Raw genomic sequence first — 57,152 nt, forward strand, 5'->3', positions numbered from 1 at the left:
CATGCAGTCCTATTTTCATTTTTTGAAAGGAAGCCGTGTACACTTTGCCCTGCAGGAGCTCCCGCCTCCTTCCTTTGATCGCTAAATGCTAATTTTAGTTACCTATTTTTCTCTCCATACAGCACCTGGATACCTTTGAAAATACTCTTTTCCCTGTTGAGGCTGTCCGGATTAAGTGCGAGGCAAGTCCGAATCCAATCTACGTAGAATGTCCAGTATTCTGCCTCATTTCGGAATAGCCCTTTGTCTTCTAAGCCGTTCATTCCTTCGCCCCCTTAATCTTCTTGATCCGGGCTTTCAGGCTCTGCATGAGGCTCTCCTGGGTCATATCCTTCCCCTCCAGTCGCTGTATTACATCCTCATCCACCGTACCCGCAGTTACTATCCGATGTATCACTACGCCGTTCCTCTGCCCCTGACGGTACAGCCTTGCATTCGCCTGCTGGTACAGCTCCAGGCTCCAGTTAAGCCCATACCATACAATGATATGTCCTCCGGCCTGTAAGTTCAGCCCATGGCCCATGCTGGCCGGCTGTGCAAGCAGCAGAGGTATCCTGCCCTCGTTCCAATCCCGAATATCCTTCTGTCCCCTTAATGTCTGAGGTCTGTGCGCTTTGAATGTTTCAAGAAGCCGGTCATAATCATGCCGGTAATTATAAAACACAAGGACTGGCTGCCCGTTTGCAGTATCCATTATCTCCTCCAGGGCCTCCAGCTTCTTCCTGTGGATCTCCACTGGCTCTCCGTCATCTGTGTAAACACTGCCGTTTGCCATCTGCAGCAGCTTATTATATACAGTAGCCGCTGTGAGCGCTGTCACCTGCTGTCCGTCTATGTCCATCAGCCGGTCACGCTCCATCTCTTTATAAACCTCCATTTCCTGATCGGACAGATGGACCTTAATATCATTCACTGTAAGCTCTGGCATCTGCAGGTAATCCTCTGCTTTCATGGAAATGCAGACATCCGATATTTTCTCCTGTATGGTTTCTTTGGCCCCGGGTTTGGGCTCATAGGAATATACCACATGCCCATTTGACTGCCCAGGGTAGAAATACCGGTTCCGATAGCCGGTTATGGTCTTTCCCAGCCGCTCCCCCCTATCTATCAGATACATCTGCGGCCAGAGATCCAGGAGTCCGTTTGGCGCCGGGGTTCCTGTCAGGCCCACGAACCTAGATACTAGAGGGCGGATCTGCTTCAGCGCCCGGAACCTTTTTGCCTTACTGGACTTGAAGCTGGATAATTCGTCTACAACTACCATGTCAAACGGCCACCCCTTTCGGTACTGCTCCACCAGCCAGACCACGTTCTCCCTGTTGATTACATAGATGTCAGCATCCTCATGCAGTGCTTCCAGGCGGCTCTTTTGGGTTCCCAGTACACGCGATATTCTCAAGTGCCTGAGATGATCCCATTTCGCAGCCTCTGTCGTCCAGGTATCTTCTGCGACCCTCTTTGGGGCTATCACGAGTACCCTGCTTACTTGGAACCGGTCATACATCAGCTCATTGATGGCGGTCAGCGTGGTCACAGTCTTGCCAAGTCCCATGTCAAGAAACAGCCCTGCCTCTGGAAGCTCTATGATCTTTTTACAGGCATAAGCCTGATAGTCATGCGGCACATATCTCATTCTGCAGCTCCTTAATAAATTCCTTCGCCTGGTTCATGCCCTTCACAAGATAAAATCTGCATCCCATCTCGGTGAACCGTTCCCTCTGCCATTTCTGGATGCCGGAGAGCTTTCCGATCTCCGTCTTCAATTCAACAAAATATACCTTGCCTCCGGGAAATATGTATATCCGGTCTGGCACCCCCGGGTTATTCGGTGACACAAACTTGAAAGACAGCCCTCCGAGCTGCTTCACCTTTTTGTTCAGCCAGTTCTCTATATCCTTCTCTAGCATGTTATTCCTCCTGTGACACTGTGACGCCTCGCGCGCGTATGAGCACATATACGCGGGTATCTACGTGCAATACCCTTTATTCCTATTATTTTATATCTATAGGGGAATAAGACTGTCACACTGTCACTATATCTGTTCTATCCCTTGTGGTTACTGGATTTCTCATGTGACAAGGTATGAGACAACCCCCGTGACAGTTAATTTTCAGACTGTCACACAAAATTTTGAGACTGTCACAAATTTGAGGTTGTCTCACCCACCTTGTCACAGGCTGTCCCACGTTCGTAGGTATACCCGCTGCTGTCCGTAGCAGGCTCCCAGACGTTTTCGTTCTCCTGAATATTCCCATCCGTCTAACCTCGCCATAATCTTTTTAATTGTATAAGTGTCTTTGGTTTCCATTTTTGTCAGATTATAACCAAAACACTCACACCAGATCTCCTGCGGGCTTACATAATCTCTTCTCAGCGGTGTTTCCGGCCTCGGCAGTTCTGTCCCGTATAAAAAATCACGCCTCTTATCTAAGTCACGTGAATACCAGTCCAAAGGCAGCATAACCTCCAAGTATTCCCTCACTTTCTCTTCTCGGGGATCGGCCATCATAGCTGCTTTCTGCCGCTTCAGCGCTTCGTCAGCCACTGAACCTGACAGGATCAGGGATTCCCCTTCATCCATCCTGTATACCGCCTCTGCCCATATCTGGTCGATCTCGTGCTGGGTCAAGTCCCATACTTTCTTACTACCGATACAGGGTGTATTCACGGGCCAGAAACGCCGCCCGCCCTCCACATCGTTCAGGTATCCTTCCTCAGAATTTGTAGTCCCGATAAGAATGCACTGCCGCGGATGGGAGCTTACCCTACGTCCGTAAGAGGCCCTGTAACGGTCATCCTGCGTGGTTATGAACGTCCTCAATGTCTTCACTCCTGCGCTCCCCATGCCTGCCATTTCGCCGATCTCTATGACCCAGTAACCCTGCAGCTTCTCTGCCGCGGTCTTATCCCGGGTATCTGCCAGGTTTAGAGAATCAGAAAACCATTCCCCACCCAGCTTCGCGATCAGCGTGCTTTTTCCAATTCCCTGGGGCCCACAGAGAACCAGCACCGTATCGAACTTGCACCCCGGGTGCCTGACTCTTGCTATCGCCGCGCACAGTGTCTTCCGGGTCACCTGCCTGACATACTCGTTATCATCTGCCCCCAGGTAGTCAATCAGAAGCGTGTCGGCCCTTGGCACCCCGTCCCACTCCGGAAGACTGCTAAGATATTCCCTTACCGGATGGTAACTCCGATCGTCGGCCACCTTCGTGATACCTGACATGATCTTGGCCTTTGAAAACTCTGTATATGATTTCGATAGGTATGCCTCCAGCTGGGCGTCATCCGCATCACGCCAGAACATCCCGTGTGTCTTCCAGGGGACATCCCCTTTTATTTCCAGGTTGTCTGCCATTTGGTTGAATACGATGGGCTTCAGACATGGGTCATGTTCCATGATCAGCAGGATGTTGTTCAGGCTGTTTTTGAGGTCGCCCTTTTTATCCCACTCAAGCCCTGCCATCCAGCCGTCTTCGTCATCGTCTTCGAAGTCCTGTAACGCCTGTGCCTTCCGCTCCTGCCCCAAGGTCAGCTTGGTTCTCTCGTCCTGCTGCAGGAAGTCCATCATTGCTTTATAGCTGGGCAGCTTCGTTGCCGGCGTATCCGGCGCCATGTCATCGTCCTGCGCCCCGAACTTATGGATACGGACAAGGTCAAATGCATTACATAACTTCCCGCCTGCCGGATCTGTTGCATGGTTGCTGTACGCAAATTTTTCATCATATATTACCAGGCCGGCCGCCGTACTTCCTTCTATATAAGTGTATCTTCCTGGCATTGCACAGGGCGTATAAGTTTCTGGTAGAAATTCCTGTATCGCTTCATCAATGTTGTAAGTCCGGCAGAAAGCCCCAATCAGCCCTTTCTTTTCACACGGGTCTCCCTGCTTCTTTGCCGTCCGCTTCCGGTTATCCACTGCTCTGCTGCTCTCTGGCCAGTAGCTTGTATCCGTCCAGTCCGGATATTTTGCCAGCACGCTGTCTGCCGAAAGCCATGGCACGTCCTCGAATTCGAAGACATATTCCCCGTCTGCGGCCACGCTGGGCCAGTACATCAGCCGGCTGGGCTGGTAGGTAGTATCATCGAAATAATCAATTCCGATTTCCTCCGCAATTTTTCTGGCGATTGCCTCGTACTCATCAGGCGTAACTTCCCGGTCAAGTGGTATTAGTATCCTGAGCCTGGGTTTCTCCGGGCTATGCTTATGGGTCGAATATACGGCGAACCCACCATCAATATATAAATAAAGGGAATCCAGGAGGTCTGTTGGCGCATAATCCGCATCCAATGCTATAAGCTGCCTCATATCCACGCTGTCAGCCTTCCTGCGGCCGTTTTTCAGCCTCCCGCCGACAAATCCACCCACATCCTTAATTCTGTCCTGCTCAGCCTTAGGTAGCCTTAGATACTCTGCCAGGCTTTCTGGCGTCCTTGTAGGCGCCTCCAGTTTTGCAAGGAGCGCAGACCATGCCATTTTTCTGTTTTTCCATGCCTTCTCCATCCGGCTCTTGCCAGTGGCGATTGGGAGGGAACCGTCATATTTTATGTTTTTTCTGTAATCCTCAATTGCTTGAACCGCCATATTCGGCCTCCCTTAATCTTTTTTATAAAAATCCGTCTCGTATCCATCGCCCCTTAGCGGAAGCCCCGGTGCCCAGGGCATGGGTTCTGCCATTACGGCTGTTATAATATCCAGAGCCTCCTTATCATCCTTCTGGGCATCTACGATAATCTCATCATGTACATGCATTACGATCTGATATCCCAGCTCGTTGACGCGCATCATCGTGACTGCCAGACAGTCCCGTGCAGTAGCCTGTACAATGTTTTCCACCAGTTTCCCACCCCAGGTTTCCAGCCGCCCCCATCGCTTACTCTGCTGTTCTATCCCTGCATAAGTGATGCTTTCTCCTTTATCTGTGTGTTCCAGCTTCGCGTCATAATAAGCCAGTTTTCGCCCTGATAGCAGTTTGATAAACAGGATCCGGTTTATGTATGAGAACGCGATACCATTCCTCAGCTTAACCGTCCGCCGATCCTGAATCGCCATTTTCGCGGCGGCTTCCGCCTCTCGCCAGAACTTGCAGATATTCGGGCTTGCTTTCCTCCATTTGGCCACCAGCATAGGGATCTCCTCATCCGGTATGCTGCCATCCTTATCCATCTTTTTGATCGCACCGAACGCCCCTCCATATCCCAGGGCCAGTTCAGCAACTTTCCCTTGCTGTCTAAGCTTGCTCCCTTTTTTGATGTTTTCGAGCGGTACGTGGAACATCTGTGAAGCCGAGGCCTCGTATATTTTCCCATGCGTCCGGAATACCTGCAGACGCCACTCTTCATCGGCCAGCCATGCAATGACCCTGGCCTCGATCGCAGAAAAGTCAGCTACACAGAACCGGCACCCCTCAGATGGGATGAATGTGGTGCGGATTAACTGGGAGAATACGAACGGCACTCCCTCAAAGAGCATTTCCAACGTATCAAAATCTCCAACCGACACAAGCTGACGCGCCAGATCGATATCCGGTATCTTGTTTTGTGGCAGGTTATGTACCTGGACGATACGTCCCGCCCATCTCCCGGTACGGTTCGCCCCATAGAATTGAAGGATCCCCCGCAGCCGGCCATCTCTACATACAGCATTCTTCATGGCAGCATATTTTTTTGTTGAGGTTTTTCCCAACTCCTGCCGCAGTTCCATCATCCGGATCCCCTCGGCTGTATGGCTCCCCCTCTCTTTCAGGTGTTCCTTTATCTGTGGGATGGTATCTTTGGTTATTGACTTTACCTCGATCCCGCAGGCTTCCATGTACCACCTTTTCAGTTGTGGCAGGCTGTTCGGGTTGTCAAGACCGGTTATTTGTCTGGCTTCCTGCATCAGCTTTTCTTGATATATCTCATCATACCCAATAATATTTTCAGCCAGATGCATGTCCAGGCGGATACCGTGGTCATTCATCTTTTGATCCAGCTCCCAGAGCCGCTGTTCCTCTTCTGGTATCGGGTAGATGGACAGCTTCTCCCGGATAGCATTCTCCGTAACGACATCTTGTCGGTTGTATTCTACGAACAGTTTCCACTTATCCGGTGCATGTTCCGGAAGATTTCGGGTTCGTCCGCCGTTTGCTTTTGTTGGCTTGCAGGGTTTGCAGAAATATTGGATCAGGCTTTTACCTATCTTATCTTTTTGTTGGTCTTCCGGGAGTCCCAATGCTGCGCCTACGGCACCCAGGCCAGCTGGTAGTCCTAATGTAGCGGCATGTACAGCCGTACACCGCCATTGTTCCGGCGGCATCGGGACCCCCAGGAAAGAAGCCATGCAGGTGCGCTCAAAATTTGCATTATACGCAGTCTTGGTATATTCTGCATCTGTAAGCGCTTCATAGAATTCTTTACAGTCCCTTTCAAATACTCTCTGTTTTTCTGTAAGCGGGCTGCCTTGTTTAGCTTGACTGGTCTTCAGATCCAGCACTTTTACCAGCCCGTCATCTATTTTATAGGCTATCAACATTACCTCGAAGTCCGGGGCCTCTGCATAAGCGTAAGCCCCTGCCTCCCGGATATCCACGCTGCTGTACGTCTCAATATCCACATTCATAATGTGCATAGGTCATCATCCTAACATGTCGTCATCGTCATCATCGTCAAAACCGTTTCTTGCCTCATCCAGGGATACCCTTCCACCAAACGGTTGGTCATCCCGCTTCTTCTGCAGCGCGTTCAGCCCTGCGCTGACACCCTTAGTGTTGTTATCAAAGGCAAAAAAGCTGATGTTTGCCCGTCCCCAGCATCCGCTGTAAAGCTCGGTTTCGTCCAGGATCTCATCCTTGTATTCGTCCAGCAGGATCGGCTTGCTGTCTGATTTTGCCTTCAGGAAATACATTCCCGCATACTCTGGATGTTCGTCGGCCTTCTCTTCGTCCCCGTCTCTTAAAGGGTTCCACAAATCTTTAGGCTCCTTGCCCTTCCATTTTTCTTTGATGCCCTCTTTCTTGGCCTGATCGATTGCTTTCTTTACTGCGATCACTGTTTTCTTATCGTCCTTCGGAATCAGAAGCGTCACAGAATATTTGTCATCCAACTGGCTCTTTCTAAAAACATTTAAATATGAAAATCTTACGGTTCCTGTAATTACTTTTACACTCATTGTCTTTATTCTCCTTTTACTGATTCATAATTATTTTCAATAGTTACTGTGTCAAATTTATCTTTCAGCCTCGCTTTCCAAAAAGCAAGACCTCCTAAGTCACCGCCATGGGATTCCTTATATTCCCGCATTTCCTGGGCACAGTCATAATCGCTGTCACTAAATTCTTCTTTTACCTTTTTTGTGATATCCAGCTCTGGCCTCTTGTCTGTCTCTGATACCAATGTTGGTTTACCCTCAGGTTTTATAACCAGCCCTTTCATCAGTTCATCGAATTTCTTTTTACCTACCAGCCTCTCCATATCTGTAAGCCCCTTCAGCTTGAATATATCCTCAAATCCCGCTTCCTTGAGTGTTGCTGCGGCTTTCTTCTCGTCTATGTATATCCGGTTGCTCTTACCTTCTACGAGCTTAAATCCCTCGTAATGCATGCCATGGTTTAATACCTGATCAAGGGCATACCCCTTTACGGCTTCTGCCCATTTTATGAGGGGATCAATCCTTCCCAGGATATCTCCGATCTCCCAATCCTCCAGCAGGGCACCATCTACAAAGTCGTATTTCGCCAGCTCCATCTGCCTGTCCTTCTGTGCCCTGCAGACAGCGAATGCCTTGCAGAACCGGCAATGTACGCCTACTTGGAATTCTCCCTTGCCTTCCCTGGCCAGGAGAGCCTTTGGCGCCACTTCCGTTTCAGCCCATGCAAGCAGGTTATCCACAGAGATTTCCTCTGTAGAGATATTGTCGAGCCGGGGCTGAATAATAGTCGTGCGGACACGCCTGATATCATACAGCATAGAATGCTCCAGATAAGCCCCAATTCCATATAAACGTAACTGTGGGTTTTCTTTTGCGGAGACACCCACGCCCTTTCCATACTTTAGGTCAATGACTTGTACTAAATCGTCCGCAATAATTACGACATCCCCTGTCCCAAACCCTTCTGGGACATATTCCGAGAAATCCAGTTTCTGTTCAAAAAGTATCAGCGCATCCGGGCAGAAAGCTTTAACTTCGTTGAACAGCTCCCATACGGTTTGGGCGTAACCTTCTATGTATTCCTGCATCTCCTGGTTGTAAAAGGGATCCTTTTTCATTTTATTTAACCTGGTAGAGAAGGTCTTTTTTGTCATCTCATTGTTGTTATACCGAAGGATAAGCTCTGCAAGGCTGTGGGCAAAGGTCCCTTCCTCTGCATATTCACTGGTCTTATCTGGAAACTGGGCCTCCAATTTTACTGAAGGTGGGCAACTCATCCAACGCGCAGCGCCGCTGGCGCTAAGTTCCGCATGTACATCTGGCATTACAGCTCACCTGCTTTCTCCATCAGTTCCGTATAATGTTCCGGATCTATCATTGATAGTTTCTCTACACCAAAACTGCTGATTAATCCCTGCACCTGCTCTTTCTTCCCTGCCTTATTAAGTGCCGCAAGTTTTGCCCTTACCTCAACCAAGGTATATGTCTTCTCCTCCTGAGTAGAGTGTTCAGGTGCTTCATCTTCCTGTTTTGGTTCTTCAGTCGCTTTCTCTTCTGGTTTTGGTTCTTGTGCGGCCTCTTCCTTCCGGCTCTTATTCGCATCCGGGAAGTGCTCCGCTATCTGCTGGCCATAGGCCTCGCAAGGTACGGTATTATTACTTTTCGTTTTAATGGGTGCCGGATCCTCACTTTTCAGGATTTCCCCTGCGAATCCTAACATCTCGTCGATACTGTCAAATACTGCTGTAATCTGCATACTTACTTTCCTCCTAATTTTTCAACCACTGTCTGGGCGATTTTTATAAGTTCATCCTCAGTGAGGGTGATACCCTTTGTCATTTTTTGATGATCCTCCGACCATCCCCGGATATCATATTTAGGCTTCCGGCCACCCCAGCTGATAACGTTCAGCTCCTTTTGAAATCCTGCCCTATCTCTTTCTGATAGAACCGCAAGAGTTTCTATTATTTCAAAGTTAGTCACACTACTTGTCCTCCTTCTTGACGTACAGGTCATAGCCTTTGCATCCTGACAGCCGCAGCTCCATTCCTTCCGCTATGCTACCGGCAGTAGCCATGTCTTCCGCTTCGATTTCGCAGGCAAACTGCCCGCCGCCGGTAAAATAATATGTAAGTTCAAATTTTCTCATTTGACGTATCCTTTCTTTTGGTTTACAATAAAGTTGATTAATTATCTGAGTGCTTACGCCTTGCCGGGCTTTTATGTAAGCGCTCTTTTTTATTTGATCCGATCCAAAATCTGAAACTTATACCCGATCCGCTCAATATCTTCTACAGATAAAATTTTGCCTTCTTCCGGGCGGCCATTGAGTTTAAAAACAAGTGCCCTCTGCTCTACATCCTGAATGAACATCTGGCGGTTCATCGGGACTTCCACCCCCAGCAGCGTTGTCATGATCTCTGCTGTTGATGCGTGTCCTATCGCTGAGTTCAGATTGTCACGGTGTTTTTTGACAATGGCCCGCGCCTCATCCAGTGTAATGTCCGTAAGGCTGTACTCCCCTGCTGTTGTCAAGATGCTTGTGTTTAAAAGTGCTAATTTTTTCATAATGATCTCCTTTTTATTTGAATTTAATTATGTAGTTGCTATCCCGATCAGGAATAATACTGCCAGTGCCACTCCTACATAGCACCAGTCCCATAGCGACATTGATCTGATCGGTTTGAATTCGATGCACGGGTAGTCTCTGCTACGCTCCATGCAATTCCTGTAGTGGCTGCACTGCCGGCAGGATACCGGACGGTCACGCGTTCTGTGTCTCATCGCTTTGCACCTCCCTGTGCCGCAGATCAAATATCTGCTGCAGTTGATCCTCTGTGTAGGTTAATGCGTATTCCGTGCCTGCACAGGCCGTAACGCATGCAACCAGATGCCTCGTTACCGTGTCATCGTCTGCACCCTCCCGGCGCCATTCCCGTACATTCTCCTTGATATATTGGTAGCGCTCCTTAAACTGTTTGTTCGTCATTGCCTGTCCTCCTCTATTCCGAGATGCTTATACAGCTTTCTACGATAAATGACAAAGCTGTCGATCTCATTACCAGTTTTTTCCTTTGGGATGACCTCCCCAAATTTCCAGATCCCGCGGCGGATGCGCCTTCTCACTGCCTCCGGGTTGCACCCCAGCAGTTTGGCTGCCTCGGGAACACCCATTGTTTCTTTTTGCATTTATGCACCCCCTTCTATCTTGATATAATTTCCTTATCCTCCTATAATCTAAGTACAGGCGCTGGCATGCCGAGTAATAGAAAGGAGAATAAAATATGTCCGTTTACATGATTACCTACGACCTTAATAGCGAAGGTCAGAATTATGAAAAAGTCACTCAGTCAATTAAAGATGCTTCCACGGGTGCTTGGTGTTCATACTGGAAGTCATCCTACCTGATAAAATCAAACCTTACTGCTGAGCAAGTATCGAAGAAAATCACACCCCATATTGATTCAAACGACAGGTTAATTGTAATCGAAGTTCGAGAAAACTACTGGGGATGGCTAACAGACAAGCAATGGAAATATATCAAGGAAAATATTTTTAATTAGCGCGGATTTGCACAACTGCCGCGACTCCCACAATGCTTTCCATCACTGTCTTCCGGAACAAAAGAACTGGACTCCATGCTACTCCGAATAGCTTGGAGTTCTTTCCTTATTAGTAATAACTCCTGATAAATCTTTTTCAGCATCCTTCCCACCTCCTATCCAACTTTCTTATCATCGTTATCCGGCATACCTTCTGCTTCCTGCTTACGCATTAAAAGGGTATTCGCGTCCCTCTGCAGCAGAAGGATGTCCGGAAGGTCAATTTGCTTTACGATGGATACTATCTTGTCAATTTCTTGCTGCTTTTCTTTTTCGATATCAAACATGTTCTCACCTCACTTTTACTTACTATCAGAAAAATATCGCGCGTGGTTAAATGATTAATGGAGATTTTCCATTCTTTTTTGTCTCTTTATTAATCTCTGCCACAGCTTCATATACACCATTAGCGATTTGTGTACCCGTATTGGACTCCATGCTACTCCGAATAGCCTGGAGTTCTTTCCTTATTAGCAATAACTCCTGATAAATCTTTTTCAGCATCCTTCTACCTCACTTTCGACTATTTCTCACATACACATCTAGGCATTGCAGTCTGAGATAGTTTCTTCTAATATTAAGGGGAGCTCATAGGCTTCAATGACCGCAACCGCCCTGTCGCATTGGCCGCGCTTGATTGCCTTGTATGTAAATACCCCAAACTCCCGTTTCAGCTGTCCATAGATGTCTGCGTACACTTTTCCACGCAATGATCTGTCCTTATAGGCCTCGGACTCTTTACCGCCTAGGCACTTCACACCTTTCTTCCTGACTGCCGCTGTGATCCTGCTCTCTTCAATCCCTAGTATTGGCATGTCCTGCTTGAAATTCTGAAGATCTTCATCCACAGCAGTCACCTTCTCGTTGACTTCCAGTATCGCCTCCTGCGTGAGCAGTAATTGTTCAATGGCTGATTTCGGTTTCTGGTATGCTCCTGTCTTCCTGATTGCCGGAAGGACTTCGGATGTTACCCAATGCTTAAATCGTTTGGCTGATTCCAATTTACTGCCAAAAATGAGGGCATATAGACCGGACTCGTTAATTACCGTCATCCCTCTGTTTGGAATTTCAAAGGTCGTGATTTCCGACTTTTGGATTACACGTTTGTCATCTTCCTGCACATGTGTTGCTATAGCGTCTTTTGTATTGGAATACCCAAGAGCTTCTGCAACGTCCTTTCCCACAAAATATGTTTCATTATTCAGTTGTACTGTTCGTATCTGCCCAAACTCCGCATTTTCAAAAATTCTTAATTCGTTCATTTGCCCTCCTCCTTTCTTCTGTTTTCAATGCGCCTGCCTCCTTTCTTGTTCTTTGTAAGACGATTATAAGTCTTTAGATTAGCATTGTCAATGGTTTTTTTGTTATTTAAATGACTTTTTGTTGTTTTAAAGACTTTTTTCTTGACTAATTATCCGAACACGCATATAATAAAAAACAAGGGAGGCAGGTGATAAAGAATATGAACGAACGAGTTAAAAGATTGCGAAAGTCGCTAGATTTAACCCAACAGAAATTTGCAGATGCATTAGGGGTAAAAAGAAATACTGTTGCGCAATGGGAATGTGGCATAAACGCTTTGACTGATCAAGTAATAACTTCTATATGTAGAGAATTTGGAGTGAATGAAGACTGGTTGAGAACCGGAGAAGGTGAAATGTTTGAGCAGTTGACGGATCAGCAAAAACTAATGAAGTATACGGCTATGCTGTTAAAAGGAAAAGACTCCGCTATGGTTTCCGCCATCCAAGCGCTGATTGTTACTTATGAGCAGCTGGATCCTGCAAGTAAGGCTACATTGGAAAAGATTGCTTTACAATATATAGAGAATCTAAAAAAGAGCCAGTGACCTGGCTCCCTTTAGATGAATTATGGCGAAAGATAATTTATCACGAATATAAGTATCTCAGAAACTTTTTCCGGAGTGTCTTTCTTCAATAATTCAACGATGGTTTCAATGTCCTTTTGTTTTTTAGATTCTTTGCTATCCATATGTACCGCCCTCCATGCACCACTGGGAAACGCACGTCCGAAATTCCTTGTCTTTATGATACTATATATGATATAGAAAAACAAGAACATGTGTTCGAATATTTTGTTTATAACTATGTGGAAAATATGTGGATATCTCCCGTTCTGTTAAGTAAACACGGGGATAGCGGGACTCTTATGGAAACTTATGGAATTGTCCCCGATGTGGGACACTAATTATATGGGCTATCAAGAAGGTCAGAAATGCGCAGTTTTAGACCCTTAGCCAATAATTCCAGAGTATCAGCGGTAGGGGAAACCTTCCCGTTCATGATTCGATGTATAGTAGATTTTGTCAGGCCTGTCATTATTGATACCTGGCGGATGCTTAAGTTTCGTTTATCCATAATTTCAGCCAGTAATATCCTCATACTTTAATTTTATGACATAAATTGGCAATATGTTGCTGGTAATTATTGGTAATTTTCTGTGGTGTTTTCTTGGGCAAATGATGTAGGGGGATCTATTATGAAATGTACAAAATGCGGCAACGAACTGCGAAAACTCGAAAATAAAGAGGGTTATTACATCTGTGATAGGTGTAACTTATATTTTAAAACCAGAAGTAAAAGTGAAAACACAGCGCCCCATAATACCAGTACGGAAAACAGGTATAGCTTCGTCAAAGATCCGCAGCCTGCTGCCAGCCAGTCAGGATCCATGGGGCACACACCAAACGCAGCACACACGGGAGGCCCCGCCAAAATACGGTGCCCTATGTGCGGCGGCACCGATGTAGATATATCTTTTGTGCAAACCGGGGCAAGTACAGTAACAAGAAATCCGGGAGCCCCTACTAAAGTAGGCAGAAAAGCAATGAAGGCATCAACGTTCGGGCTCTGGGGATTGACAGGAAAACGAACAGGTTATAGCTCAACTGCATTTTACAATCAAAAAATGGCTCTCTGTAAAGATTGCGGACATTCTTGGGCATTCTTTACTGAGCGTGAAAAGAATAGAAATAAGTCTCTAGTTACGGGAATACTTATAACAGCGGTGTGTTTGATCTTCTTCCTTACTTTTTGGTCTTGCGGATCGACCACTGATGAAAAAGATACACCCGCGCCCTCTTATCAAACAGAAAATAAGGCGCCCGTTGAGGAATCTGATCAGGCAGAAAATAAGATACTAGTCGATGAATCTGAACGGGGTATTGAAGATTTCGAATATGAGATAAGCGATGGGCAGCTTAAATTATTAGATTATAACGGGAGTAATGAGTCCCTAACTATAGCTGCAGATTACAAAATTCAGGACGTAAATTATAAAACAGATCTGACTGATTTCCAATTGGGAGGCGGAGTAAAAACGTTAATTATATCAGAGGGAATTTCTGAGCTGTATGAAGCTATGTTTAATATGTCCGATGTTGAAAAGGTCTATCTTCCATCAAGCCTCACAGTTATTACCGACAATACATTGTCATACTTGCACGGAGATGAGTTAACCGAAATTTACTATGGCGGAAGTGAAGAACAATGGAATTCCATTTTCAAACATTACGTAAGCCCAGGCGTGACAGAATCCTGGAAGGCCGAAGATTATGAAGCCGCGGGAACTGCTATTGCAGACAGAATTAACAAAATGGTAGGATTAGAATATGATCCTTCCAAGTTCAATTTCCACTACAATAGCTCACCAGATGAACTGAATCAATAATTAACATGAAAAACCGCCCGGTGCTACCAACACCGAACGGCTTAATATAGATGCTATACAGGCTGCAGAGCAACCGTATAATCACCCCACATGATGATTATACCACAAAATCTCTGCACCTGCATAGGTGTATTTTTTATACCCATTTTTACAGAGAGGTGAGAGATATGGCAAAGAAAAAAAGGAAAAAACATCAGAAACTGCCGAACGGATACGGCAGCATAAAATACCTGGGGGACGGCCGGCGGAATCCTTATGCGGTTCATCCGCCCACAAAAGAATTTAATATCGATGGCATACCTCAAACGCCCAAAGCTCTGTGCTACGTTGATGACTGGTACAAAGCCTTTACGGTCCTCACCTGGTACAAAAACAACGAATATTACCCGGGCCGGGAAACTGAATTGTCGTCCGATCAGAAGGAATTGGATAAGCAGGTTGCTGAAATCCTCTCCCAGTACACCCAAAAGGCCAAGGCAAACAAAGGCACCAAAACGTTCAGCGAGGTGTTCTACGAATATTACAAAGATAAGTTTAAGCAGGATTATGGCCATAAAGGAAAAAAAACAAGCATGGAACGCAGCATGGGCGCCGCCTATAAAAATTGTGTTGTTCTCTACGATAAGCCATTTAACGATATCACCCAAAAAGATATGCAAAAAGTAATAGATGACTGCAAGTTAAAATATGCATCGCTGGAGCTTATCCTGACTCTCTTTAGGCAGATGTATCAGTATGCGGAGGCCAATAACCTATGTGATAAAAATTATGCTCAGTTTGTCCGAATCGATCAGGAAGATGACGATGAGCACGGTATACCTTTTACTGATTCCGAGTTAAAGAAATTATGGGATAACAAAGATAATGAAGTCGTAGAAATGATACTGATTATGTGCTATTCTGGCTTCAGAATTGCGGCATATAAGAAAATGAAGGTTGACCTTAAAGGAAGGTATTTTCAGGGCGGAGTAAAAAACAAATATAGTCGGGAAAGAATTGTGCCTATACACAGCGGTATATACGGCCTCGTAATGCGACGTATAAAGAGAGATGGAACATTGATGACCGAAAGTCCAGATAGCTTTAGAAGCTCTATGTATGCGGCGCTGGAAGCTATAGGAATTGAGAAACACACGCCCCACGACTGCCGCCATACTTTTTCGAAACTCTGTGAGGATAACAAAGTATCTGAAAATGACCGGAAGCGCATGCTGGGACATAGTTTTGGCAAGGATATTACAAATAAGGTCTATGGGCATCGATCATTGGAAGACTTGCGCGAAGAGATTGAAAAAATTAAAATAAGTTACTAACTTGTTACTAACCGATCCGTTTTTATCAATTTTTATCAGTGCTGATTTATACCCTTTAAAACTGTCAAAAGTGCCGTAAAATAAGGGGTTCACGGCATTTCCCCTTCTGTTCTGGGGGATAGAATAAAATGGCATTCTGTTAATGCCTGATTAATATGAGTGTCTACTGGAAAAGCCTGGAGGTGATGGAGCGCAAACAGACAGATACAGTCAGCCACCTTTTCGCCTACGCCGAATAGCTTCAACAGCTCTTCTTTTGCCTTTTTATACGGCATCTGCCGGATCTCATCCAGGGATATATCACCATTTACCACGCTTTTGGCTGTCCTGACCACATATTTGCTCCTGTATCCCAGATTGCAGGCCTTCAGCTCGTCCTCATCCAGGCAGGCCAAAGCCTCCGGTTTCGGAAACGTATCATAAATGTTGCCGTCAGCATCCTGTTTTCTATCCCCGTATTTTTCGCTGATATTTTGTATGCACCTTCTGATCCGGACAATATTATTCTGCTGGGATATCAGAAACGACACAATCATCTCCCATAAATCCTGATGCAGGATGCGGATGCCGCTGCCAAATTCTGAGGCAGACAACAGATACCGGTCACGCTGGCTGATACATTTTTGATAGTCTTCATAGTCAGTATCCAGGTCAAAATAGTGCTTCCAATAATTTTCGTATTCTGCCTCATCACAATAAAATGTGCATTGGTTCCCGCTCTGCCGGACTTCCAGATATCTCTCCCCGGCGATCACGGAATATGTATCTTCCCCCTTCTGGCTCATCCGAAAACACTGTCCGGAATCGCAGATCTGGGATATATCAAAATAATTCAGTGTTTTTTCAGTCATTGCTTTCATCCGTATCTCTTCTACTCCACTCCTGACTTTGCGCAGATATCCGCAAGACAGCATTTATCACAGTGCGGCTTTGTCCGTGCCGTACAGACATCCCGTCCGTGGTATACAAGCCTGTGGCAGAAGTCACTCCCTTCCGCCGGCGGTATAAGCTTCCACAAGGCCATCTCTACTTTTTTAGGATCTTTTATTTTGTCTACCAGTCCAATGCGGTTTACCAGGCGGATGCAATGTGTGTCTGTCACAATCGCCGGCTCACCGAATACGTCCCCCATGATTAGATTGGCGCTTTTTCTTCCTACCCCCGGAAGCTTCAGCAGCTCATCAAAGGTTTTCGGTATGCCGCCGCCATATTGTTCCTTTAATATTTTCATGCAGGCGCTGATGTCTCTGGCCTTGCTTTTGCCAAGCCCGCATGGCTTTACGATGCGCGCAATATCCTCCACATCGGCTTGGGCAAGCGCATTCACATCCGGGTACTTTGCATATAAATCCTCTACCACCACATTTACCCGGGCATCTGTACACTGTGCTGCCAGACGCACACTCACAAGCAGTTTCCATGCCTGGTCATAGTCCAGGGTACAGTCCGCATCCGGATATTCCTTTTTCAGACGTTCTATGATTTCCAATGCTAATTCTTCTTTTGTCATCTTGATCCTCCAATTAAGAATTTATCAAAATCTGTTTGCTTACCCTCCGCCTATAGAGGTGGGAGGATTATCCGCTTTCAAGATTAATCTTCTTCTATTATAACAACCTTGCACATTGCTTTCCAGTTATAATTCTCTGCGTTTCTATTATAGATCAAAGTGGGCAAGCCCACATGGTCTTCCCACCCCCTCACTCATGTGGGGCTTGCACACTTTGGCGCCGCTTTGCGGCTATATACCTTATCATGGCGTGTGCATCCCCCGGAGGGTTTTATATAATTAGCAAGTGCTAAGCACTTTCCTATTATATAAGAAACAGAGCCGCAGCTCCATAGAAGTTTCTTCCACTATGAAACAACAGCTCTTAACTTTTTTTCATGAAATGTTATAAGTCCTTTATCTCTTCCATCATAGCTCTTCGTTTCCGATACTTATATCTCCAGGATCCCACAATCCGTTCCACGATTTCCGCCCCGCCTCTGAACTCCTTCATATGGGACAAAATCTGTACTATCTCCTTGTACGTTGATCGGTTGCTGGCCCGATCCGCCATCCCTTCTATATTGTCTGCATATATCTGAACTATCTCTTCGGCATATTCTTTCTGTAATATTTTCTCATAACGGCGCAGTATGTTTAAACTTCCCGATTTTTTTATCGCCTCCAGCAAACGCCCATAAAGCCCTTCTTCCTGCAGCAATTCATATAAATGCTGCTCGCCATAAGGCGCCGTAAAAACTGCTTCCCGCTCCTGTTCCCATTCTTTACTTGTAAACAAAGCCTTATATTCCTCATAGTCTTCCTTCGAGGCCCATGATTCATTTAGGATGATGTCTTTTAATTCTGCACGGTACTTCTCCACATCCCCCATCTGTTTATAAATCTGCATCAGAGTGCGTCTGTATTCCATTACCAGGACAGGTTTGCCTTTTGACTGTTCCAAACTTTCCTTGATAAGACCGATTGTCTGTTCATAAGCGCCTGCCTTCTGGCCCTTGCTGATCCAATATCTCCGTACGTCATCCAGATTCCAGTACTGCCGCGAAAATTCCGTCAATTCAGTGTCCGAATACCCCAGCTCTTCCATAAAATATAGTATATCTGTCACACAGGTACTTATTGTGTAAGAATCCTCCCAGGTGACCTTCCGGCTATCACATTTCTTTAATGCCTCTTCAACAATGTTCAACATTTCTGTGATATATTCTCTTTCGTCAAAGAAGTCCTGCATAAACCCCCAGGCCCTTTCTGACCGGTAATGCACTCCACTTCTGCTTACGATATCTTTTAAACCTGAGAATATCATATCCCCGATACTCTGTTCACCGCAATCATCCAATAACTCTTCCCATATTTCAGTACAAAGTTCAAGAATCTCATCTGTTACGCCGTCTGATTCGTCGACGGCCACATATTCAAGCTCTTTATATAAATACAGCGACAGTTCAAAAACCTCTTGATAGCAGCCACACTTCATCAGTTTCCCCGTTATATCCCCCATGATCCTGTATATCTGTTTTTCCAATTTTGAGGCATGGTAATAGTCCAGGTATCCGTACTCCTGGCACTGTTCTTCGAAAATCTTATCGATCTGACTTTTGAATATCTCCATCATTTCCCGGCTGTCGCTGAATTCATACTGGATTTTGAATTTCTCATATAAGTTCTTATCCTTGTACAGAAGTTGTTTGACATAATCTCTGAGATCAGCTTCACTCACACGGTCAACGGAAGCGGCGATTTCCTGTCTCCTGTGTTCTGTATCCGGGATGTCACCGGCTTTTCCGGAATCACTTGCAGATCTGCTGCTCCCGGCAGCCATACATTGATTTGTAAGCTCATACAGAACCGCCGCCATATGCTTACAGTATCTTCCCTCCTCTGCATAAGGGCAGTCACAATACATCTCCAGCACTTCATCATCATCTACTATAATTTCCACTTCATAATTGTATGAGCCGCTTACAATTGCCTCATAGCCGTCTTCTGTAGACAAGACATCGGAAACCAATCCTTCGGCCCAGTAATCATAGCCTCTTTCTAATATCTTGGAAGAAAACAAATTTTCCTATCCCTCATATATCATATGTACTGCCTCCATATCACTTTTTTTAATTATATCACTCCGTGTGATGGAAATCAGCATGCTTCTGCAATATATTCAGTTTAAACTCAGAATATTGGCTGCATTTCACCCCCAAGCTCTCCTGACGCTTTCCTGCTGTACCACGCAATCAGAAGCCCAAGCGCAGCCGCCGCGTAAAAGATAATAAATACCCCATGATCCAGCTTCTCAAACAGAAAACCATAGACCATCTGCCCAACCGGCTGTGCACAGGTTGATACCGCAATGATCCAGGATATTACTTTTCCGATCATTTCCTGCGGCACTGTCATTTGGATATAGGACATAATCTGGATGGTGTATATAGATGATAATGCCATGATAACCATTCCTACTGCCGTCAGCGCCGCATACGTCAGATATGCCGGACCGTCTATCATCAAAATGACACCGATAGGCCCCAGGAGAATTCCACAGTATGCTATCAGTCTCCAACTATTCCCCACTTTCAGTCTTGCCCCCAGCACACCGGCTCCCACTCCGCCTGCCAGTCCGCCGACCGCCAGTGCCGCCTGCATGAATCCATACAATCTGGATGCTTCGCTCTCTGAAAACCTCAGCAGCTGCATAACGATTACAGGAAGCCCTATAATCATCAGGGAGGACATCACCAGATTTACCCCCGCACAGCAAAGTGTCAGCTTTCCGATCTCAGACTTTTCACGGCTGATGTAAGATATGCTTTGTTTTAAATCTGCAGCTGCCTCACGCAGTACGGAGACATTCCGTGTCCTACGTGAAGAGGGGATATGAATAAAGAGTTCCATGACCGCCGATAAAAAGAAACATCCTGCAGCCATAGCCAAAACCGGGTAAATCCCCCATAAACTGTATGCAATTCCTCCAAGTGCAGGCCCCAGAAGACCTGAAAGCGAAGATACCATATTAATGACTGCATTTGCCTGCATCACTCTTTCACCGGACACCAACACCGGTATGCTGGCCTGCACGGAAGGCTGGTAAGCGCCGGATATGCCGTAAAGCATAAACAGCATCACCATAACAAGCCCCGTTATATTAACTTTTCCGTAAAATAGTAAAAAGAGGATTGTCAGGGCCGAAGTAAAAAAGTCCAAAAATACCATGATATTTCGCTTATTTACCCGATCCGCTATGATACCTCCGATGGGTGACATTACCGCCAGAGGAATAAATGCGCACCCGGAAACAACACCAAGTACCGCCGCTGAACCCGTTACGTTCAGCAGATGAATCGGCAATGCAAATCTCATAACCGCATTGCCGAACAACGAAATAATCTGACCGGCCACGACCAGCCAAAAATCTTTTGAGAATCCTTTTTTTTGCTTCATATATTCTGCCTCCATTTTTTGTTTTAGATACCGACCGTTGGTATGTATATATCCAAAAATTATCTGTCCTGTTCAGGCAGGACAGATTGTGATCATCCTAATTATTCTTGTTTTTCTGATATATAGCTGCATATTCTTCCAAAGCAGCCAGCACTTTATCGTCAATAACATTGATCCCAAATGATTGCAGTATTATGTGATAAAACTTTACCTTCTCAATCATCTCCTCCGGACCGCAATGATAAATCATCGGGTTGAGCCATACATTTCCCAGCAGCATAATGACTTCCGCCAGCTGCTTTGGATAATCCGTCTGAATGGAACCGTCTTCGATTCCCTCTTCAATCACCTTCCAGACCAATTCCGTTGCCTCTCTCTGGACAGAGTCACGCAAATATAGCACGAGAAGCTGCGGGTTCTTCAGCATATCCGGAGCCACTTCAAACATCTCCTTCTGTGCAGGATTGAACGCAGATACCCGGAAAAGTTCCTTCAGCTTTTCCATCCCGCTCAGATCTTTTCTATTGGAGACCTTCATCATCTCTGACTCAGAGCCAAGATACATCTTGTCGGCAACTGCCATCATGATATCCTCTTTTGACTTAAAATGATGGTATATGGCCCCCTTGCTTAGACCGCCCAGGTGATCGATTATGTCCTGAATGGATGTATGGTCATACCCCTTCTCACTGTACAGACGGGCAGCGGTATCAATGATTAAATTCCTGGTTTCTTCAGGATATTTGTTTCTTGCCATGTCTCACTCCTATTTCTCTTTAACATACTAACGGTATGTTTATTTTACATACTTACGGTATGTATGTCAAGAGATTTTTATGTTTTAGTGGAAAGGATGTAAAACTAATACACTATATCCCGTATCTTATTGCTCAACCCGAATATCTCCATTCTTAGATTCCAACTCGATCTTCACTGTCGGCCTATCGCCCACATCCCCTTCTATGCGGCCCTTTTCAACAAGCATCCCGTCTGAAAGAGGGGCCTTGACGGTCCCGTTTTTCGTTACCGCTCTCAGTTCATACTCCAGCCCCCGTGGAAGGAGGAGCTCGATCTTATCATTTTTATTATAAAAGGATAAATCTCCATCCACCTTTTCATATGAAACATACAGCTTCCCAGAGTTCTCTGCCCGGTAAACGCCGCTGCCTGCTGCGGATTTGATTACTGCATTCCCGCTTGTGGTAGTGTAAGAGATTGTACCTTCCATTTTGCTGCATTTCAGTTCTCCTGAGGTTGTTTCCAGGCGGATCTGCCCGCCCCGGATCTTGCCCAGCTTCAATGTTCCCCTGGTCGTGGATAAATAAATGGATGGTGCACTGGCCCCGCTGATCGTAACCGTACCGGACGTACTGTCAATCCGCAGGCTTTCCAAATCCAGGACCGTCCGACTTAGATTAATATCCCCATCTGTAGTCGTAACCCCCAGGCTGCCCGAATAAGAATCCGGCAGATAGACCTCCACGTATCTGTGAAAACCACTTTTAAATAATGGCTTTTTCCCTTCGCTGATTTGCAGCGAATTTCCTTGTTGTTTCACACTCGCAAAATATCGTTTATCACAGTCTGTCATAAATTCTTTTACTGTAATTGTCTCGTCACTGCTTTTGTAAAATGTAATCTCCTCCTCATCATAAAATATATTCAATTCTGTTATGCTGTCAGATGGAAATTTAAGTACATTCGGTTCATCTGCCGGCTTTTTTGCACATGCTCCTCCAATTAATATTGTAACTGCAGCTATAATACCGCATCCCCATATTTTTCCTGCATACTTCATAATACAGCCTCCTAAGCTCCTGCTCTCTCGGTTTGAGTGAACCATTCATTCATATTGTGTTTAAAATATTGGGGACATCCCTGCCCCATTGTTTCATTGCTGTTTCATTTTTTATAGGCATGGATCATATTATCCATACATACTTCCTTCGCCTCTTCCGGTGAAATATCCTGCTTCTCAAAAGTAACATAACGAACATCCATGGCCCACCATGACAGCGTCTCAATGATCAGACTGGTGGAAAGTTTCACGCTTTTTAACGAACGTATAATTCCTGTTTGGATAAATGACTCCATATAGGCTGACATCGTGTCGAAAAATTGTTTCCGGTAATCTGTGTAATATTGAATCAAACGTCCGCAGTCCATCGGGTTCTTTTCTATGAAGAGACATCCCACAGCATATCGGGACATCAGGTCAAATGCATCCGAAATCAAATCTTCAAAACCATAGGATGTCCCGGCATGCTCCAGATTCCTTCCGAACTCATCTGCAATAGATTCAAATGCATCCTTTATTTCCTGATCCAGATCCCAGAAAAGTTCTTCTGTTATGGGTCTTTCAAAATCTCTTTCAATAAAATCTGGATCCAAAGTGCACTTCAGCAGGAAATGCATGATTTCCTCTTTTCCTGTAAAATCATGGTATATGGTACCTACGGAAACGCCTATTTTCCTGGCAATGTGGCTGATCTGCGTTTTAGAATACCCTTGCTGAAGGAATAGCTGCACAGAAGCATCATAAATAGCGTGGATTCTTTCATTTTTCATGTAAACAGCCCTTTCTAGTGAATGAATTATTCATTCATATTATATGCACACCCGCATGGAAAAGTCAACCTATTTTAACATTATCGTACAGCCATGCTAATAGATCGCCTGAGACCGTGTATTACAGGATACCTCCTAATTCGGCTCAACACTTTTAATTCCGTTGAGCCGTTTATGTGTTTTTGCCCTTTTACACACATGTTTGCGCGTATATACTATAACAATCACTTGAACGAAACCAAAATATAGCTTCTTTACTTATTCACTTATTTATATTCATTATACTTAAAATTTTTACCCCTTACTTCATCGGCAGGATACTTTTGGCCATTCTTCTGTATTTTCCTGGTCAGTATATCCTTAAGATCCATGTGATTCATCTGAGCAAAACGCAGTACAAAAAACAGTACATCTGCCAGTTCCTCTTCAACATGCCGGCGCTTTATTTCATCGTTCATGATTTTTTTCATTTCCTCTTCGTTTTTAAAGCGGAATATATCTAAAAGTTCATTCGCCTCTGTTGAAATCCCAATTGCCAGATCTTTAGGATTATGAAACTGATCCCAGTCACGCTCACTGCAGAATGCTCTTACTTTCTCCATTAATTCTTTCACTGTATAATCTTCCATCTTACTGTAGTCTTCCTTTCAGGTATTCTGCCAGATTTTTGTCAACACAGTAGACATAGCATCCCTTCATGCCACGTGTCATCAGTGTCCTATATGTGTTTTTAATTAATTCATCCGCAACTTTTACTGCATGTTCCGGGTCTTCTCTGCTCATTTTCTTAATGCCCTTAAGTGATTGATCCGTTAAAGCTCTTTTAGTAAAGTCAGTAACGATATGGCCATTTTCAAAGCGCATATCATTACCAATGATAACGCCCGCATATTCGAATTCAAGGCCCTGGCATGTATGAATACAGCCAGCCTCATTAACAGAGTTTTCGTCGATTGCAAAGGTGGTGGTATTCTCCAGATTCCAGCTGATTTCAAAATCATCAATTTTTATATCATGCACTTCAGAGTTATTTCTGCCCTTTTTTGGCCAGTCCCAACAATATCCGGCAAGTATTCTGGCATGGTTGGCACTTCTGTTTTTTTCAATAATTATTTCATGTACTTCCTTTGGGGAATCCAGAATTTTGATATCATAATTCATATCCTGCAGATCGTAATTAGCAGTCGGGCGAATTTCCAGCACGTCATCAAGCCAGGCAAGATACCCTTCGGACCCATTACATCTGAACTGTGAGGTCAGTTCCAATTCAAAGTATTCTGCTCCCTCTTTTTCTGCCCACCGTTGAATCTCTGCTTTACTCCCGATATCACTGATTGTTACCCTTTGACTTTCGTCAATAAAAAATACACTGCATTTTGCGGCATGTATGATCTCCATGATTTGGTTAACTCCCTGATTATGAAGCATACCGGACTTTTCATTCAGGCGGTGGGCCTCATCTACAAGCAGCGTGTCCATGCTGTCTTCCGGCATCATGGTATAGGCGCCTGACCCCTTAAACATATGATCAATACTGCTTCTCTTCATGGTTCCCTTCAATTTCTTTAGGTAAACATTTCTCGGCGCACTGTTTTTTGAAACATACTGACAAAACTGCTCTTCACATGTCAACTGTGCCAGCAGATTAACCGCTACAACCGTCTTTCCCGTGCCTGGACCTCCCTCTATAACAATTACACGTTTTTTCCGATCTCTTTGGGATTGTCTTGCTAATCCAAGAATCTCTTCATATACTACCTTCTGATCATCTATCATGACAAATTCCTGATTGCCCTTAAGCATATTAACAATAGCGTCCTGCAGGCTCTTAGACGGTTTTATTCTGCCACTGTCAATATGGAAGATTAGATTTTTGTTATCACCCGACACAATCTGCTTTTTAATAAATTCTCTAAACTGTTTCACCTGCCCTCGTGTAAATGCAGGTGCTTCCTTCAAGTACTCCATATACTGAACTGCATCTAATGGATCGTCTGATTTTCTTCTGTAATTGTGAAGATACGAACAGGGAAAGAGACGAATTCCTTCATTCTGTACAGATTGATTATAGTCCTGAATCAGCATTGCATATGACCATGCCTGATAGGAGGGATGCACCACACGGCGCACTGCATTGCCTGTGTAAGTTTCCACCAGACCGTCTCTTCCATTCACCGCTTCAAGATGGCCCCACTGTTTTAATTCTATAATAATCACATTTCCTTTGTTATGCGAATCATAACCGAAAATCAAAAAATCCACCCTTCTGGATGTATAAGGAATGTTATACTCAATTGCAATTCCGGCATTTTGAGGAATCTCTTCATCATTCAGTACTTTATACATATATTCCAACGAATTTTCCCAGGCTCGGAATTCATTGGATGCCGTATGCCTGTTCATCTTCTGATACATGCCCGCTTCTATTTCCAGCGCTATTGTATCTTCTTCCACACTTTTCAAAAATTCCGTTTTTGTCCCATTGTAAATTATCATCGTATCTCATCCTTATATTCCTGATTCACGCCACTGAACTTTGAAATTCTCTCTTTAATATGTTCTCCCAAAGCTTTGTCCATGCAGTATACTTTGCACCCTCTTGTCCCTCGTGTCAGTAATACTCTGTATGTATTTTTCACAATATCCACTTCTCGTTTCATTGTCGCTTCTTTTCCAAACTTACGTAAAAATTTTTCTCTTGCACGCTTGCTTACGGTAAAATCATCAGTTGCCCTCTTACTAATATCCGTAATTATTTTCCCTTTTTCATATCTCAGATCTTCACCGATAATGACTCCCACATAACAAAATTCTAATCCCTGACAGGTATGAATACACCCAATCTGATCAAATGTTTCGCCTATAGCCCAGCTGACAGGATCTATCTTGTCATCATTATTCCAGCGCAGATTTTCATTTTCAATATTAAAATCATATAGCTTCTTTGTACGGTCATTTCGTGTCCTCCACTCCCAGCAATATCCTGCAATAATTCTGGTATTTAGATTTCTTCGGTTCATCTTTTCCAGAGAACCTTCAAATTTTTTAAAATCATCTTCTACCTGGATATCATACTTGAGCCTGGCTGCCTCTCCTTCCTCGTTCTCCAAGAGTGCGTCAACCCATTGTATATAGTCTGTCATTCCCCTGCACCTGAATTGTGCCTGCAGCTCTCCTGCATCGATAATATCCGCATCCTGACGCTTTGCACATTCCATAATTACTTCTTTCGTTCCAATATCTTCAAAGGAAACAATCTGTCCCTCATCTATAAAGAAAACGGAAACTACCGCAGCTTTTATGATAGACACAATCTGTTTTTCCTCGCTTAGCCGATGAGCTTCATCAACGGTAATGACACTGGCTTTATTTCTTTCGAGTTTTTCTAAGAAAGGAGGGTATACAATACTGCTGCTAAACCGTTCCATTCCCGCTATTTGACTTAAATCAAACCTCAGAACTGCTCTGAGTGCTTTATTTTTCGCAGTATAATAACAGTTCATATCCGAATGCTCACACAAACATGCTGCCAGGATTTTCAAAGCCACTACTGCTTTACCTGTTCCCGGACCACCCTGTACCAAAACTACTTTTTTACGTTTATCACGTTTGGCAGTATTCAGCATTTTCATGACAGTTCCCTGCATCCTTTGCTGTTCTGCATTTAATCGCAGAGAACTGTCATTTACACTCAATTTTTTTAACAATTCTAAAAGAGTCAGGGAAATACCACAACATTTTGTTTCAATATAAGTCAATACGCTTCCATTATCACCGCTTTTAATTTTCTCTGCCAGATAAGACTCTAGTTTCTCATCCTCCCCTTTAAAAAATACGGGAACATTTAACATATAATTTTTGTACCCATTTTGAAAAAGAGGATCTTTATTTTCCTGTAAGCTGTAATTATGTAATACTACCGCCGGGCATAAGTGCAGGGGGAAATCTTCTTCACTAATACCTCCTGCTATCGCATTTTTATAATAATTAATCTGATAACATGGATGATCCCTCAATTCACTCCCGCCGCTCATTGGGATCTGCACTTTATAGCTTACTGCACTGTCACAGCATTCTATGGCTGACCACTGTTTCAGTTCTATTAATATTGCAGTCATTTCTCCATTATCATCAAATCCGGTTATTATCAGGTCTACCCGCTCGGACAGCCCGGGAACCTGATATTCAACAGCGATCCCGGCGTCTGCTGGAAGTCCCGCCTTCTTAATAACCGCGTACATATACTCCTGCACGGAATGCTGCCATGCACGGTATTCACCAGCCTGAACTTTCCCCACTAAAACCCTGTAATTTTTTTCTAATGCTGCCAGAAAGGTTCTATTTTCCACCTCATCTATGAACTCTCCAACTGTTTTTGCGTATATTTTCATAGTTTATCTCCACAAGCAGCCCCTGCCTGTTTGTATTCTGATATATCCTGACTGCTCTCACTCCAGTGTACCGGAAATACAGATCTTTTTCAACAGACCAAGCAATAATTCATGAAAGCTGCGTTATTTTACTTTATTCACGATTCTTTCCCCAAATAAGCATCCAAAATTTCTTCAAACAACTCCACCGGATTTTCTTCCAAAGCATTTGCCAATACAATAAGCTTCTCAATACTGATCCAGTTTTTCCCAAGCTCCACATTTGCCAGGTGCCGCGGGGAGATCCAGGGCTCTCCCCCAAACAGTTCCTCGCTTCTGAGATCTATGAAGTTTTCTCTGTTCCTATACTGTTCTCCAAGGCCTTTTCTCTTCCCCGACAACAGTTCGCCCACTCTGACCAGCGCCTGGCTGTATTCTTTTTTCTCTGCCATGATTTCACCAAATATGCACCATGGTGCATTTATTTTTTATAGATTTTATATTACACTCTTTTTATACTAAAGACAACCGCACGGAAAAGTTTCCGGCATTCTAAGGAGGAATTTATTTTATGAAGAAACCGCTGAAGTTTAAAGTCAACTCCCTTCGCACCCTTGTCTCTCCCTATAAAAAAGGAGCAAAAGATGAGAGTACATATGAAACCATTTACTATTTATTAGTGGATATGAAAGATCTGCCCGAAAATATTCCCCTGGATGTAAACCCAAGGGAACCGAAAATGACGACCAATGTGGCCAAGAGTCTGTTAGCCGCGGTCACAGAACCGGAAACGGACTTTTATATCAACAACCGTGGGATCGTAATCGCTGCCAAATCACTTACTTTTAACAGCACAGATTCAGAGGTTACAATCGACATCGGTGATCAAAACAATGAAAATGATCGGTTTACGTATGGAATTCTGGACGGCGGCCATACCTATACTGCAATCATAAAAAAACGCAATGCGATCCCCACCGAAATTACGAAATATGTCCGCATCGAAGTCATTACAAATGTACAGAATATCTCCCGGCTGTCTGATGCCCGGAATACCTCTGTCCAGGTATCGGACATTGCACTATTTAATCTGGATGACAATTTTGAGGAAATAAAAGACGCGATCAGCAGCCAGCCGTATGCCAGCCGTATTGCATACAAAGATAATGAAAATAAACCTATTAATATCTCGGAATTGCTCCGCCTGATGTATGCCTTTGATATCACCAAATATCCGGACGACTCTGCTGCCCCGGTGCAGAGCTATTCCGGAAAGGCTCAGGTTTTTAAACGCTATAAAGAAGCATATAACACGCCCTTTTATAAATCTCTGACTAAACAGATTCCCACGTTAGTTTCTTTATATGATGTCATCGAACGGGAACTGCCTATTAAATATCAGGAGTATAAAAAGGCTCTGGGCGTCAGCGTCCCACGATTCGGCAGCGTCCGCGGAATTGAATCACTGGAAAAGAAAACCAAGACGGAATTCCTGTGCACGGATACCAATTACGTTGTATCCAGCGGATATATTTACCCTATTTTCGGGGCTTTCCGCAGTCTGTTGAAATATGACGTAATCGATCAGGAGGTCTCCTGGCTGTTCGATCCTTTGGAAATATGGAACGAAGTTGGGGTAAATATCGTGCAGAATACGTTCGAAACCTATACGAATCCACAGTTGGCAGGTAAGGACAAACAATTGTGGCTGTCTAACTATAGAATTGTAGAAACGCAGAGCTTGAGAAAACTGCTAAGCAATGCGCGCTAAAGTCACAAAAGCCGCAGCTCCCGCTGGTTATGCAGGGGCTGCGGCTTTTGATAATCTGCTGCTTTACGCCAGTGCTCTGGCTTCCAGCTCTTTTTCTAAAAATTGCCTGATATATGCGTTGTTTTCCTCATTCAGCGTGGGCATAAATGCCATATACCTGCATTTTTGGAAGCTTTCCCCATCCAGGCTGAAGGAATATCCGGTCACACATTTTGGATTGCAGTCATCCGGATTTAACAGCCTCTTACATACAGAGGATTTCCGGATATCCTTTTTCATCTTCTCTGGCAGAACATTAAGAAAATCGGCATACTTTCCAAGATTCTCCGGATAGATACGCAGTTTTACTCCGGTTTTCCGGAAAACATACGTTGCCAGTGTTTTCTTCGTATCGCAGAAAACATAGGAAACAACAAATCCGCTCTTTGCGGATTTTATTTCACATTTACAATTGTTCTGTGTCAGATAATCATTCAATTCCTTTACAAATCCCTGGTTTTTACTGTCAACACTGGCAAGAAACAATTCAAACTTTTCGTCCATAATATACTCTCCTCTTATTTTTCCTTTATCGGTATCCATATCTGCGCCAGATAATCCTGATCATATGGGTTCCCGCTGCTGTACCACTCCAGCTCCGGGCAGTCTGCATGCGCAAAGGGATAGCTGACCAGCCATTCCTCTGTCAGGTACTTCCACCCATTTTGAATCCCCTGCGGCACCGGCCCTCTGCAATCGAAGACAGCCCACGCTGCCTGTGGAATTATTATCTCATGGAATCCCTGCGGAGCCTTTTTGTCCGTGACGGCCATGATCGAATAATCCACTTCATCCGATGAATCCCCCTGTTCCTCAACCAGGCCGAACAGGCCGCGGGGTTCTCCCTGATCCATTGCTGCCAAAGCAGCGAAGGTACCGTCTCTTTGACACTCACTCCAAAATCCGGGGATTTTAACCAGATGGGCATCATCCTCCCGTGATATGCGGATGCGCCTTCCAACCAGACGGAATGCTTCCTTTTGTTCCAGTCTCCATGAGTATTGCTGTTTTACGGAAATCTGCATCTTAGGCAGTATCCGCAGTTCACTCTGATCCCGCCTGGCCTCCATGGGGGATATCCCATGAAACTGGTGAAATGCTTTTGTGAATGATGTGGGAGAATCATAGCCATACTTGTAGCTGATATCAACTACTTTCATCTCTGTACTTTTTAAATCATAGCCCGCAAGAGTCATTTTCCTCGAACGGACATACTCCGCAAAACTGATGCCATTCATATATGAAAACACCTTTTGAAAGAAGCCATATGAGCAGCCCGCTATTTTTGCTATCTCCTGAACGTCAACAGGTTCCTCTTTCCGCTGCAGATGATGCTCCACATAGTCGATAATGATCTGTAATTTTTCATTCCATTCCATATAGCTGCTCCTTTAACATGCGGTGATAATATTCTAACATTAAAGTAATAGGGTTTCATCTTATTTTTAGTACTCACTGGATAGTGTCTGGTTTTGTGGACAAATATATTCTTTTTAAAATAATCTTCTATAGCTTTTTTCCTATACAGAAAAAGACAGAGCCTAAAAAAAGGCTCTGTCCCTTATCAATCATACTTATACTATCTCTTTAATGGCAAACCTGTACTATCTGTGAAGGATCCTATGGCAATCATAATAATGTCAACAACCCAGCCAAATCCGAAGCACCCTGCTGTCACAAACCACACGATGCCTGTCCCGTATTTCCCTACATAAAACCGGTGTATGCCCAGATACCCCACAAGGAAGCATAGAACCAACGCAAGCATTTTGCTCTTTGGACTGCAGGCTTCTGCATATTGCTGATTCGGATATACGGGCACACTATTTGTAAACACTTCTGTACCATACCCATAATTATTAGCCCCCTGTGGATTGGCATATCCATTATTATTCATCCCCTGTGGATTGGCATATCCATTATTATTCACATCCTGAGGATTCACATATCCATTTTCCATTCTACTGTTCTGTGTCTCCTGCGGTTCTACATAGCCGCAATAAGAACAAGTTGCCCCTTCCAGAGGCGCGCCGCAGCGCGGACATTCCCCACCCATAATATTTTCTCCTCCTAATTTTGTTTTTCCATATTCAAGTACGCAGGGGCGCACTTGCCGCGAGGCGCACGTCATGCTTTGCCTGGCATAATACCTCTGTTCGCCTCTGCCATCCGCCGGCGGTTTTGGATCTAATCATTATTCCGGTGCCTGCAGATGTAACACTGTACAATACAGACCTCTTCCGATTTCCATGACTGTTCATTCCCATACCGTTTGCAAATTTATTTTCTCATAATATGAGTATATCAAATTAATCTCCTATACTCAATCAAAATCTGTACAGGGCTTCTGTTTCTTCGTCTCCTTATTGGTCTCCCATGATCTTCCCGTAGTATGAATCTGCGGTATAAAGCGCCGCAACCGGATTATGCCCCAGTACGCGGTCTTTCACCACCAAAGTAGTAACAGGGGCTTTCGAATACTTATAAAAAAGACTGTCATGACCCACACATAATCCAACTAAAATATTAAGATCCGTTTCTTCTTTATTCAACCTCATGGCCTGATGAATTGGATTGCACATAGAAGCTCCAACCCCCTTACATTTTTCAGGAATTCCAACTTCTGTTTTGTCAACCGCCCCCGCCTTACACGCAACCCCAAACACTTCAAAACCATGACTTCTTAAAATCCGTGCTAAAATTCTGGACTCATTAATCAGGCCTGCACATGTGGCAATTCCCAGTTTATGATAATTCATTCTCTTTGCAAATTCTATCGTCTCTTCTACTCTGGTCATTTTACAGTAGAATTCGTACTCAACTTCTGCGGCATTGAGCATAATCTGCTTATTCTCTTCTTTATCGTATTCTTTTATTGCAGCATCCAGCAGTTCTAGATCACTGTTCTCTGTTGTCAGACAGAATTTAGGATAGACTTTATTCTGAGAACCACAGTTGGCAGTTCCACAATCTATACAGCTTCTTGTAATTTCATCATTCATTTTCTGCGTATCCTCCGCTTTTTTAAGGGCAGGTATTACCTGCCCTTATGCTTCTCTTTTCTTTTCTGCTGTTTCAGTTCAAACTGCCGCTGTTTCTCTGTTTCCCGCTGTTCCCGGCTTACAGTCCTGCGCTCAGTTTTCCTCTGCTCCTGCTGCAATTTTAAAGCCTGCTGCGATTTGGTGCCTATACCGGTGTTCTGAACCTGTTTGTGCACCTCCCGCTGTACCCTCTTGGGATTGCGGCCGGCTTCTTTTACATCAGCTGCCACGGCCTGGCTAAATCTCAATTGATCGTAATTTTTCAGAATAAAAGCATACACTTCATAATCCTTTGGCTCAGCCCCAAATGTCATCTTACAAGCCGATAGCTTTCCCTCTGATATCCGTTCAAAAACACCGATCCAGAAAGGCTCCTCAAAAAATACTGTCAATTTTACCGATACTTTGTCCATGACAATTCCTCCTTCATGCCTTGCGGCTGTCGCAGTAATCGGCGAATGCTCCTGTAACCAAAGCATTTTCCTCTTTACCTGCAAAAATTGTGATGCACAAAGAACGGACGACCCAAGGAGGGAGGGTTACTTACACCAAAACGGTGCGGCCGGACTACCTACCGGCTCTGCGGAATGATAACCGCGTTGTGTTTTTATCTCTGTTTCTTGATTTTACCATATCCTTTCTCTATCGGTCAAACCGGAATCATGAAATCGTACACTTAAAGAAAAAACTCCGTACTGTTTACAGGATTGCCCGTGAGCAGTAACAATAAGACTATTCGCTGCAGAATTATGTATTATCTTTGATAAAATTGCCGGCAAAATCTATAGCCCTACAAGTAAGGGCTTCACACAAATGAGGCGGATCATTAGATGTAAATCCTTCCGGCCTCAGCTCATAACACCTTAATGATCCAAACTTCTGTTGAAATGAATCTGCAAATTCATAACATAATTGAATGATCTCCTCCTCTGATTTTCCTTGCAAATTATAGTAAATGCCTATGAACATTAAGCCGCCTTCAACCAGGCCGCATTGCGCGCGGAAACCGCCGGCGCCGTGTAAACCTGCCGCCGATATTAAGGTTTGCAGTTCAAGTTTAATTTTAAACAATTCACTCAAGCATATTAACGTTGTTCGTGCGCAATTTGTATTATCATTCCAGTATAGTTCATGTACCCGTTTTTCTATAAAATTCATATATTCAAAGACTCTCTTTCCCGGATTTTAAATTTTCCATAAATTTCTCTGCACTGATTTGGCGCTTCAGTCCGTCCAGCAGCTCTTTATCCGCCCTGGGCACCATGACCGCCAGGGCGGACAACGCCTCCTCATTGTTTTTCCCTTCCCGCTTAAACTCACAGAACTTCTCAACAATCCGAAGCACTTTTACATTTTTCAGGTCCGGATCAATGAACGTTTCGCTCTGCTCATCCCTCAGATATGGTACAATCCGCCCTGAGAGCTTCAGTGGTGCAATCATGTCTTCAAGCTCATCCCTTGTTATTCCATGAGACATTACAAATTCCCCAAATACATGAAACGCAATTCCAAGTTCAATTTCAACTCTTTCATTTTCTGAAAAGTTTAAAATATGCAGCAGACGGTCGCAATATCTTTTCACTTCTTTGGCCTGGCTGTATAATTCCGAATCCATATACCGCACCAGGTTTAAAATGAACTGACACACACTCTCCGCCTTTTCCATGTCTGCAAGCCTCTTTTTCTTCCCCAGCAGATATCCGATCTGCTTTCGGAGTTCCTTGTAATTCACGGGCTTGCTCAGGAACAGATCGGCGCCCACATTGACCGCCTGCATCCTGTCGCCTACATCGCTTAATACCGTAAGTAAAATAACTGCAATATGTTCTTTCTCCGGGTCGGATTTTATTCGTCTGCATATCTCAAAACCGTTCATGCCGGGCAGCATAACATCCAGCAATACCAGATCCGGCTGAAACTCATCCACAAGCGGCAGCGCTTTCATTCCCTGATATGCTTTTTCGGTACAAAACCCCCACTCATTCAGTACATCATACAGCATATCGCAAATCACTTCATTATCATCTATCACAAGAATTTTTTCCATCTCATGCGCCCCCATATTTATATTTCCTGCTCTTCCGCTGCCGGAAGATAGAAGACGGCCTCTGTCCCTACATTCACTTTACTGTGCAATTCTATCTTCCCTCCCTGAACCTCCACCCATTTCTTTGATAACGGCAGTCCAAGGCCGGTTCCGCCATATTCTCTTGAATAAGAATTATCTGTCTGTTCAAATTCGAGGAATACCCGTTTCAAATCCTTTTCATCTATTCCTATACCCCTATCCGAAACACAGAATTTTACATACTTTCTGCCGTTATCCGGACAATTGACGTTCTTTGCTGAAATAGTGACCGTACCGTTCTCATGAGAAAACTTGATCGCATTGGACAGCAGATTATATAGAATCTGTTTCAGAAGCTTCTTATCCGCCCATACTTCCAGGTCATCCGGTGACACCGATGTAATCAGTTCGATGGATTTCTTATATGTGGTACTTTTTACTATGCCGATTGCTTCTTCCAAAACCTCATTGACAAAACATTCTACAGGATTCACATTCAGTTTCCCTGCATTTATCTTGGATAGATCCAGGATATCATTGATCAAAAGTAATAACTGGTTGCTGGAGAGCCATATATTTTTTACATATTTGGTCTGCCGTTCATTGAGCGTACCGAAAAGTTCATCCAGCAGCAGTTCCGATGCATTAATACTTCCGGTCAGCGGCGTCTTCAGTTCATGGCTTATGTTTGCAAGGAACCGCGACTTCACCTGATTTGACTCTTTCAGCTCTTCAATCGTCTGCTGGAGTTCTATCGTTCTTGCGTCAACCTTTTGTTCCAGAGTAGAATTCATCTCCAGCAGCTGCTGGGAAAGGCTGTCTGCTTCCTGATGCTTTTTCACAAGCTCGTCTATGTACTGCTCAATGTCCATTTTGTTTCGATACAGAGTTTCAGCCATTTCTTCCATTGCAACCAGCAGTTCCTTCGTTTCACGGCTTTGATTATTCATATTCCCATAGCCGTGCACCACTTTAAAATCTCCCCGGCAGATATTCCGTGCAATATCTGCACTTGCCCGGATTGGTTTCGTGATACTCTTTCCGAACAGAATACTGGATACCAGGATAATAAAAAATGTGATACAGATTACCGTGATTACAATCTTCCGGTTCACAGAAAGCATCTCTACAAATATAGTTTCCGGAATCCCCACACTGAGATATCCCTGAAAGTCATCAAAATATCCCTTCAGAGGTTTATAAAGAAAGTAATAATTATCGCCGATCGGCGCATATTCTGAACCAAAATAGATTTCATTCCCCGTCTTTGTCCCCTGTGTAATATCCGGAATTGTTGTCCCTGTATAATCACTTTTATCTTCCGAAAAAATGTTGGTACATATCCTCAGATCATTGAGAGATATGGTAAGATAAGAATCCGGAATAATCCCCGTGTACTCTGTAGTATAGTAACTGTTCTTATTAATGATATCCCCCAGCAACAGATATCCCAGTACCTGCCCCTCCGAGTCTTTGACAGGGAAAATTACAATTGCCACAAGGCCGTCATAACTGAGCGCTCCTGTGGATTCCAGCGTAACGGCATAGTTTTCTGCCAGACCGCTTCCCTTCTCAAATATATCGCGCAGGTCTGCCACGCACTGTGTTTTGATCACACGTCCCGGGGCCTGCTCTATATATGGGAGCGATATCTTCCCCGCACGATCCGCGTTTTCTTCCATATGTGCCAATACATTGCCTGATGCATCCACGAATATGCCCAGATCAAGATACTCGTATTCTTGTTTTAAGTCAGATAAACTTGCGGCAAGCTGCACCTGATTCCCCGCCTGGTAAAACTCTTTGACATCATCTAAACGGATAATTAGAGACGCACCTTTTTCCATCTCATTCAAACGGGCATCCTGAATCTCCATTGCCGCGTACACTGATGTATTCAGATAATTCTTTACAGAATTATCCAGCATCTTATTCAGCGCGCGATTGGAAACCAGCAGGACAAGCAGCATAGACAGGATCATAATTACAGAATTAAAGATAATGAGCCTTTTATTAATAGACATGGGTCACCTCGTTATTTCCTCAGCATCCAGTTCCTGACAAGCCAGCATTACGTCAATCCGATTCTTTACATTCATCTTTCTAATAATGTTACTTACATGTGTCTTAACAGTCTTTTCACTTATAAAAAGACTTTCGGCAATCTCGAGATTGCTCTTTCTTTTCATCAAATAATCGATGATGCTTATTTCCCGCTCCGTTAATCCGTATTTTTTCATCAGCTGCGTGTATAGGTGACTGTTGTGAGCTGCGAAACCATCCGCCGCTTCCGGCATATGGATCATAGCAAGAATACTGGAGAGAAACGTTAGAATATTCTCCAGGTCAGATTTCTTCATATAATTAACAGAAAACTTTTCATAAATTTCATTTTTTTCTTCTGAAAGCGAAACCATGCCGCCGATGAAAAAAGCAATAATGTCATGATCGTAAAATATCGGATACAAAAAGTAAGCCAGGCCTGTGTAACAGTACTCTATAATCGGTTCCCTCTTTTTAAGCATAGCCGCAATAGACTCTTTTCTGTAGGAAATGCATTCTGTGGAATTATTTTTTTGAAGCTTATAACATAACAAAGACTCATTTGACCAGACAGTCAGAGGTTCTCCATCTATCGAAAGAAGACACAGGCTGATATTGTAACTTGCCGCAAAATTATCCTGAAAGGTCTGTACTTGTTCTTTTCCAATAGACTGAAGCCACCTTAAGGCAATTTTATCCATATGACACCTTTCTGTGTTTAGATACGGTTACAAAGTTATACAACAAATATAGCAGAAATCCAGATTGTTATCAATAATAGCAATCTGGATTTCCGCTCCTTTCTTTTAATTTCATGAAATTTTACTTCTGTATGGCAGATAAATTATATACGATATCCGTATCGAGATAACAGGCAATTCCTTTATCGAAATACACATCCTGAAGGTATTCCAAATCCTTTTTTGACAATGCTTCCTGATGCTTATACTTATATACCGTGCCAAGCTGCTCCCATTTCGATGTCCCCAGTCTGTGGAACGGCAGAAGATTGATTTCAAAAAAGCCGTTTTCATTCATAAAATCTGCTGTTTTTTCGGCATTTTCCACACTGTCATTAAATCCTGGAATAATTGGTGTCCTTAGGATTATTCTTCCGTTCCAGCCGCTTTTTTTGAGCGCCCTGAGATTTCTTAATGTAACTTCGTTGCCCACACCTGTCTTTGCCTTATGTGCCTGTGAGTCCATGTTCTTGATATCTACAAAAGCAAAATCAATATACTCTAATACCTTTAAGAATATGTTTTCATCCGTATAAGCAGACGTCTCAATTGCCGTATGCATATTATTTTTCTTACATTCCTTTAATGCATCTAAAAGAAATTCCCACTGCACAAAAGGATCTCCTCCGCTAAAGGTAACTCCCCCGTCGGTTCCCCAGAAATCTTTATCCCGCTTTAACACATCCATCAGTTCCTGCAGTGTGTAATACGTGCCGGACACCCGGAGCGCTTCATAATTACACGCGTTCGTGCACGGATACTCTTTACAGTCGACACAGTGCGCCCGCTGGATCTTCGGTAACCCGCTTTCCGGATCCATAGTAACCGCGCCGCGCGGACACGCAGCCACGCAGCTTTTACATTGATTCTGCACTGCCTTGCACCTGCCGGAAGTAAATAACAGATTCTGTTTCAGCTTTTTCCCCTCAGGATTCGCACACCACTCACAGCGAAGCGGACAGCCGCTTAGGAATATAAGAGTTCTGTCTCCGGGACCGTCATGTACAGAAAATCCCTGTATGTCAAATATTAAACCCTTCTTCTCCATAACAATCCCTCCTGAACACTCGTACATCATATAATAATTAACTGCCATTTAAGCAGACCTAAATTTCCGATAGCACTGCTCCACAAGTCTCATCGTAACCCACTACCCCTGCGTTTGTGGAGCAGTACTCTCGAAACTTTATCTCAGCTTATGAGTCAGTTACTTATTTTACGATGTACTGGCAACTTATTTTTTTAACTTATCCGGCAATTTTGCATTTTTAGGTAGTGTGAATGCAAAGATCGCAGATAAAAGAAACATAATAGTAGCCACGATGAACGACACCTTATAGGATCCGAATACATCGTATAATTTTGCTCCCAGGTAACTGCCAACTGCAGGTCCGATACCCATAATGATGAGAGTGGCAAGTCCCCAGATTTTCGGGAAACTTCTTCCGAATATAGATCCCATATATCCTGTAACCTGCCCCGGCATTCCCTGCCAGTATGCTGCAAAGAAGATACATGCAACAATCGTAATAAAGATGGAGGTCTTACCCGCCAGCAGGCAGATCATACCGAGAACTCCGCTTGCAGCCGCAAAGAACATTAATATTCTCCTTGCTTTTGTCTCGTCACCGACTCTGCCTGCATACTTATCGGAGAAGGTTCCGAGAAGCGGTGCGAATACACAACCAAGAAGTCCGACAAAGGCATAAAGATTCGTACTCGTCCCCATAGAAAGGCCGACGTCTGTCTGCCAGTAGCGGACCAGCTGTGACCAGATCAGAAATTCAGAGAAGCAGGAACAGAAGAAGGACAGAATTGACCCCCATACAAAATATGTTGAAAATGCTTCTTTTACTAACCATGCGTGACCAGCCGTTTCTGATGCGGATTTCTTACCGCCGATCATCTCACCTTTTGGTTCCATGCCATATGACTGCGGCGCCTGTTTCGTAATCAGCGTAGCTATCAATAACAGTACCAGCGCAACAGCACCGAGCAGCTTCATCGCCACACGCCAGTCCATTGTCAGGAGAACCGCTTTCAGCCCAAGTGTCAGTATTACCTGTGCGATACATGCGCCTGCCGCCGCAAACCCGAACGCTTTCCCATAGGCATTTCCGATAAACCAGCTTCTGATCGTTGACACTGCGGGAACAAAAAGCATACCTGTTGCGGTACCTGCAAAGATAGAATATGGAAGCAGATACATCATATAGGAATTGGCATAGCTTGTAACGAAATACCCCAGAAATCCGGCAACCGTCGCGATACCAAAGCAGAACTTCGGCCCGAATTTACTGAAAACAAGCCCGGAAAAGTAAGACACAACCGCATAGATCAGCATCATGATAGAATACCCTGCCGTTACACTTGCTGTATCCCACCCCATATCCGTTGTCATTGGGGTAAGTAAGACAGAGAACGCACTGCGATATCCAAAAAACACAAAATAAACAAGAAAAGCTGCCGCAATTACCATTAAACCATAGTTTTTAGAGTTTGACTTCTCATTCATATATAAGCCCCCTTTTCATGATGCAGGCGCCTTAGCGCCTGCATGGTCAGATAACCTCAATTATCTATTTTGTCTCATATCCTTCACATGTCTTAGCATCCATATCTTCGTATGCCCAGTATTCAGACTCCAGCCCTTTGCACATGCCGATCCCCTCTTCATTCACCTCACAAAAATGGCTGCAGTTCCTGCATTTTGCTTTTTCTGCAAAAGCCGGACAGATATCGGTATCGATCAACACAAAACCACCATTTTTTCTACAAAAGCCTTTAAATACATCAAACTGAACAAAGTTTTTACAATCACTATGTTTACTCATATCAGATACCTCCTTCAAATTCTGTACGGGCAATTACTTCGTCCTGAACCGGTTTGCCTGTCTCTACCCAGTACTGTGTAAATCCAGAAACTCTGACTAACAAATCACGGTTTGTCTCCGGATGTTTCTGCGCCTCTTTTAACATTTTAGAATCAACAATGTTAAACTGAACATGGAAGCCGCCCTTATTCATAAATGCTGAAATCATGGTTAGTAGCTTCTTGCTCCCGTCAAGCCCGCGTACTGCGTTCGGATGGAATTTCATATTAATCTGTGAATTCTGGGATTTACTCTGATCCCAGCAGCATCCGGAAGCCAGTAAAGCATATGGTCCCTTCCGGTCTGTACCAGGATATGCAGACATAGAACCATCTGCAAATGCTGTGTTGCACAGGCGTCCGTCCGGTGTTGCAAATGTTGCCATACCCACTGCTGCATGAAGCGCCACGGAAATCTGACATGCATACATCGGTTTAGCATACAGAGATTCGTATGTATTGCAGAGATCGCAGAACCAGTCTTCATACTCTTTCAGAATCTCTTTTACGTAGTCCTCATCATTTCCATGTTTTGGCGCTTTCAGGCAGTCACCATGAATCTCATCATATTTTGTAACATCTGGTTTTTTAATCTGCTCGCCCAGTGAGAATGCTTTTGATTCCACTGCTGTATAGAAACCAAAATTTTCCTTGATGGCATCTCTGAAATCATCCAGCGTATACTTTTTATCTTCATAAACAAGTTTCTTCAATGCCGCGAGTGAGTTAACCATATTGATCGTACCGCAGGACTCGATATTATAGGTTGCATTATATCTGGTTCCCATATGTCCGATATGATGTCCGTTCTTCAGGCAGTCCGGTTTGAACAGGGAGTTTACAATAGACATATTTCTGTCACGCCAGATGTCATGCTGGATATTCCCCGCTTTTACAGTCGGTTCCAATGTCTTAGCATAATACTTTTTATACTGATCCCAAAAATCCTCATAGGTCTTAAGTTCTCTGTTGTGCGGCGGGAGTACCTGTATGCCGGTTCTTGGGTCCACACCGTTGAACAATACCATATTGATCATCTTCGGATTCGATACAAAGTGTACGCCTACCGAAGTTGTCTGGCTTGCACCTGCCGGAATATAGTGTGTCTTTCCGTTAAAATGAAGAGGCATGAAACAGCCCGGTGCGGTCTCCAGACATCCGCCGATTGCCACTGCACGTGCTTCTGATACCGTCATTCCTTCTGCGCCGTACTGATTCATCATAAAGTCCATGGCAACCCGGTTATTCATCCATGCCGGGTATCCAACCCCTGTCTTGGTACATTCCACACACTTAATCAGGAAGTCCTTCGGAAGCCGCTCATCATATAATACCGATAAAGTCGGCTGTGGAGACTGATTTGTCATACCCGCATGAAGAATAAGCCACTCCAGTCTGTTTCCACAGGGTGCGCCGTCTTTATCAAGGCCTCCCACAGAAAGGTTATTAAATGTATTGCCTGATATACCGCCCGAGATTCCTGTGCTTGCGAACAGCTCAATGGTACTGAATTTGAATCGATGTACTTCCAGAAGCTCGATGACTTCTTCTTCTGTAATAGTTCCATCTGCAATATCTTTTTCAAAATACGGATAAAGCACCTGGCCGAGACGTCCCGGAGAGTATCCTGAGATTGCATCTTCGTTCAATACCGTAATATGGATCAGATAGGTAAGATGCAGTGCTTCCCTGAAGTTTCTCGGTGGATTGCGGGCGATCCATTCCATCTGATCTGCAAGTGCAAGATACTCTTCTTTCTGTGCTGCATCCGGCTCGATCTCAGCAACGGTTCTCAATTCTTTCACATAATTCATCCAGAACTGCTGGATACCGCCTAAAACAATGCGTGCCGCCTCGTAGAAATACAGGCGTTTCATACCAAGGATTCCATCGCCGTCCGCATAACCGGCAACTTCCAGTTTCTTTTCCTCACAGAATCTGATCATTCCGTCAATTCCATATTCCAGCGGGAAATAGTAGCTTGCAACTTCACGTCCCTGCGGAATTGTATAGCCGCTGTCACAGAACACCAGAACGCTCTTCATGATATTTGCCTTGTCTTCATAGTCAGACATCATCTTCTCATACGCAAGGCCAAGGTCTTCTACCGATTTTCCGGCCCACTCTCTCGCCAGTTTCGTAAGTACCGGCACTTCTTCCGCCCTGATCCCGAATTTGCCTGCAAGAGAAACAACTTTTCCCTGATTCTTGGTTACGTTTCCCCCTCCGGTTCCAAGCGCTGCAATCTCATCAATTGCCGTCGTTCCACTTGCCGCCGCACTCTTCAATTCATCTTCTTTTGCAAGGTAGAATGAATTGGTAAGCCATGGCATTGGAAAACCGCCTCTTAAATAATCTGTTTTTCCGCCCGGAAGTAAATCTCTGGGATAAATACTCGGGGTAGAATGAGCATATGCGCATGCAAGCGCTTTTGCACGGCGGACTTCCAGCACATCTCCGTCACATTCTGCAAACTTTCTGCTGTACCAGTAAGGGAACTCAACACTTGCGCTTGAAAATGCCTGGTAATACAGATCCATTAAGTATTCTGCACGTTTTGTTTTTTCCAGCTTAATCTCTCTGTCGACAATCTCTTCTGATTGCTGTAAGTCATCACTGCCGTACGCTAAACCCATTGACATTCCTTTTTCTGCCAGAATCTCTTCCAGCCGTTTTCCTCTCTCAATAGCGTCCATACAATTCTCCTCCTTTTGAAAATAATCGTCGTCTGCAGCCTTATAGGGGCTGTTTGATATATTATTATCATAGTATAAAAGGCCGTGGTTTCCTATTGACCAGGGGGCTCTTTTCGGGAGTATTTTTAGGGGGACTCAGACTTTTTTAGTTCTTTTCTCGGGCGGAGGGCTTAAAAAGGATGTAGGTGGGAGGATTGGTGTGTCTCACGGCTTTGGCCTTGATAATGAATCTTACCGTAAAAAAATAACAGCCACTATAATATATATAAGTGACTGCTTTTTATTATATAGTTTCTGTTATTTCACTTCGGTCGCCGGGACGCCCGTCTCACAGGCGGTCCGCCTTATAAAAGCGGATATCATGCCATTGGCGGCCATATCCGGCCGAAGGACAGGCTTAGGTCCCTGTTTTAAGTTGGCAAATCCTTCCTGCCGGCGCTGCCGCCTGCTGAATGCAAATTGGAACATATCTGCTTAATATAAAAGTCCTTTGCTTCCTTCTCATCATTAAACTCACATTTTAACCCAAATATGTAATTGATCAGCTTATTCCATTCGGTTATCTCGTACCCGCTGCACTCCAGTATATAGGCAAGGGTCTGCATCCGGATCTGCTCCTGTTTCAGATCACTGATATAGATTCCAAATGCTTCTGCTATACTTTCTATTAGATCTGTTTTCAATTTTTTATCCTTTCCGTATTCCGTTTGTATTATTCCTGCACCCTGCATGGGATAGGCAGCTGCGGGAGCGTCCAGATCAGCAGTTTGTCATATGGCCGGTCTTCCTTCGGTGCCTTAAAATCGTTTGTGTAGCAGATTTCCAGTTTGTCCGGGAGCAGGTCTTTATCTTTTACCAGAAGGATAAAATAAAATTCCAGTTCCTCATCCGCTTTGATTTCCTTGATAAATTCACTCTTTTCCGGGTTGGAAAAAAGGAGTCGCCCCTCGTAGCTTTTCTTACCGTGTGTCCCGTTTACAGCCAGATTTTCCGCATTCAGTGTATACGGCCCCTTGTTGGCGGCCTGCCCGGTGATGACATAATATTTCCAGCCCTTTTGTTCTTCATAATAATGGTAGTAGCCGCTTGGTTCTTCCGGTTTTATCTCACTGCGGGTTTCCATCTCCCCGATGGAGAAAGAAACGCCGTTTATCTCTGCCCCCCCGCCGGGACCTGCATAAGCGGTATCCTCTGCCTTTCCCTTCCCGCTGCATCCGCCTGCCAGAACAAGCACTGCCAGAAACAGTGCCAGAACCGGTACCGTAGCCAGTGCTTTCCTCGCCTTCATCTATTCCACCTCTAAGACCGCTTCCACCGCACCGCCGTTATAGTAGCTTTCCGGGTCTTTCAGGTCCGATGTTTCTACCGTGATGACAATCGGGTACTCGCCCGTTTCCAGCTTTTTGTTTATTTTGAATTTCGTTACCGCCGTTCGCGGCTTAATCAGGCCTGTGTGGTATAATTCTGTCCCGTCGCTTTTAAGTGTGATGGTGAATTTGAAGAAGCATTCATTCCCCTCCGGGTTCAGCAGGGCCGCTTCCACCTCCTGCGTGGCGTAATTCATTTCCAGGACGTCAAATCCCGGCAGGAGGATCGAATCCGGGTCCGTGTTCTTAACACCGTCCGGCAGCTGGTAGGCGATGGCACTGCCGTCGAGGGCCGGGCCGCGGTTCAGTAAGAAGGCGGCGGTCCCACCGGCTGCCAGGGTGAGCAGAAGGATAACCACGGCCAGTATTTTCCCTGCTGTCCTGACCCTGATCCTTGCATAGCCTGCTTTCCCGTTTGGGCTTGAAACAGGGATATAGCCTATTATTTTTTCAAAGAAAGATAACTTGTATTTGTACCGGAACAGCCGCATCGTCTTCCGCTCCCGCTCCTGCTGCATACTGATATACCGCCGGTTTGTATTGCCCGTCGCGCCGGTTACATCGCCAAAGACCATATCTTCTTTGTCATTCCCGGTGCCGTCAAATGTGTCCCCCGGGATATAGCTCCAGACCCCGCCGTCCCGGGATTTCATCTCTGCAGATAATCCCTCCATGTCTCTGTATGGGTATTCCATGTGTTCCTCCTTTTAGGGACTCCCGGTTATTTTCGGGAATGCCCTTATTTTGTTACGTTCAGCTGTGCGTCAATAGTCCCCCCGTTGTAAATGATCTCCGGATCCTTCAGGTCGATCGTTTCCACGATGATGTCGACCGGGTATGTCCCGGCCTGAAACTTTTTGTCAAGGTCAAATTCCGTGACGGCTTTCCCCGGTTCAATCAGTCCGGAGGTGTAGAGCGCCTCCCCTGTGTCTTTGAGCTTCACCGTATATTTGAAATAGCAGCCGTTGCCTTCCGGATTGAACAGGGTTGCCTCGACATGGGTCGCGTTCTCCTGTACATTGATGATGCTGATGCCGGGAAGCAGGATGGAATCTTCGTCCGTATTTTCTACGCCGTCGATGTGTGTCGTTACTACTATCGGAACACATTTTATCAACCTCGTTGCTATCATGTGAACACAATTCTTCAGTTCTATGTCGTCCTCTTGCATTTTTTCTTTGTGGTTTAAATTTAGCACCATCCACGTTATTCTTCAAGCCCGTTTTATAAACAAATGTCAATTGTGCAGGGTCAACATTTCCATTTTCATCAAGTCCACCTACAATTACTTTTTCAACAATGCTTTCAAACACATAGCGGTCGAATTTATCAAGAACTTCATTCTGTTCCAAAGTTTTCTTAAACTCTTTCAGACGTTTTTTTATGTCTTTTTCATTATCAGAAGTTTCTTGTAATTTTTTTCTTTCTTCAACAAGCTGTTCTTGTTTGCTTACTAAATCAGCATATTTACTTTCGTAGGTTTCCTTATCAATAATTTCTTCCAGACGCATATCCACAAGTTTACTTTTTTTCTTCTCTAATGCGCCTATCTCTTTTTCTGCTTTTGCAAGTTGTTTTGACACCACACTACTACTAAGCGTATCGTCCATTCTCTGCAAAAATTCTTCCAGAACATCTTTATTATCATCACACAATAAACGATAACTTTCTACAAACGCTTCTTCAATAGCTGTTTCTGGAATGCCTTTGCTATGCTTACAGAATTTTTTTCCTTTCTTCGTAGCCGTTACGCATTGCCATATAACCTTGCTGTACTGTGAACTGCTGTGCCAATTACGCCTTGTTAAAGTGCCACCGCAGAAACCACATTCCAGCATACAACTGAAAGCATATTTCCTACTATATTTTTCTCTCTTTGTGCTACCCTCTCCAATCTTTCCTCTATTAACATTTCTTCTGGCAAGAATTTCTTGTGCTTTTTCAAAAACTTCTTCGCTAATAATCGGTTCGTGATGATTACGAATATAAAATTTATCTTCCTCTCCGAAATTCTCCAATCTTCGCTTTGAAATCGGGTCTACTGTAAAGGTTTTTCCTAGCAATAAATCGCCTTTATATTTCTCGTTCTTGATAATACCAATGACTGTTGATTGTACCCATGTAGAACTTCCGTACTTTGTTTTATATCCCAAATTTTCAAGCTCATGTGCAATAACAGAACCGCCAGCACCCTCAATATACCGATTAAAAATATAACGTACAATTTCTGCTTCTTCTTCATTCACGGTAATTGTTTTCGTGTCTTTGTGATAATCATATCCAAGACAACCTTGAAAACCAACCAGCTCTCCCCGTTTCATTTTCATTTTTAAACCTTTTTTTACATTAGCAGATATATTTTCAACTTCCTGCTGTGCCACAGAACTAAGTACAACTAAAAGCAATTCCCCATCCATAGTTAAAGTGTTGATTTTCTCATCTTCAAAATATACTGCTATATTGCGTTCCTTTAACATACGAACATACTTTAAAGTATCTAGCGTATTTCTGGCAAATCTGGAAATAGACTTTGTAATAACCATATCAATTTCCCCATTCATACAATCATTTATCATACGCTGGAAATCTTCTCTTTTTGCCACTTGTGTACCTGTGATTGCTTCATCAGCATATATGTCCGCAAGTACCCATTCTTTATTCTTCTTAATCATATCTGTATAATAGGCTACCTGCGACTTATAACTGTTTAGCTGGTCTGCACTATCTGTACTAACCCTGCAATATGCACCAACACGCATAAGTTCAATCGTTTTTCCCCTTGTACGAGTTTGTAAATCATTTCTTGCTTTGATTACTTCTACTTCTTTCACAGAACCACTCCTTTTATATTTGCATTTTGTATTCCTTTTGTAGTGTTATTATACAATATTCAAATATACAATTCAAGCGGTTATATCTGAAACAATATTATAATCTTGCATAAGTTTTGATTTTACTAAAGCATATTCTTTTTCAGAAATCATTTTACGGGCAAGAAGTTGGTTCAACATGGCAATCTGCATACTATATCGTATTAGTTTTTTCTCCATATAAATTCCCCCTTGCTTGTAATTTCCAAGCAGACAGACGGCTTTGGAAAGCTCCGTTAGTATCTCAACTATTCCCATTCTTGTGGGCAGAACCGCACCTTGCGGACGTATCATTATTCTGTGAGCATAGGTCATGGCAAAACGACTTTTCCAACAGTCGCTCTCGGATCACTGTGTGGGTCGCTCGCTTTCTTTTGGAAAGGTCATGGCGTACAGTTCCCGTGGCTCGCTATCTCACAAACGTGTCTGTCTGCTTTATTCAGTTTTCAAAGAGCTGTGTCGAAAACATATTGCTTTCATTCTTTAAGCAGTAGCAGAGCAGGAAAGAGGGGGAATTGGACAAATCATGCTCTGCTGGCAACTGCTGATTATTCCTCTATCTCAAATTCACAAATCATCTTCAATAGAGCTTCTCTGATACGTCCTTTTAATTCCATATCTACGACAACACAGACATTTCCGTATTCATCATAGAACGGACGTAAACAACATTTTGATATGTACGGTTCATAGAACTGCAATAGCTTCTCAATAGAATTTATATTGCCGTCCACAGCCGACGAAATAAGATAAAATGACGGGTGTGTTTTATTCATTTTTCGTGTTCTCCTTTAACTTTTTTCCGATTTTATCAAGTGAACTTTTCCTAATACGAAATGATGTTGAACGGTCAATTTTCATCTTGTCACCGATTTCTGCATCGCTCATGCCAAGAAAGAAATACATCAATACAATGTTTCTGTCTTTTTCTGAAAGAACTTTGAGAGCGTCCGCTAATTCATCATCAAGTACACGGATTTCAATACCACATACATCAAAAACTATGTAGTCGCTTTCATACTCGTCCCAGACAGCCAGCTTTTCAACAACGATTTCTGGAAGTTCACAGAATGAGATTTCCTTATTCCTGCGTCGCCTTAATTCCTTTCGGTAGTTTCGTACAATGTTCTTGACTACACGTTTTAGCTTGCAGTCGAATTGACATTGTACTGTCTTTTGGAAGTCCGACGGTTTCATAACCACACCCCCTTTCCGTTATGACGTGAAAAGTGTTTATCCCTCTTTCCGCACCATATCTGTACGGCAAGGTGTGATTTGTTGCAGGATTTTAGAAAAAAGTTAAAAATATTTTCAGCAATAAAAAAACCCGCACAAAACATAGTGTTTGTGCGAGCTAAAGCTCTGGCATATTCAGTTGTAATTGTACGTATTGTACTGCTAAATTGACCTTGATATTTTTGTAAATTTCTTAAAATATTCCATAATGCAAGCCCCCTCAAAGCAATGCGTTAAATATCTAAAATCTTGGTTTTCTCTAATTATACGGGACACTTGTTGCAACAATAATATTGTTGGTATTCAAAAGTAGGTGTGATATATTTTCATTAGGAAATTATACCTTTTAGGGCATAACAAATATCAATAATTCTCAATACATCTTGAAATGGGTTATTCTTAGAATTTATATCTATCATAAGCCACTTTTGTCCATTCCCCTCTCTAGTATTGTGATAAATTCTCTGCTTTTTTTCCATTGACATTGGATAATTCATTTTCAGCATTTCCTGTTTCCACAGGAATCACCCATATTTCCATATAACTAATATCTGCACTTCCTTTGTAATATTTTTCTGCCATGAACGGCTTTGTAATCAATTTATGATTTGGAAGCCATGTTTCAAACAGATACTTATTTGCTTGATTTAAAGCAGTGGTAACAAGTTCTTCAAAAGATTCTGCCTCAATTCTGCATACAACATACTCACCTGCTGGTAATGTGTGTTGTACCATATTTTTAGGACATACATCTATTGATGAAGCCATACCTCCTACAAAGTAAAGGAACGTTCCTTTATCTGGACTTGCTGAATGAGATACACCAAGCTCAATATCATTGTTAAAAATGGCACTTTCGGTTTGCAGTTTCTTTGCATGAAATTCACGCCATAGCTGACCTGGAACATCAATTCCCGTACTTTCTCCAACAGGAATTTGTTCAGTAACATTTACTGTTTTTTCAAAACCAAAATACATTTCCCTTGTTCTTAATGTTTTCCTTTGAATCTCCAAAACAATATTCCCTACAATCAATGGAACATTTTCATCAATCATGATATAACGTGAAGCAAGTTCTGGCTTGTCAAATGTATTTAACATAGGAACATTCTTTCTGTATTCATCTGGAGTTATATGGTAAACTTCTTTAAATGCTCTTGTGAAATTAGCATGGTCTGAAAATCCATATTTTAAAGCTATGTCTAATATTCTTTCCTCCGAATTATTCAATTCTGCTATTACCATTGCTAAACGACGAAGTTTGATATATTCTTGAACTGATCTCTTAACTAATCTTTTAAACAAACGTTGGTAATAAAATGTAGAAAGACAGGCAATTTCCGCCAGTTTCTCTGTTTCGATTTTCTCACTTAAATGTTGTTCAATATAGTTTAATGACATTTCAATATTTTCATATGCGTACATATCAGTACCTCCTTGTATAATTTATAATCAAAGTATACATGAAATTTTTTTGTATAGCTTGTCGCACAATGCCATTATCTTATAAGAAATCAAAAGATATAAAAAAACAATTTTGTCTATATGGTAACTTTTATTTCTTTGGTACTTTTTAATGAGCCATATCTAATAAATTCATCACATATCTTTTAATGTTTTTCGTATCATAGACCATTGGAACTGTATTGTTCATTGCTTCGTCAATCGTCGCTTCAATATCAGCTCGTACATCAGCATACGATAAACCGCCAGCTTTTGCACCAGCTTTCAATGCTTTTTAATATCTCGTTTTTTAAGTCCTATCATTAGAACCAACTCCCTAAAATAAGTTAATCTTCTTTTTCAAAAATTAAATCTATCTTTCGCATACAGCCTTTTGCGTCAATTTCTGTGGGTACAAATCCTGCGTAGTGATACCCCGTTTTTGCGTAACTGTCAATAATTTCTTTGTGTTTATCAGTACAAAGGAATACAACTCCTTTCGCATTATAGTTAATTTCTACATACTCATATTTTTTCATTCTTCAAAACTCCTTTCAAATACAAATTTATCTTTGGATTTATTGACTTTTACAAACTGGAATTTATATTTCATACAGACTTAATCAAATGGTGTTCAAAAAAAGTTTCAAAAGTATTTGTAGCACCACCATGTTCCACGATTTTTCCATCTATAATTTTATCAATATCTACTCCTGTGATTTCCAAAACCTTATTTGTAGGTGTTATTCCGAAAAAATCTCCAACATGAGTCCCTTTCATAATAAATTCTGAAATAACATAATCATCTGCTTCGTATTGACGAATAATTTTCATAGTGTAGTCGGGATATGTTTTTTTGACAGCCTCAAGGTGTTGCCTCATTCCATCTATGCCGATAAACATCTCGTTTTCGCCAACCTTTTACACGCAATCCTTTGAAATATATTGTGGAAGCTCATTAAGCAAGTTTTCTGAAACAACCACCTCATAAAAGTATTTTATAATCTCTTTATTGTTCATGGTACACCTCCAAAATAAATTTCGATTTTCTTAATTCTATAAACTAGAATTTATAGAAACACTACTTTATCAACCTGCCTTGGTTTGTTTATAAAGTAACCCACCTTTGGCAAGTAATAGCAAAAATGCAACTACTATTGCATATGGTTCTCTCACCATCGCCAAAAACAAAACAGCAAAAACACTGAATCCAACGGACAATGAATTAACTACCCTTTTGCCCTTTTCTAATTTGAAATAGACCATTAGTATTTTTACAATTCCAACGATTGTTAAGCCGATAAACAATGCCCAATAGATTGTAATAATCAAAACATCATTATCTACATAATCAAAGAGATTTACTGCATAGATATATCCATTGACCGGTTTTGGATACAGCGGTAGAAAAATAAGCATCAAAGAAAATAAGTCAACAAACCCCAATAATAAGTCGCATATAGTATTGAGATTGGATCTATTTTCTTTTTCTGCAATTGTAATCAACTGTTCTCCTGATAACAGATCATCAATAGACACTGCAAAATATCTTGATATTTCTTTCAATGAATCTATGCTTGGATATCCTCTTCTTGATTCCCATTTTGAAATAGCAGTTCTGGAAACAAACAATGCCTCTGCCAGTTCTTCTTGTGTCAATCCCCGGCTCTTTCTTAATTCCTGAAGTTTTTCATGGAATTCCAAAACCTGCACCTCCCTTGCTTATTCTATTGATTCTTTGTCGATAGCATAACTACTGCTTTATAAATAGTAAACAATCCCATACTTAAAATTACTCCACCTACAATATCCGTGAACCAGTGTACTCCTGAAATCAATCTTCCGATAACCATAAATACTGAAAAAGCAATTACTGTAATCGTAATAATTCGTTTAGTTGTAACACAGGTCAGTCTACGCTGAATCTGTTCGATTAAAGTAGGCATCACACACAATATCAATAAAGTAGTAGAAGATGGATAAGAAGCCTCCATCACTCCTTCAATTAAGATTGGTCTGTAATTAATTGGGATAATTTCAAAAATTGAATATGCCAGTATCACGATACCATAATATACACCCAAAATGATGATATCTGAATCCACCTTAAAAAGACTTCTTCTCTTAATTAACTGAACCAGTCCAATTCCTGCAAAAATCAGACATACAACAATTGGTACAAGCCCCATCCAGTCGGTAATCGTATAAAGCGTCATATGAACACCTGTCAAACGATGAAACCAGCAGTTGAATGTTGCAAATCCAATATTGGTTCCATTCTGCCCAAGAGGCTGCACATCAACAATCTGAATCAAAGCTGTCCATATTACAAATGTTGCAAGGAGTATCACTCCAAATAATAAATTCTTTTTTCCGTTCTTTTTCATTATTCTACGTCCTTTCAAAAGTTAATCTGTCTTTTCGACAATTTAACGTTATCAAAAAACGTAAAATAACAACAGAATCTCTCTGTCACATGTATGATACGATTCGTATCATTCCTTCAAATACTTGTTTTCCTGATTCATCAGACCTACAATTTCTAATTTATCAATTTCGTATCTTCTTGTATTCTTCTATTTTCAAATCATTACCCTCAAAGATAAAATTATTGATGTCAATCGGTAAACATATTAGAACGCAAATTATAGTGTCTGGTTCTAAAGAATTTATTTTTTTTGTAGAATTATAGCAATAAAATTCAGATAATCTCCACCGCCAGCTTCTATTGCTTTACGGTCATTTATTGCATATTCATTATTTTGCTTTATCCAATCCGACCAAACTTCCGAATTACTTTCCATTTCATATATTGAAATTAAATCTGCCTTCTTACAATGACTAATTATGTTAGACCAATATGTTATATCATGTATATAATCAAGTTCTTCTGGTGTCCATGATAACAATAACTCTTCTGGAAGGTTGTCATGGCAATCTTTCTTCATGCCAGGAACTGTGATATAAACAAACCCACCTTTCTTAACAAATGGAAGCAATTTTTCATCTAAATATATAGGGTCACGTCCAAAATAATTATATGAATCTGTACTTACTACAGCATCAAAAAACTCTTTCTCAAATTTAAGTTCATTGGCATCAGCTTTTACAGATTTAATTTGTGCAGAAGATAATCCCATTTTTTTGAAAAATTCTTCATTTTCTTTTGGCTCACTCCATAAGTCAACTGCAAAAACAACAAATCCATATTCTTTTGCAAGAAATACAGAAGTTAAACCTTGTCCACTTCCAAGGTCACAGACATAGCTGCCAGACGGGATTTTATGATTTTGTAATAGTTCCTCTTGTAATTTTATAGGATTCGGTCCCATAATTTTTGTCTGTAAGTCGGGTGTAAAATATTTTTTACTGCGAATATATTCCATTTTCTCATCTCCATTATTGTAATATTTTAATAGTTAATATTTGTGACTTATAACAATATTCATTTTGAGTTTCTCTGCTGAAATTAAAAAGTTATGTTTGCATTCAGGACAGAATAAAGGATTATTTTACTTTTTCATTTGTAATATATTTCTTGACAAATTGATTAACATGTGTGGTTAATTGAGATTTTAAATCCCAACAATTTTCAACTGCGTCTGCTACACTTATCAATAGAAATAATGGCGCATAATATTCAATAGCAAGCTGTTTTGTATCACACTCTTGAAGAACACCTTTTTTAATCATTTCATTAAATATATCTTCTATATAACTGATAGGACCATTTACAAGACATTTTTGATAAAGCATATTCATTTTTAAATTTCTATATTGCTCTAGTATTAACATTTTGCGAAAATTAGACGCAAATTCATCAGTCACCCAAAAATCGTATTGTGCAAAAGTAAATGTTGTTAGACTTTCAATAGTTGTATTTCTGTATGCATTAGGGGTTACCACTATTGTGCTTTCTGGTACTTGATATTCCTTAGCTCGCTTATTATCAATTTGATACATACGTTCTACGATACAGTCAAAAATATCTTGCTTATTTTTATAATGTTTATATAATGCTCCTTTTGTCATTCCCAAGGCTTCCGCAATCATACTAACAGAAACAGCCTCATAACCATTCACTGCAAATAAGTGTAGTGCAATTTTTAATATATTTTCTTTTGTGTCAGACATTTACAACCTCCTTCTTTAGTAAACGAACGTTTACTTCTGTAAACCATTATAGTAAACGCTCGTTTACTTGTCAAGTAGTATAAAATGTAGTGTGCCTTTGGTTCATAGGTTGATCTCTCGATCGCTGGTGCTTTATGCCTTGCACCATATTTCCTACATACATTTCTCTATGCAAAATACTGTTTATTGGAAAGAATTGTACTCAAAGCTTTCCATAACGTTAGCCCCCTTAAAGCACTTTCTAGTATCTAAAAACATCATTCTACAACATAACAGATTTCAATAAACCTTAATACATCTTGTCGTCCTCGCTATCTTTTGGACTATTGTTAGAATTTCTCCTTTGGTTATACTTCTTCATAATTACAATTTTAAGTAAGCCAACGACAATCAAAACCACAACAATGATAATCCACCAGTATTGTTCCATAACCTATTTCCCCCTTTCCCTTTCAATAGTCTTAAATCATCTTCCCTGTCCTATGCAGAATAGAGAAGTTCATTCGTATTAACATGTACCATACAATGTTTACATTGTGGAAAGTTGTTTTCAATCGTTTGATGGACTCCCTCAGCAATTCTATGAGCGTCATAAAGAGCTAAATTACCATCAGCTAATATTTCAATATCTACATACATTTTCGCTCCAAACATGCGGGTTTTTAATTCATCAATACCATCAACCCCTTGCTGCTGAAGCACAACTTCCCTAATCTTTGTTTCAGTAGCATTGTCACAACTATGGTCTACCATTTTGTTAATGCTTTCTTTGAAAATGTCCAAAGCAGCTTTTAAGATACAACCGCAAATCACAACGCTTGCAATAGGGTCGAAAATAGCATAGCCTAAACGCACTCCTAAAATGCCAATTAAGGAACCAACCGACGAGAGTGCATCAGAGCGGTGATGCCATGCGTCAGCCATAAGTGCGTCAGAATTTGTATGCTTTGCAGCACTTCTTGTAAACCAGTACATCCACTCTTTTATAACAATGGATAAGACTGCCGCCGTAAGTGCGATTCCACTAGAGACAGAAAGCGTATTGTACTGTCCTGAAAAGATTTTCTTGATACCTGAATATCCTATTCCAGCACCCGTTATAGCCAATGCAACAGAGAGAATAATGGAAGCCACACATTCCATACGTTCATGCCCATAAGGATGTTCTCTATCAGGCTGTTTTTCTGATATTTTAATTCCAACCATCACAACGATTGTGCTTAATACATCAGAAGCCGAGTGTACAGCGTCCGACAGCATAGCACTTGACTTTCCTATATATCCAGCAGCAAATTTAAGTAGCGATAAACTCAGATTGATGATTAGTGTAATTTTGGAAACCTGAATAGCCTTATTCATATTTTTGTTTTGCAGAAGTCTACCTTTTTCCATAATATGCCTCCTTATCCTGCCAGCTTCCGAAACAGACGTTTTGTAAGGAAGTAGTACCAGACTAAAGCTACCACCAATCCTATGGAGAAATAAAGAACCGCTTCATTCTGCATGGCTTTCGCTACCCAAAATGATGGAAGGAAGCCAACCGCGAACTGGTAGTAACTATCAATAAAAAAGGGGGCTGGTATTCCGAGCAATGTAAGTGCAGCTAGTTTTGTAACTGCCATGACTCCTATTGGTCTGGGGTCCTCCGGGCTTGTTATGATTTTCTCAAAATCAGCCTCTGTTTCAGCAGGATATTTTTCAAATGCAGTAAAAACAGTATTGGACCCAAACAGCACCGCATCCGAATGAATTCCCCCGGCAACCTGGTAGTAAACTTCCGGATTATCAAAGCCTTTAATGCGGCCATCAAGGCTAATTTGTGTGTGCATAATTATCTTTGGTTTCATATTTTTCAATCCTCCTTTTTGATAGTAGAATATCATAATACACTGACAGCTGTATGTCAGCAGGGGATATGAAACCTTACAAAAAATACATAACAGACCAATCGCTTTCTCTAAATCAAGTTTAGGCAGTGATTCGTAATTTGTGCCAGGTGTTTACGGGTTATGCATTTTAATTCATCAGGTTGGACTATTTCAATGCCTGATCCATATTCAATCAGCTGCTTGCTCAATATCTCAAAGGAATCTGTCTGGAATTCGATTTCCATTTTACTTCCCAAATCGGTTTCTTCAAGGAAGCCGAGAGAATACCTGTTCTTGATAGAATTGTATGTCTCCCCTTTTTCAGCTCTAAGAATTACATTATATAGTTTTTTATATGAAAGCATTTGTTTTAATATTTGTTCCAAAGAGCCATCATGGCTTTGACAGAGCTCTTCTTCTATGCAAATGCTTTTAATCCGATCCACACGAAAATTCCTATATTCATTTCTTAGCCTGCAAAACCGATTAAGTACCAGTTCTGTTCATAAAACCCCAGTGATATAGGCTCTATCATTCTGCTTTCCGGTTCTTGCCCTCCTGATGCAGGATATTGAATTGATATTACCCTTTTATTGCAGATTGCAGTCTGAATTGCTGCAATAACGTTATCCGCCAATGTATTTTTCTGTCCAGATGTGCTGTACACGTTAATACTGTTCTCCAACTCCTGTGCATAGTTTTTTTCACCATGCTTCAAAATAGATTTGATTTTATACATAGCTGAATCAAAATCCTTTATAAATGATTCATCTCCATGGCAATTTAAAAATTTCCCTGCTGTAATCAATGCACCCACTTCCGCCGCTGTAAACATTACCGGCGGAAGTAGGAAGCCCTCTACAAGAAAATATCCTTTTCCGGCCTCAGATCCAATTGGTATTCCGGCTTCTTCAAGTGTCCGGATATCTCTGTAAACTGTCCTTAAGCTTATATTAAATCGCTGTGCAATTTCTTTGGCAGGAATTATTTTTTTTGATTGCAGCTGAATAAGAATAGAGGTTACTCTGTTAATCCTGTTCAAATTTTATTCCTCCTCTGTGACTTCCATAAAAAGTATATCCTATGCGTTCTTAAGCTAGCTGCTGTTAGTGCTTCTCATTGCACCCTGGTTATAAAAGCCATACTCACAAACCTCTTCACCAAAACTCTTTACATCTCTAATATAGAACTCTATCTAGCGAACTTTTAGAAAAGATATAAAACATCAGAGTATGGACAGTTGCGGATGTACTTCAGAAAAGATTAGATGTCTAAAAAGCTTGTAGTTAAAGCTTTTTAGACATCTAAATCTAGGTACTAAAACAATTCATCCAGTAAAATAT

At 42.5% G+C, this 57,152-nt stretch carries 64 protein-coding genes and 5 pseudogenes (1 of these 69 running past the window's edge); 5 read left to right on the top strand and 64 right to left on the bottom strand.

All coding sequences use genetic code 11. From position 1 onward, the window contains the following. Window positions 1-98 precede the first annotated feature (98 nt). The 14 genes from ARB69_RS26700 to ARB69_RS12235 all read right to left on the bottom strand — a co-directional run bounded on the left by ARB69_RS26700 (window position 99) and on the right by ARB69_RS12235 (window position 10,319). Complete coding sequence (locus ARB69_RS26700) at window positions 99-263, bottom strand: hypothetical protein (RefSeq protein ID WP_157355630.1); 165 nt, start codon at window positions 261-263, stop codon at window positions 99-101. Beyond that, complete coding sequence (locus tag ARB69_RS12185; RefSeq protein WP_055153350.1) at window positions 260-1,633, bottom strand: SNF2-related protein; 1,374 nt, start codon at window positions 1,631-1,633, stop codon at window positions 260-262. Before ARB69_RS12185 ends, ARB69_RS26700 begins: the two co-directional genes overlap by 4 nt. Beyond that, entirely contained in the window at window positions 1,614-1,907 is a 294-nt protein-coding gene (locus ARB69_RS12190) for a VRR-NUC domain-containing protein (protein ID WP_055153352.1), read from the bottom strand. Before ARB69_RS12190 ends, ARB69_RS12185 begins: the two co-directional genes overlap by 20 nt. Before the next feature lie 264 nt (window positions 1,908-2,171). Continuing rightward, complete coding sequence (locus ARB69_RS12195; protein ID WP_055153354.1) at window positions 2,172-4,586, bottom strand: virulence-associated E family protein; 2,415 nt, start codon at window positions 4,584-4,586, stop codon at window positions 2,172-2,174. Between the two features lie 12 nt (window positions 4,587-4,598). After that, window positions 4,599-6,611, bottom strand: a complete 2,013-nt coding sequence (locus ARB69_RS12200) for a DNA polymerase (protein ID WP_055153356.1) — start codon at window positions 6,609-6,611, stop codon at window positions 4,599-4,601. Window positions 6,612-6,617: 6 nt separating this feature from the next. Then, window positions 6,618-7,151 (bottom strand): DUF2815 family protein, encoded by a 534-nt coding sequence (locus ARB69_RS12205; protein ID WP_087148817.1) that lies wholly within the window; start codon window positions 7,149-7,151, stop codon window positions 6,618-6,620. 5 nt (window positions 7,152-7,156) lie between these two features. Then, window positions 7,157-8,455, bottom strand: coding sequence for a DUF2800 domain-containing protein (locus ARB69_RS12210; RefSeq protein ID WP_070102414.1), 1,299 nt, complete (start codon window positions 8,453-8,455; stop codon window positions 7,157-7,159). Further along, entirely contained in the window at window positions 8,455-8,886 is a 432-nt protein-coding gene (locus tag ARB69_RS12215; protein ID WP_055153360.1) for a hypothetical protein, read from the bottom strand. Before ARB69_RS12215 ends, ARB69_RS12210 begins: the two co-directional genes overlap by 1 nt. Window positions 8,887-8,888: 2 nt before the next feature. Then, window positions 8,889-9,113 (bottom strand): YdbC family protein, encoded by a 225-nt coding sequence (locus tag ARB69_RS12220; RefSeq protein WP_242857586.1) that lies wholly within the window; start codon window positions 9,111-9,113, stop codon window positions 8,889-8,891. 1 nt (window position 9,114) lies between these two features. Next, window positions 9,115-9,279, bottom strand: coding sequence for a hypothetical protein (locus tag ARB69_RS26705; RefSeq protein ID WP_157355632.1), 165 nt, complete (start codon window positions 9,277-9,279; stop codon window positions 9,115-9,117). An 89-nt stretch (window positions 9,280-9,368) separates the two neighbouring features. After that, a complete protein-coding gene (locus tag ARB69_RS12225; protein ID WP_055153364.1) occupies window positions 9,369-9,698 on the bottom strand; it encodes a YddF family protein in 330 nt (109 codons plus the stop codon). A gap of 27 nt (window positions 9,699-9,725) precedes the next feature. Beyond that, window positions 9,726-9,914 (bottom strand): hypothetical protein, encoded by a 189-nt coding sequence (locus ARB69_RS26710; RefSeq protein WP_157355634.1) that lies wholly within the window; start codon window positions 9,912-9,914, stop codon window positions 9,726-9,728. Next, window positions 9,895-10,119 (bottom strand): hypothetical protein, encoded by a 225-nt coding sequence (locus ARB69_RS12230; RefSeq protein WP_055153366.1) that lies wholly within the window; start codon window positions 10,117-10,119, stop codon window positions 9,895-9,897. The genes ARB69_RS26710 and ARB69_RS12230 overlap by 20 nt, the downstream gene beginning before the upstream one ends. Continuing rightward, entirely contained in the window at window positions 10,116-10,319 is a 204-nt protein-coding gene (locus tag ARB69_RS12235) for a hypothetical protein (RefSeq protein WP_055153368.1), read from the bottom strand. The genes ARB69_RS12230 and ARB69_RS12235 overlap by 4 nt, the downstream gene beginning before the upstream one ends. 95 nt (window positions 10,320-10,414) lie before the next feature. On the opposite strand from ARB69_RS12235, the gene ARB69_RS12240 reads away from it, so the two are divergent. Further along, a complete protein-coding gene (locus ARB69_RS12240; protein ID WP_055153369.1) occupies window positions 10,415-10,693 on the top strand; it encodes a hypothetical protein in 279 nt (92 codons plus the stop codon). Window positions 10,694-10,848: 155 nt separating this feature from the next. On the opposite strand, the gene ARB69_RS27185 is transcribed toward ARB69_RS12240, so the two are convergent. Beyond that, window positions 10,849-11,019, bottom strand: a complete 171-nt coding sequence (locus tag ARB69_RS27185; RefSeq protein ID WP_167702497.1) for a hypothetical protein — start codon at window positions 11,017-11,019, stop codon at window positions 10,849-10,851. A 255-nt stretch (window positions 11,020-11,274) separates the two neighbouring features. Next, complete coding sequence (locus ARB69_RS12245; protein WP_055153372.1) at window positions 11,275-11,994, bottom strand: ORF6C domain-containing protein; 720 nt, start codon at window positions 11,992-11,994, stop codon at window positions 11,275-11,277. A 200-nt stretch (window positions 11,995-12,194) separates the two neighbouring features. Between ARB69_RS12245 and ARB69_RS12250 the strand changes: the two genes are divergently transcribed. Continuing rightward, on the top strand, window positions 12,195-12,581 hold the full coding sequence (locus ARB69_RS12250; RefSeq protein ID WP_055153374.1) for a helix-turn-helix domain-containing protein: 387 nt from the start codon (window positions 12,195-12,197) through the stop codon (window positions 12,579-12,581). 20 nt (window positions 12,582-12,601) lie between these two features. Here ARB69_RS12250 and ARB69_RS27910 read toward each other — a convergent pair whose 3' ends face one another. Both ARB69_RS27910 and ARB69_RS28265 read right to left on the bottom strand, forming a co-directional pair. Beyond that, window positions 12,602-12,724 (bottom strand): hypothetical protein, encoded by a 123-nt coding sequence (locus ARB69_RS27910; RefSeq protein WP_278312810.1) that lies wholly within the window; start codon window positions 12,722-12,724, stop codon window positions 12,602-12,604. Between the two features lie 212 nt (window positions 12,725-12,936). Beyond that, window positions 12,937-13,134 (bottom strand): helix-turn-helix domain-containing protein, encoded by a 198-nt coding sequence (locus ARB69_RS28265; protein ID WP_083487086.1) that lies wholly within the window; start codon window positions 13,132-13,134, stop codon window positions 12,937-12,939. Window positions 13,135-13,231: 97 nt separating this feature from the next. Here ARB69_RS28265 and ARB69_RS26025 point away from each other — a divergent pair, with 97 nt between their 5' ends. Continuing rightward, entirely contained in the window at window positions 13,232-14,422 is a 1,191-nt protein-coding gene (locus tag ARB69_RS26025; protein ID WP_055153376.1) for a hypothetical protein, read from the top strand. Window positions 14,423-14,589: 167 nt separating this feature from the next. Beyond that, on the top strand, window positions 14,590-15,735 hold the full coding sequence (locus ARB69_RS12260) for a tyrosine-type recombinase/integrase (RefSeq protein WP_055153378.1): 1,146 nt from the start codon (window positions 14,590-14,592) through the stop codon (window positions 15,733-15,735). An 89-nt stretch (window positions 15,736-15,824) separates the two neighbouring features. Here ARB69_RS12260 and ARB69_RS12265 read toward each other — a convergent pair whose 3' ends face one another. The 11 genes from ARB69_RS12265 to ARB69_RS12315 form a co-directional block, all read right to left on the bottom strand. Continuing rightward, window positions 15,825-16,586 (bottom strand): DNA-3-methyladenine glycosylase family protein, encoded by a 762-nt coding sequence (locus ARB69_RS12265; protein WP_055153418.1) that lies wholly within the window; start codon window positions 16,584-16,586, stop codon window positions 15,825-15,827. Window positions 16,587-16,606: 20 nt separating this feature from the next. Continuing rightward, window positions 16,607-17,245 carry an endonuclease III domain-containing protein gene (locus ARB69_RS12270; RefSeq protein ID WP_055153380.1) on the bottom strand — a complete coding sequence of 213 codons (639 nt, stop codon included), beginning with the start codon at window positions 17,243-17,245 and terminating at the stop codon, window positions 16,607-16,609. Between the two features lie 385 nt (window positions 17,246-17,630). Continuing rightward, window positions 17,631-19,307: an SWIM zinc finger family protein gene (locus ARB69_RS12275; protein WP_055153382.1), complete on the bottom strand. Its 1,677-nt coding sequence runs from the start codon at window positions 19,305-19,307 to the stop codon at window positions 17,631-17,633. Between the two features lie 110 nt (window positions 19,308-19,417). Beyond that, a complete protein-coding gene (locus tag ARB69_RS12280) occupies window positions 19,418-20,683 on the bottom strand; it encodes an MFS transporter (RefSeq protein WP_055153384.1) in 1,266 nt (421 codons plus the stop codon). Between the two features lie 97 nt (window positions 20,684-20,780). Further along, the gene (locus tag ARB69_RS12285; RefSeq protein WP_050640602.1) at window positions 20,781-21,440 is read right to left on the bottom strand and encodes a TetR/AcrR family transcriptional regulator; all 660 of its coding nucleotides are present in this window, start codon (window positions 21,438-21,440) and stop codon (window positions 20,781-20,783) included. Window positions 21,441-21,566: 126 nt separating this feature from the next. After that, window positions 21,567-22,481: a DUF4097 family beta strand repeat-containing protein gene (locus tag ARB69_RS12290; RefSeq protein WP_050640603.1), complete on the bottom strand. Its 915-nt coding sequence runs from the start codon at window positions 22,479-22,481 to the stop codon at window positions 21,567-21,569. Between the two features lie 104 nt (window positions 22,482-22,585). After that, window positions 22,586-23,251, bottom strand: a complete 666-nt coding sequence (locus tag ARB69_RS12295; protein ID WP_050640604.1) for a TetR/AcrR family transcriptional regulator — start codon at window positions 23,249-23,251, stop codon at window positions 22,586-22,588. Between the two features lie 266 nt (window positions 23,252-23,517). After that, entirely contained in the window at window positions 23,518-23,880 is a 363-nt protein-coding gene (locus tag ARB69_RS12300) for a nucleotide pyrophosphohydrolase (protein WP_055153386.1), read from the bottom strand. A 1-nt stretch (window position 23,881) separates the two neighbouring features. Continuing rightward, window positions 23,882-25,747, bottom strand: a complete 1,866-nt coding sequence (locus tag ARB69_RS12305; RefSeq protein ID WP_055153388.1) for a DUF2075 domain-containing protein — start codon at window positions 25,745-25,747, stop codon at window positions 23,882-23,884. Beyond that, a complete protein-coding gene (locus tag ARB69_RS12310; protein ID WP_055153390.1) occupies window positions 25,744-27,642 on the bottom strand; it encodes a DUF2075 domain-containing protein in 1,899 nt (632 codons plus the stop codon). The genes ARB69_RS12305 and ARB69_RS12310 overlap by 4 nt, the downstream gene beginning before the upstream one ends. Window positions 27,643-27,779: 137 nt before the next feature. Further along, window positions 27,780-28,073, bottom strand: a complete 294-nt coding sequence (locus ARB69_RS12315) for a hypothetical protein (RefSeq protein ID WP_050640608.1) — start codon at window positions 28,071-28,073, stop codon at window positions 27,780-27,782. Window positions 28,074-28,192: 119 nt separating this feature from the next. Here ARB69_RS12315 and ARB69_RS12320 point away from each other — a divergent pair, with 119 nt between their 5' ends. Continuing rightward, on the top strand, window positions 28,193-29,392 hold the full coding sequence (locus ARB69_RS12320) for an AIPR family protein (RefSeq protein WP_055153392.1): 1,200 nt from the start codon (window positions 28,193-28,195) through the stop codon (window positions 29,390-29,392). Between the two features lie 63 nt (window positions 29,393-29,455). On the opposite strand, the gene ARB69_RS12325 is transcribed toward ARB69_RS12320, so the two are convergent. From ARB69_RS12325 to aph(3')-IIIa, 35 genes and pseudogenes are all read right to left on the bottom strand, one after another. Next, on the bottom strand, window positions 29,456-29,935 hold the full coding sequence (locus ARB69_RS12325) for a hypothetical protein (RefSeq protein ID WP_050640610.1): 480 nt from the start codon (window positions 29,933-29,935) through the stop codon (window positions 29,456-29,458). Between the two features lie 14 nt (window positions 29,936-29,949). Continuing rightward, the gene (locus ARB69_RS12330) at window positions 29,950-30,810 is read right to left on the bottom strand and encodes an AraC family transcriptional regulator (RefSeq protein ID WP_055153394.1); all 861 of its coding nucleotides are present in this window, start codon (window positions 30,808-30,810) and stop codon (window positions 29,950-29,952) included. A 200-nt stretch (window positions 30,811-31,010) separates the two neighbouring features. Then, entirely contained in the window at window positions 31,011-31,487 is a 477-nt protein-coding gene (locus ARB69_RS27680; protein ID WP_242857587.1) for a TM2 domain-containing protein, read from the bottom strand. A 307-nt stretch (window positions 31,488-31,794) separates the two neighbouring features. After that, window positions 31,795-32,433, bottom strand: coding sequence for a DUF1847 domain-containing protein (locus ARB69_RS12340; protein ID WP_055153396.1), 639 nt, complete (start codon window positions 32,431-32,433; stop codon window positions 31,795-31,797). A 35-nt stretch (window positions 32,434-32,468) separates the two neighbouring features. Further along, the gene (locus ARB69_RS12345; protein WP_055153398.1) at window positions 32,469-32,885 is read right to left on the bottom strand and encodes a YjdF family protein; all 417 of its coding nucleotides are present in this window, start codon (window positions 32,883-32,885) and stop codon (window positions 32,469-32,471) included. A gap of 334 nt (window positions 32,886-33,219) precedes the next feature. Next, window positions 33,220-33,630, bottom strand: a complete 411-nt coding sequence (locus tag ARB69_RS12350) for a C-GCAxxG-C-C family protein (RefSeq protein ID WP_050640614.1) — start codon at window positions 33,628-33,630, stop codon at window positions 33,220-33,222. A gap of 4 nt (window positions 33,631-33,634) precedes the next feature. Further along, on the bottom strand, window positions 33,635-34,519 hold the full coding sequence (locus ARB69_RS12355; protein ID WP_157355636.1) for a response regulator: 885 nt from the start codon (window positions 34,517-34,519) through the stop codon (window positions 33,635-33,637). Window positions 34,520-34,536: 17 nt separating this feature from the next. Continuing rightward, window positions 34,537-36,564, bottom strand: a complete 2,028-nt coding sequence (locus tag ARB69_RS12360) for a sensor histidine kinase (RefSeq protein WP_055153402.1) — start codon at window positions 36,562-36,564, stop codon at window positions 34,537-34,539. Between the two features lie 3 nt (window positions 36,565-36,567). Then, entirely contained in the window at window positions 36,568-37,284 is a 717-nt protein-coding gene (locus ARB69_RS27915; RefSeq protein WP_050640617.1) for a LuxR family transcriptional regulator, read from the bottom strand. A 121-nt stretch (window positions 37,285-37,405) separates the two neighbouring features. Further along, window positions 37,406-38,371 (bottom strand): 4-hydroxyphenylacetate decarboxylase activase, encoded by a 966-nt coding sequence (gene hpdA, locus ARB69_RS12370; protein WP_055153404.1) that lies wholly within the window; start codon window positions 38,369-38,371, stop codon window positions 37,406-37,408. Between the two features lie 186 nt (window positions 38,372-38,557). Then, window positions 38,558-39,838 (bottom strand): MFS transporter, encoded by a 1,281-nt coding sequence (locus ARB69_RS12375; protein ID WP_055153406.1) that lies wholly within the window; start codon window positions 39,836-39,838, stop codon window positions 38,558-38,560. A gap of 64 nt (window positions 39,839-39,902) precedes the next feature. Continuing rightward, a complete protein-coding gene (gene hpdC / locus ARB69_RS12380; RefSeq protein ID WP_055153408.1) occupies window positions 39,903-40,157 on the bottom strand; it encodes a 4-hydroxyphenylacetate decarboxylase small subunit in 255 nt (84 codons plus the stop codon). 1 nt (window position 40,158) lies between these two features. Next, window positions 40,159-42,891 (bottom strand): 4-hydroxyphenylacetate decarboxylase large subunit, encoded by a 2,733-nt coding sequence (gene hpdB, locus ARB69_RS12385; RefSeq protein ID WP_174518409.1) that lies wholly within the window; start codon window positions 42,889-42,891, stop codon window positions 40,159-40,161. A 410-nt stretch (window positions 42,892-43,301) separates the two neighbouring features. Next, entirely contained in the window at window positions 43,302-43,574 is a 273-nt protein-coding gene (locus tag ARB69_RS12390) for a hypothetical protein (protein WP_157355638.1), read from the bottom strand. 29 nt (window positions 43,575-43,603) lie between these two features. After that, window positions 43,604-44,179 (bottom strand): hypothetical protein, encoded by a 576-nt coding sequence (locus ARB69_RS12395; RefSeq protein ID WP_055153412.1) that lies wholly within the window; start codon window positions 44,177-44,179, stop codon window positions 43,604-43,606. Then, window positions 44,180-44,953 (bottom strand): hypothetical protein, encoded by a 774-nt coding sequence (locus tag ARB69_RS12400; RefSeq protein ID WP_055153414.1) that lies wholly within the window; start codon window positions 44,951-44,953, stop codon window positions 44,180-44,182. It abuts the gene before it with no gap. Between the two features lie 44 nt (window positions 44,954-44,997). Further along, window positions 44,998-45,201, bottom strand: a complete 204-nt coding sequence (locus tag ARB69_RS12405) for a hypothetical protein (RefSeq protein ID WP_055153416.1) — start codon at window positions 45,199-45,201, stop codon at window positions 44,998-45,000. Continuing rightward, on the bottom strand, window positions 45,152-47,089 hold the full coding sequence (locus ARB69_RS12410) for a recombinase family protein (protein WP_242857588.1): 1,938 nt from the start codon (window positions 47,087-47,089) through the stop codon (window positions 45,152-45,154). Before ARB69_RS12410 ends, ARB69_RS12405 begins: the two co-directional genes overlap by 50 nt. A gap of 72 nt (window positions 47,090-47,161) precedes the next feature. Beyond that, window positions 47,162-47,308: an SHOCT domain-containing protein gene (locus tag ARB69_RS12415; protein ID WP_044822819.1), complete on the bottom strand. Its 147-nt coding sequence runs from the start codon at window positions 47,306-47,308 to the stop codon at window positions 47,162-47,164. Between the two features lie 368 nt (window positions 47,309-47,676). After that, window positions 47,677-47,904: a helix-turn-helix domain-containing protein gene (locus tag ARB69_RS12420; protein ID WP_044822746.1), complete on the bottom strand. Its 228-nt coding sequence runs from the start codon at window positions 47,902-47,904 to the stop codon at window positions 47,677-47,679. Beyond that, window positions 47,897-48,325, bottom strand: a complete 429-nt coding sequence (locus ARB69_RS12425; protein WP_044822747.1) for an RNA polymerase sigma factor — start codon at window positions 48,323-48,325, stop codon at window positions 47,897-47,899. The genes ARB69_RS12420 and ARB69_RS12425 overlap by 8 nt, the downstream gene beginning before the upstream one ends. Before the next feature lie 483 nt (window positions 48,326-48,808). After that, window positions 48,809-49,789: an AraC family transcriptional regulator gene (locus tag ARB69_RS12430; RefSeq protein WP_044822748.1), complete on the bottom strand. Its 981-nt coding sequence runs from the start codon at window positions 49,787-49,789 to the stop codon at window positions 48,809-48,811. Window positions 49,790-49,937: 148 nt separating this feature from the next. Further along, window positions 49,938-50,131 (bottom strand): annotated as a pseudogene (locus ARB69_RS26040) (hypothetical protein). 23 nt (window positions 50,132-50,154) lie between these two features. Continuing rightward, window positions 50,155-50,346: a DUF4177 domain-containing protein gene (locus tag ARB69_RS12435; protein WP_003434344.1), complete on the bottom strand. Its 192-nt coding sequence runs from the start codon at window positions 50,344-50,346 to the stop codon at window positions 50,155-50,157. Between the two features lie 70 nt (window positions 50,347-50,416). Continuing rightward, window positions 50,417-50,827: pseudogene (locus ARB69_RS12440) on the bottom strand (ester cyclase). A gap of 69 nt (window positions 50,828-50,896) precedes the next feature. Continuing rightward, a complete protein-coding gene (locus ARB69_RS12445) occupies window positions 50,897-51,520 on the bottom strand; it encodes a helix-turn-helix domain-containing protein (protein ID WP_235665152.1) in 624 nt (207 codons plus the stop codon). Between the two features lie 14 nt (window positions 51,521-51,534). After that, the gene (locus tag ARB69_RS12450; RefSeq protein ID WP_044822750.1) at window positions 51,535-52,194 is read right to left on the bottom strand and encodes a phosphatase PAP2 family protein; all 660 of its coding nucleotides are present in this window, start codon (window positions 52,192-52,194) and stop codon (window positions 51,535-51,537) included. A 282-nt stretch (window positions 52,195-52,476) separates the two neighbouring features. Continuing rightward, the gene (locus ARB69_RS12455) at window positions 52,477-53,193 is read right to left on the bottom strand and encodes an SAM-dependent methyltransferase (RefSeq protein ID WP_044822751.1); all 717 of its coding nucleotides are present in this window, start codon (window positions 53,191-53,193) and stop codon (window positions 52,477-52,479) included. 33 nt (window positions 53,194-53,226) lie between these two features. Beyond that, a pseudogene (locus tag ARB69_RS28465) lies at window positions 53,227-53,286 on the bottom strand (hypothetical protein); the annotation flags it as partial. Window positions 53,287-53,314: 28 nt separating this feature from the next. After that, entirely contained in the window at window positions 53,315-53,941 is a 627-nt protein-coding gene (locus ARB69_RS12460; protein ID WP_044822752.1) for a TetR/AcrR family transcriptional regulator, read from the bottom strand. A gap of 480 nt (window positions 53,942-54,421) precedes the next feature. Further along, the gene (locus tag ARB69_RS12465; RefSeq protein WP_044822753.1) at window positions 54,422-55,333 is read right to left on the bottom strand and encodes a cation diffusion facilitator family transporter; all 912 of its coding nucleotides are present in this window, start codon (window positions 55,331-55,333) and stop codon (window positions 54,422-54,424) included. 11 nt (window positions 55,334-55,344) lie between these two features. Beyond that, on the bottom strand, window positions 55,345-55,788 hold the full coding sequence (locus tag ARB69_RS27695) for a hypothetical protein (RefSeq protein WP_161793102.1): 444 nt from the start codon (window positions 55,786-55,788) through the stop codon (window positions 55,345-55,347). 110 nt (window positions 55,789-55,898) lie between these two features. Next, window positions 55,899-56,644, bottom strand: a pseudogene (locus ARB69_RS28470) (helix-turn-helix transcriptional regulator). A 75-nt stretch (window positions 56,645-56,719) separates the two neighbouring features. Then, a pseudogene (locus tag ARB69_RS28475) lies at window positions 56,720-56,851 on the bottom strand (HTH domain-containing protein); the annotation flags it as partial. Between the two features lie 275 nt (window positions 56,852-57,126). Beyond that, window positions 57,127-57,152 carry the end of an aminoglycoside O-phosphotransferase APH(3')-IIIa gene (gene aph(3')-IIIa / locus ARB69_RS12485; protein ID WP_001096887.1) on the bottom strand. The gene runs 769 nt beyond the window's last position, so 26 of the gene's 795 nt are visible here — the last part of the coding sequence; its start codon lies off the right edge, out of view; it ends in the stop codon at window positions 57,127-57,129.

It is taken from the genome of Faecalicatena contorta (assembly GCF_001404335.1).
In the GTDB taxonomy this organism is placed as follows: domain Bacteria; phylum Bacillota; class Clostridia; order Lachnospirales; family Lachnospiraceae; genus Faecalicatena; species Faecalicatena contortus_B.

Bases quoted from the DNA above. Each gene is read 5' to 3' on its own strand.
- ARB69_RS26700 (WP_157355630.1), bottom strand. From the start codon at position 263: ATGAACGGCTTAGAAGACAAAGGGCTATTCCGAAATGAGGCAGAATAC.
- ARB69_RS12185 (WP_055153350.1), bottom strand. From the start codon at position 1,633: ATGAGATATGTGCCGCATGACTATCAGGCTTATGCCTGTAAAAAGATC.
- ARB69_RS12190 (WP_055153352.1), bottom strand. From the start codon at position 1,907: ATGCTAGAGAAGGATATAGAGAACTGGCTGAACAAAAAGGTGAAGCAG.
- ARB69_RS12195 (WP_055153354.1), bottom strand. From the start codon at position 4,586: ATGGCGGTTCAAGCAATTGAGGATTACAGAAAAAACATAAAATATGAC.
- ARB69_RS12200 (WP_055153356.1), bottom strand. From the start codon at position 6,611: ATGCACATTATGAATGTGGATATTGAGACGTACAGCAGCGTGGATATC.
- ARB69_RS12205 (WP_087148817.1), bottom strand. From the start codon at position 7,151: ATGAGTGTAAAAGTAATTACAGGAACCGTAAGATTTTCATATTTAAAT.
- ARB69_RS12210 (WP_070102414.1), bottom strand. From the start codon at position 8,455: ATGCCAGATGTACATGCGGAACTTAGCGCCAGCGGCGCTGCGCGTTGG.
- ARB69_RS12215 (WP_055153360.1), bottom strand. From the start codon at position 8,886: ATGCAGATTACAGCAGTATTTGACAGTATCGACGAGATGTTAGGATTC.
- ARB69_RS26705 (WP_157355632.1), bottom strand. From the start codon at position 9,279: ATGAGAAAATTTGAACTTACATATTATTTTACCGGCGGCGGGCAGTTT.
- ARB69_RS12225 (WP_055153364.1), bottom strand. From the start codon at position 9,698: ATGAAAAAATTAGCACTTTTAAACACAAGCATCTTGACAACAGCAGGG.
- ARB69_RS26710 (WP_157355634.1), bottom strand. From the start codon at position 9,914: ATGAGACACAGAACGCGTGACCGTCCGGTATCCTGCCGGCAGTGCAGC.
- ARB69_RS12230 (WP_055153366.1), bottom strand. From the start codon at position 10,119: ATGACGAACAAACAGTTTAAGGAGCGCTACCAATATATCAAGGAGAAT.
- ARB69_RS12235 (WP_055153368.1), bottom strand. From the start codon at position 10,319: ATGCAAAAAGAAACAATGGGTGTTCCCGAGGCAGCCAAACTGCTGGGG.
- ARB69_RS12240 (WP_055153369.1), top strand. From the start codon at position 10,415: ATGTCCGTTTACATGATTACCTACGACCTTAATAGCGAAGGTCAGAAT.
- ARB69_RS27185 (WP_167702497.1), bottom strand. From the start codon at position 11,019: ATGTTTGATATCGAAAAAGAAAAGCAGCAAGAAATTGACAAGATAGTA.
- ARB69_RS12245 (WP_055153372.1), bottom strand. From the start codon at position 11,994: ATGAACGAATTAAGAATTTTTGAAAATGCGGAGTTTGGGCAGATACGA.
- ARB69_RS12250 (WP_055153374.1), top strand. From the start codon at position 12,195: ATGAACGAACGAGTTAAAAGATTGCGAAAGTCGCTAGATTTAACCCAA.
- ARB69_RS27910 (WP_278312810.1), bottom strand. From the start codon at position 12,724: ATGGATAGCAAAGAATCTAAAAAACAAAAGGACATTGAAACCATCGTT.
- ARB69_RS28265 (WP_083487086.1), bottom strand. From the start codon at position 13,134: ATGAGGATATTACTGGCTGAAATTATGGATAAACGAAACTTAAGCATC.
- ARB69_RS26025 (WP_055153376.1), top strand. From the start codon at position 13,232: ATGAAATGTACAAAATGCGGCAACGAACTGCGAAAACTCGAAAATAAA.
- ARB69_RS12260 (WP_055153378.1), top strand. From the start codon at position 14,590: ATGGCAAAGAAAAAAAGGAAAAAACATCAGAAACTGCCGAACGGATAC.
- ARB69_RS12265 (WP_055153418.1), bottom strand. From the start codon at position 16,586: ATGACTGAAAAAACACTGAATTATTTTGATATATCCCAGATCTGCGAT.
- ARB69_RS12270 (WP_055153380.1), bottom strand. From the start codon at position 17,245: ATGACAAAAGAAGAATTAGCATTGGAAATCATAGAACGTCTGAAAAAG.
- ARB69_RS12280 (WP_055153384.1), bottom strand. From the start codon at position 20,683: ATGAAGCAAAAAAAAGGATTCTCAAAAGATTTTTGGCTGGTCGTGGCC.
- ARB69_RS12285 (WP_050640602.1), bottom strand. From the start codon at position 21,440: ATGGCAAGAAACAAATATCCTGAAGAAACCAGGAATTTAATCATTGAT.
- ARB69_RS12290 (WP_050640603.1), bottom strand. From the start codon at position 22,481: ATGAAGTATGCAGGAAAAATATGGGGATGCGGTATTATAGCTGCAGTT.
- ARB69_RS12295 (WP_050640604.1), bottom strand. From the start codon at position 23,251: ATGAAAAATGAAAGAATCCACGCTATTTATGATGCTTCTGTGCAGCTA.
- ARB69_RS12300 (WP_055153386.1), bottom strand. From the start codon at position 23,880: ATGGAAGATTATACAGTGAAAGAATTAATGGAGAAAGTAAGAGCATTC.
- ARB69_RS12305 (WP_055153388.1), bottom strand. From the start codon at position 25,747: ATGATAATTTACAATGGGACAAAAACGGAATTTTTGAAAAGTGTGGAA.
- ARB69_RS12310 (WP_055153390.1), bottom strand. From the start codon at position 27,642: ATGAAAATATACGCAAAAACAGTTGGAGAGTTCATAGATGAGGTGGAA.
- ARB69_RS12315 (WP_050640608.1), bottom strand. From the start codon at position 28,073: ATGGCAGAGAAAAAAGAATACAGCCAGGCGCTGGTCAGAGTGGGCGAA.
- ARB69_RS12320 (WP_055153392.1), top strand. From the start codon at position 28,193: ATGAAGAAACCGCTGAAGTTTAAAGTCAACTCCCTTCGCACCCTTGTC.
- ARB69_RS12325 (WP_050640610.1), bottom strand. From the start codon at position 29,935: ATGGACGAAAAGTTTGAATTGTTTCTTGCCAGTGTTGACAGTAAAAAC.
- ARB69_RS12330 (WP_055153394.1), bottom strand. From the start codon at position 30,810: ATGGAATGGAATGAAAAATTACAGATCATTATCGACTATGTGGAGCAT.
- ARB69_RS27680 (WP_242857587.1), bottom strand. From the start codon at position 31,487: ATGGGTGGGGAATGTCCGCGCTGCGGCGCGCCTCTGGAAGGGGCAACT.
- ARB69_RS12340 (WP_055153396.1), bottom strand. From the start codon at position 32,433: ATGAATGATGAAATTACAAGAAGCTGTATAGATTGTGGAACTGCCAAC.
- ARB69_RS12345 (WP_055153398.1), bottom strand. From the start codon at position 32,885: ATGGACAAAGTATCGGTAAAATTGACAGTATTTTTTGAGGAGCCTTTC.
- ARB69_RS12350 (WP_050640614.1), bottom strand. From the start codon at position 33,630: ATGAATTTTATAGAAAAACGGGTACATGAACTATACTGGAATGATAAT.
- ARB69_RS12355 (WP_157355636.1), bottom strand. From the start codon at position 34,519: ATGGAAAAAATTCTTGTGATAGATGATAATGAAGTGATTTGCGATATG.
- ARB69_RS12360 (WP_055153402.1), bottom strand. From the start codon at position 36,564: ATGTCTATTAATAAAAGGCTCATTATCTTTAATTCTGTAATTATGATC.
- ARB69_RS27915 (WP_050640617.1), bottom strand. From the start codon at position 37,284: ATGGATAAAATTGCCTTAAGGTGGCTTCAGTCTATTGGAAAAGAACAA.
- hpdA (WP_055153404.1), bottom strand. From the start codon at position 38,371: ATGGAGAAGAAGGGTTTAATATTTGACATACAGGGATTTTCTGTACAT.
- ARB69_RS12375 (WP_055153406.1), bottom strand. From the start codon at position 39,838: ATGAATGAGAAGTCAAACTCTAAAAACTATGGTTTAATGGTAATTGCG.
- hpdC (WP_055153408.1), bottom strand. From the start codon at position 40,157: ATGAGTAAACATAGTGATTGTAAAAACTTTGTTCAGTTTGATGTATTT.
- hpdB (WP_174518409.1), bottom strand. From the start codon at position 42,891: ATGGACGCTATTGAGAGAGGAAAACGGCTGGAAGAGATTCTGGCAGAA.
- ARB69_RS12395 (WP_055153412.1), bottom strand. From the start codon at position 44,179: ATGAAGGCGAGGAAAGCACTGGCTACGGTACCGGTTCTGGCACTGTTT.
- ARB69_RS12400 (WP_055153414.1), bottom strand. From the start codon at position 44,953: ATGGAATACCCATACAGAGACATGGAGGGATTATCTGCAGAGATGAAA.
- ARB69_RS12415 (WP_044822819.1), bottom strand. From the start codon at position 47,308: ATGGAGAAAAAACTAATACGATATAGTATGCAGATTGCCATGTTGAAC.
- ARB69_RS12420 (WP_044822746.1), bottom strand. From the start codon at position 47,904: ATGAATAAAACACACCCGTCATTTTATCTTATTTCGTCGGCTGTGGAC.
- ARB69_RS12425 (WP_044822747.1), bottom strand. From the start codon at position 48,325: ATGAAACCGTCGGACTTCCAAAAGACAGTACAATGTCAATTCGACTGC.
- ARB69_RS12430 (WP_044822748.1), bottom strand. From the start codon at position 49,789: ATGTACGCATATGAAAATATTGAAATGTCATTAAACTATATTGAACAA.
- ARB69_RS12435 (WP_003434344.1), bottom strand. From the start codon at position 50,346: ATGAAAAAATATGAGTATGTAGAAATTAACTATAATGCGAAAGGAGTT.
- ARB69_RS12450 (WP_044822750.1), bottom strand. From the start codon at position 52,194: ATGAAAAAGAACGGAAAAAAGAATTTATTATTTGGAGTGATACTCCTT.
- ARB69_RS12455 (WP_044822751.1), bottom strand. From the start codon at position 53,193: ATGGAATATATTCGCAGTAAAAAATATTTTACACCCGACTTACAGACA.
- ARB69_RS12460 (WP_044822752.1), bottom strand. From the start codon at position 53,941: ATGTCTGACACAAAAGAAAATATATTAAAAATTGCACTACACTTATTT.
- ARB69_RS12465 (WP_044822753.1), bottom strand. From the start codon at position 55,333: ATGGAAAAAGGTAGACTTCTGCAAAACAAAAATATGAATAAGGCTATT.
- ARB69_RS27695 (WP_161793102.1), bottom strand. From the start codon at position 55,788: ATGAAACCAAAGATAATTATGCACACACAAATTAGCCTTGATGGCCGC.